The 57,671-nt window shown below is 61.5% G+C and carries 48 protein-coding genes (2 of these 48 running past the window's edge); 25 read left to right on the forward strand and 23 right to left on the reverse strand.

What is annotated here, in order from left to right:
* Both AACQ43_RS00500 and asd read right to left on the reverse strand, forming a co-directional pair.
* Window positions 1–1,732: the 5' portion of a M16 family metallopeptidase gene (locus AACQ43_RS00500; RefSeq protein ID WP_168965378.1), read on the reverse strand. The gene continues 1,046 nt to the left of window position 1, outside the view; only the first 1,732 of its 2,778 coding nucleotides appear in the window; its start codon is at window positions 1,730–1,732; its stop codon lies off the left edge, out of view.
* A 580-nt stretch (window positions 1,733–2,312) separates the two neighbouring features.
* Window positions 2,313–3,428, reverse strand: a complete 1,116-nt coding sequence (gene asd / locus AACQ43_RS00505; RefSeq protein ID WP_168965380.1) for an aspartate-semialdehyde dehydrogenase — start codon at window positions 3,426–3,428, stop codon at window positions 2,313–2,315.
* Between the two features lie 339 nt (window positions 3,429–3,767).
* Between asd and sugE the strand changes: the two genes are divergently transcribed.
* From sugE to pflB, 4 genes are all read left to right on the forward strand, one after another.
* On the forward strand, window positions 3,768–4,082 hold the full coding sequence (gene sugE, locus AACQ43_RS00510; protein WP_011705814.1) for a quaternary ammonium compound efflux SMR transporter SugE: 315 nt from the start codon (window positions 3,768–3,770) through the stop codon (window positions 4,080–4,082).
* 127 nt (window positions 4,083–4,209) lie between these two features.
* Complete coding sequence (gene ycaO / locus AACQ43_RS00515; protein WP_168965382.1) at window positions 4,210–5,970, forward strand: 30S ribosomal protein S12 methylthiotransferase accessory factor YcaO; 1,761 nt, start codon at window positions 4,210–4,212, stop codon at window positions 5,968–5,970.
* A 380-nt stretch (window positions 5,971–6,350) separates the two neighbouring features.
* Entirely contained in the window at window positions 6,351–7,199 is an 849-nt protein-coding gene (gene focA / locus AACQ43_RS00520; protein WP_011705812.1) for a formate transporter FocA, read from the forward strand.
* A gap of 45 nt (window positions 7,200–7,244) precedes the next feature.
* Window positions 7,245–9,527 carry a formate C-acetyltransferase gene (gene pflB / locus AACQ43_RS00525; RefSeq protein ID WP_168965384.1) on the forward strand — a complete coding sequence of 761 codons (2,283 nt, stop codon included), beginning with the start codon at window positions 7,245–7,247 and terminating at the stop codon, window positions 9,525–9,527.
* Between the two features lie 122 nt (window positions 9,528–9,649).
* Here pflB and phnX read toward each other — a convergent pair whose 3' ends face one another.
* From phnX to phnW, 3 genes are read right to left on the reverse strand one after another with little or no spacing between them, the layout of a single operon-like run.
* Window positions 9,650–10,489, reverse strand: a complete 840-nt coding sequence (gene phnX / locus AACQ43_RS00530) for a phosphonoacetaldehyde hydrolase (RefSeq protein ID WP_168965386.1) — start codon at window positions 10,487–10,489, stop codon at window positions 9,650–9,652.
* Window positions 10,482–11,906 (reverse strand): aspartate aminotransferase family protein, encoded by a 1,425-nt coding sequence (locus AACQ43_RS00535; RefSeq protein ID WP_168965388.1) that lies wholly within the window; start codon window positions 11,904–11,906, stop codon window positions 10,482–10,484. Before AACQ43_RS00535 ends, phnX begins: the two co-directional genes overlap by 8 nt.
* On the reverse strand, window positions 11,903–13,045 hold the full coding sequence (phnW, locus tag AACQ43_RS00540; protein WP_168965390.1) for a 2-aminoethylphosphonate--pyruvate transaminase: 1,143 nt from the start codon (window positions 13,043–13,045) through the stop codon (window positions 11,903–11,905). Before phnW ends, AACQ43_RS00535 begins: the two co-directional genes overlap by 4 nt.
* A gap of 265 nt (window positions 13,046–13,310) precedes the next feature.
* Between phnW and phnR the strand changes: the two genes are divergently transcribed.
* The 5 genes from phnR (at window position 13,311) to AACQ43_RS00565 (ending at window position 19,683) form a co-directional block, all read left to right on the forward strand.
* Entirely contained in the window at window positions 13,311–14,018 is a 708-nt protein-coding gene (gene phnR, locus AACQ43_RS00545; RefSeq protein ID WP_047438836.1) for a phosphonate utilization transcriptional regulator PhnR, read from the forward strand.
* Between the two features lie 120 nt (window positions 14,019–14,138).
* Window positions 14,139–15,158: a putative 2-aminoethylphosphonate ABC transporter substrate-binding protein gene (locus AACQ43_RS00550; RefSeq protein ID WP_168965392.1), complete on the forward strand. Its 1,020-nt coding sequence runs from the start codon at window positions 14,139–14,141 to the stop codon at window positions 15,156–15,158.
* Window positions 15,159–15,430: 272 nt separating this feature from the next.
* Window positions 15,431–16,525: a putative 2-aminoethylphosphonate ABC transporter ATP-binding protein gene (locus AACQ43_RS00555; RefSeq protein WP_168965394.1), complete on the forward strand. Its 1,095-nt coding sequence runs from the start codon at window positions 15,431–15,433 to the stop codon at window positions 16,523–16,525.
* On the forward strand, window positions 16,522–18,258 hold the full coding sequence (locus tag AACQ43_RS00560; protein WP_168965396.1) for a putative 2-aminoethylphosphonate ABC transporter permease subunit: 1,737 nt from the start codon (window positions 16,522–16,524) through the stop codon (window positions 18,256–18,258). The genes AACQ43_RS00555 and AACQ43_RS00560 overlap by 4 nt, the downstream gene beginning before the upstream one ends.
* Before the next feature lie 18 nt (window positions 18,259–18,276).
* On the forward strand, window positions 18,277–19,683 hold the full coding sequence (locus AACQ43_RS00565) for an FAD-dependent oxidoreductase (RefSeq protein ID WP_168965398.1): 1,407 nt from the start codon (window positions 18,277–18,279) through the stop codon (window positions 19,681–19,683).
* Between the two features lie 115 nt (window positions 19,684–19,798).
* On the opposite strand, the gene AACQ43_RS00570 is transcribed toward AACQ43_RS00565, so the two are convergent.
* The 10 genes from AACQ43_RS00570 to sdhC all read right to left on the reverse strand — a co-directional run bounded on the left by AACQ43_RS00570 (window position 19,799) and on the right by sdhC (window position 31,240).
* The gene (locus tag AACQ43_RS00570) at window positions 19,799–20,254 is read right to left on the reverse strand and encodes a YcgN family cysteine cluster protein (protein ID WP_043118980.1); all 456 of its coding nucleotides are present in this window, start codon (window positions 20,252–20,254) and stop codon (window positions 19,799–19,801) included.
* A 166-nt stretch (window positions 20,255–20,420) separates the two neighbouring features.
* Window positions 20,421–21,356, reverse strand: coding sequence for a 5'-nucleotidase (locus AACQ43_RS00575; protein WP_080722093.1), 936 nt, complete (start codon window positions 21,354–21,356; stop codon window positions 20,421–20,423).
* Window positions 21,357–21,537: 181 nt separating this feature from the next.
* Window positions 21,538–22,410 carry a succinate--CoA ligase subunit alpha gene (gene sucD, locus AACQ43_RS00580; protein ID WP_005300222.1) on the reverse strand — a complete coding sequence of 291 codons (873 nt, stop codon included), beginning with the start codon at window positions 22,408–22,410 and terminating at the stop codon, window positions 21,538–21,540.
* On the reverse strand, window positions 22,410–23,576 hold the full coding sequence (sucC, locus tag AACQ43_RS00585; RefSeq protein WP_016350506.1) for an ADP-forming succinate--CoA ligase subunit beta: 1,167 nt from the start codon (window positions 23,574–23,576) through the stop codon (window positions 22,410–22,412). The genes sucD and sucC overlap by 1 nt, the downstream gene beginning before the upstream one ends.
* A gap of 222 nt (window positions 23,577–23,798) precedes the next feature.
* The gene (gene odhB, locus AACQ43_RS00590) at window positions 23,799–24,986 is read right to left on the reverse strand and encodes a 2-oxoglutarate dehydrogenase complex dihydrolipoyllysine-residue succinyltransferase (protein ID WP_168965400.1); all 1,188 of its coding nucleotides are present in this window, start codon (window positions 24,984–24,986) and stop codon (window positions 23,799–23,801) included.
* Between the two features lie 92 nt (window positions 24,987–25,078).
* Window positions 25,079–27,889: a 2-oxoglutarate dehydrogenase E1 component gene (gene sucA / locus AACQ43_RS00595; protein ID WP_024945410.1), complete on the reverse strand. Its 2,811-nt coding sequence runs from the start codon at window positions 27,887–27,889 to the stop codon at window positions 25,079–25,081.
* A gap of 122 nt (window positions 27,890–28,011) precedes the next feature.
* Window positions 28,012–28,728: a succinate dehydrogenase iron-sulfur subunit gene (locus tag AACQ43_RS00600; RefSeq protein WP_011705798.1), complete on the reverse strand. Its 717-nt coding sequence runs from the start codon at window positions 28,726–28,728 to the stop codon at window positions 28,012–28,014.
* A gap of 16 nt (window positions 28,729–28,744) precedes the next feature.
* Complete coding sequence (gene sdhA / locus AACQ43_RS00605) at window positions 28,745–30,511, reverse strand: succinate dehydrogenase flavoprotein subunit (RefSeq protein ID WP_011705797.1); 1,767 nt, start codon at window positions 30,509–30,511, stop codon at window positions 28,745–28,747.
* Between the two features lies 1 nt (window position 30,512).
* Window positions 30,513–30,857: a succinate dehydrogenase, hydrophobic membrane anchor protein gene (sdhD, locus tag AACQ43_RS00610; RefSeq protein ID WP_168965402.1), complete on the reverse strand. Its 345-nt coding sequence runs from the start codon at window positions 30,855–30,857 to the stop codon at window positions 30,513–30,515.
* Window positions 30,851–31,240 carry a succinate dehydrogenase cytochrome b556 subunit gene (sdhC, locus tag AACQ43_RS00615; protein ID WP_011705795.1) on the reverse strand — a complete coding sequence of 130 codons (390 nt, stop codon included), beginning with the start codon at window positions 31,238–31,240 and terminating at the stop codon, window positions 30,851–30,853. The genes sdhD and sdhC overlap by 7 nt, the downstream gene beginning before the upstream one ends.
* 424 nt (window positions 31,241–31,664) lie before the next feature.
* Here sdhC and AACQ43_RS00620 point away from each other — a divergent pair, with 424 nt between their 5' ends.
* The 3 genes from AACQ43_RS00620 (at window position 31,665) to AACQ43_RS00630 (ending at window position 33,991) form a co-directional block, all read left to right on the forward strand.
* Window positions 31,665–32,951, forward strand: a complete 1,287-nt coding sequence (locus AACQ43_RS00620) for a citrate synthase (protein ID WP_005300205.1) — start codon at window positions 31,665–31,667, stop codon at window positions 32,949–32,951.
* A 94-nt stretch (window positions 32,952–33,045) separates the two neighbouring features.
* Window positions 33,046–33,384, forward strand: a complete 339-nt coding sequence (locus AACQ43_RS00625) for a DUF4377 domain-containing protein (RefSeq protein ID WP_168965404.1) — start codon at window positions 33,046–33,048, stop codon at window positions 33,382–33,384.
* Between the two features lie 112 nt (window positions 33,385–33,496).
* A complete protein-coding gene (locus AACQ43_RS00630) occupies window positions 33,497–33,991 on the forward strand; it encodes a GNAT family N-acetyltransferase (RefSeq protein ID WP_168965406.1) in 495 nt (164 codons plus the stop codon).
* Between the two features lie 59 nt (window positions 33,992–34,050).
* On the opposite strand, the gene fabB is transcribed toward AACQ43_RS00630, so the two are convergent.
* Window positions 34,051–35,262, reverse strand: coding sequence for a beta-ketoacyl-ACP synthase I (gene fabB, locus AACQ43_RS00635; protein ID WP_168965408.1), 1,212 nt, complete (start codon window positions 35,260–35,262; stop codon window positions 34,051–34,053).
* Between the two features lie 90 nt (window positions 35,263–35,352).
* Here fabB and mnmC point away from each other — a divergent pair, with 90 nt between their 5' ends.
* Window positions 35,353–37,371: a bifunctional tRNA (5-methylaminomethyl-2-thiouridine)(34)-methyltransferase MnmD/FAD-dependent 5-carboxymethylaminomethyl-2-thiouridine(34) oxidoreductase MnmC gene (mnmC, locus tag AACQ43_RS00640; protein WP_339353952.1), complete on the forward strand. Its 2,019-nt coding sequence runs from the start codon at window positions 35,353–35,355 to the stop codon at window positions 37,369–37,371.
* Between the two features lie 82 nt (window positions 37,372–37,453).
* On the opposite strand, the gene AACQ43_RS00645 is transcribed toward mnmC, so the two are convergent.
* Entirely contained in the window at window positions 37,454–38,053 is a 600-nt protein-coding gene (locus tag AACQ43_RS00645) for a DUF922 domain-containing Zn-dependent protease (RefSeq protein WP_211162434.1), read from the reverse strand.
* Between the two features lie 335 nt (window positions 38,054–38,388).
* On the opposite strand from AACQ43_RS00645, the gene dcuC reads away from it, so the two are divergent.
* The 5 genes from dcuC to AACQ43_RS00670 all read left to right on the forward strand — a co-directional run bounded on the left by dcuC (window position 38,389) and on the right by AACQ43_RS00670 (window position 44,842).
* Window positions 38,389–39,741: an anaerobic C4-dicarboxylate transporter DcuC gene (gene dcuC, locus AACQ43_RS00650; protein WP_168965414.1), complete on the forward strand. Its 1,353-nt coding sequence runs from the start codon at window positions 38,389–38,391 to the stop codon at window positions 39,739–39,741.
* A gap of 130 nt (window positions 39,742–39,871) precedes the next feature.
* Window positions 39,872–41,530 (forward strand): bifunctional metallophosphatase/5'-nucleotidase, encoded by a 1,659-nt coding sequence (locus AACQ43_RS00655; RefSeq protein ID WP_168965416.1) that lies wholly within the window; start codon window positions 39,872–39,874, stop codon window positions 41,528–41,530.
* A 195-nt stretch (window positions 41,531–41,725) separates the two neighbouring features.
* Window positions 41,726–43,369: a hypothetical protein gene (locus AACQ43_RS00660; protein WP_168965418.1), complete on the forward strand. Its 1,644-nt coding sequence runs from the start codon at window positions 41,726–41,728 to the stop codon at window positions 43,367–43,369.
* Window positions 43,370–43,510: 141 nt separating this feature from the next.
* Complete coding sequence (locus AACQ43_RS00665) at window positions 43,511–44,014, forward strand: M48 family metallopeptidase (RefSeq protein ID WP_011705787.1); 504 nt, start codon at window positions 43,511–43,513, stop codon at window positions 44,012–44,014.
* 24 nt (window positions 44,015–44,038) lie between these two features.
* A complete protein-coding gene (locus tag AACQ43_RS00670) occupies window positions 44,039–44,842 on the forward strand; it encodes a DUF2927 domain-containing protein (RefSeq protein WP_168965420.1) in 804 nt (267 codons plus the stop codon).
* Window positions 44,843–44,979: 137 nt separating this feature from the next.
* On the opposite strand, the gene AACQ43_RS00675 is transcribed toward AACQ43_RS00670, so the two are convergent.
* Window positions 44,980–45,228, reverse strand: coding sequence for a DinI family protein (locus AACQ43_RS00675; RefSeq protein WP_011705785.1), 249 nt, complete (start codon window positions 45,226–45,228; stop codon window positions 44,980–44,982).
* A gap of 256 nt (window positions 45,229–45,484) precedes the next feature.
* Here AACQ43_RS00675 and AACQ43_RS00680 point away from each other — a divergent pair, with 256 nt between their 5' ends.
* Window positions 45,485–45,754, forward strand: a complete 270-nt coding sequence (locus AACQ43_RS00680; protein WP_073349990.1) for a type B 50S ribosomal protein L31 — start codon at window positions 45,485–45,487, stop codon at window positions 45,752–45,754.
* Window positions 45,751–45,876, forward strand: a complete 126-nt coding sequence (gene ykgO, locus AACQ43_RS00685) for a type B 50S ribosomal protein L36 (protein WP_005300174.1) — start codon at window positions 45,751–45,753, stop codon at window positions 45,874–45,876. The genes AACQ43_RS00680 and ykgO overlap by 4 nt, the downstream gene beginning before the upstream one ends.
* 50 nt (window positions 45,877–45,926) lie before the next feature.
* On the opposite strand, the gene AACQ43_RS00690 is transcribed toward ykgO, so the two are convergent.
* Window positions 45,927–46,793 carry a pirin family protein gene (locus AACQ43_RS00690; RefSeq protein WP_168965422.1) on the reverse strand — a complete coding sequence of 289 codons (867 nt, stop codon included), beginning with the start codon at window positions 46,791–46,793 and terminating at the stop codon, window positions 45,927–45,929.
* A 123-nt stretch (window positions 46,794–46,916) separates the two neighbouring features.
* Between AACQ43_RS00690 and AACQ43_RS00695 the strand changes: the two genes are divergently transcribed.
* Entirely contained in the window at window positions 46,917–47,822 is a 906-nt protein-coding gene (locus AACQ43_RS00695) for a LysR family transcriptional regulator (RefSeq protein WP_168965424.1), read from the forward strand.
* A gap of 94 nt (window positions 47,823–47,916) precedes the next feature.
* Here AACQ43_RS00695 and araC read toward each other — a convergent pair whose 3' ends face one another.
* From araC to AACQ43_RS00715, 4 genes are all read right to left on the reverse strand, one after another.
* Complete coding sequence (araC, locus tag AACQ43_RS00700; RefSeq protein WP_016350490.1) at window positions 47,917–48,828, reverse strand: arabinose operon transcriptional regulator AraC; 912 nt, start codon at window positions 48,826–48,828, stop codon at window positions 47,917–47,919.
* Window positions 48,829–48,973: 145 nt separating this feature from the next.
* Window positions 48,974–49,975: an L-arabinose ABC transporter permease AraH gene (araH, locus tag AACQ43_RS00705; protein ID WP_029303215.1), complete on the reverse strand. Its 1,002-nt coding sequence runs from the start codon at window positions 49,973–49,975 to the stop codon at window positions 48,974–48,976.
* 48 nt (window positions 49,976–50,023) lie between these two features.
* Window positions 50,024–51,523, reverse strand: a complete 1,500-nt coding sequence (araG, locus tag AACQ43_RS00710; protein WP_168965426.1) for an L-arabinose ABC transporter ATP-binding protein AraG — start codon at window positions 51,521–51,523, stop codon at window positions 50,024–50,026.
* Window positions 51,524–51,595: 72 nt separating this feature from the next.
* On the reverse strand, window positions 51,596–52,579 hold the full coding sequence (locus tag AACQ43_RS00715) for an arabinose ABC transporter substrate-binding protein (RefSeq protein WP_168965428.1): 984 nt from the start codon (window positions 52,577–52,579) through the stop codon (window positions 51,596–51,598).
* Window positions 52,580–52,940: 361 nt separating this feature from the next.
* On the opposite strand from AACQ43_RS00715, the gene AACQ43_RS00720 reads away from it, so the two are divergent.
* The 4 genes from AACQ43_RS00720 to sbcB all read left to right on the forward strand — a co-directional run.
* Entirely contained in the window at window positions 52,941–54,632 is a 1,692-nt protein-coding gene (locus AACQ43_RS00720) for a ribulokinase (protein WP_168965430.1), read from the forward strand.
* Window positions 54,629–55,327 (forward strand): L-ribulose-5-phosphate 4-epimerase, encoded by a 699-nt coding sequence (locus tag AACQ43_RS00725; RefSeq protein WP_076360556.1) that lies wholly within the window; start codon window positions 54,629–54,631, stop codon window positions 55,325–55,327. Before AACQ43_RS00720 ends, AACQ43_RS00725 begins: the two co-directional genes overlap by 4 nt.
* Window positions 55,328–55,342: 15 nt before the next feature.
* A complete protein-coding gene (gene araA / locus AACQ43_RS00730) occupies window positions 55,343–56,842 on the forward strand; it encodes an L-arabinose isomerase (protein WP_168965432.1) in 1,500 nt (499 codons plus the stop codon).
* Between the two features lie 232 nt (window positions 56,843–57,074).
* Window positions 57,075–57,671, forward strand: partial view of an exodeoxyribonuclease I gene (gene sbcB, locus AACQ43_RS00735; RefSeq protein ID WP_168965434.1) — the 5' end (the start) only. It continues 831 nt past the right edge of the window; the window shows 597 of its 1,428 coding nt (coding positions 1–597); the start codon lies at window positions 57,075–57,077; its stop codon lies off the right edge, out of view.

The raw sequence follows: 57,671 nt of genomic DNA on the forward strand, positions 1-57,671 counted from the left end.
TATTGGCCCCCAGCTGACGCGCCCGCTCCTCGATGCTGGCCGCCTGCAACTGCTCGCTGCCAAGGGAGAGCATGGCATCGGCCAAGGTGGCGACCCCCCCCTTGCCCTCCGGCTCGGCACGCTCACCGCCCGGCCAGTTGATGCTCATGGCAAAGGCCGGCACCTCATCGCTGTAGTGACCGAGCAGGGAGATCCGCTCACCCAGCTTGGCCTGCCACAATGTCGGCATGGGTACCGGCAAGGCGCCACCACTGGCCGGCTCCTGGTGTCGGTCCAGGGTCTCCTTGATGACATGAGGAGTCAGAGGCGGGGTCGGCCGGGCCAGAGGCAAGGGGGGCGGCTCGACAAAGTTGGGGCTGCCCGCCTGCCATTCAGGGTGCTCGGCCGGCACCAGGCTCAGCACCACCCTGGGCTTGTTCAGCACATAGCGCGTCAATACCCGTTGCAGATCGGCCGGTGTCACCCGGGCGATGCGCTTGAGGTTGCGGTACTGAAAGTTGGGGTCATCAAACAGGGTGTGGCCGGTGGCCAGCTGCTCCACCTTGCCAGCCACGCTGTCCAGCGGCCAGATCCGCTGAGCCCGCTGGGCATTGACCGAGTGGGCCAGTTGCTCGCGGGAGACACCCTCGCTGGCGAGCTGGCCGACGATCCGATCGATCTCCGCCTTGATGGGACCCAGCTCGCCCCCTTTGGCCAGATTGGGCACCGCCTCAATCACCAGCATGCAGGCCAGCACGCCGCACTCCTGCCTGGCTGTCACCGAGACCAGCCGGCCGCTTTGCTGCAGTTGTCGCTGCAACAGGCCGCTGGCGGAGCCCCCCAGCTGATCCGCCAGCAGATCGAGGGCCTCGAAGTCGGGCTCGCGGGCGGAGACGGTCGGATAGGCCAGCACCAGCATGGGCTCGCTGACCCGATCGACCAGAGTGCGATAACGGCTCTTTTTCAGCGCCACCGGGCGCACTACCGGCCGAGTCTGGGCCGGTGATGGAGGCAGGGCGGCAAAATAGCGCTCGACCCAAGCCAGGGTCTGGGCCGGCTGAATATCGCCACCGATCACCAGGGTGGCGTTATTGGGCCCATACCAGCGCAGGAAGAACTGGCGCACGTCCTCCAGGGTGAGGCGATCCAGGTCAGCCACCCGACCAAACGGCGTGTTGAAATAGGGGTGATTGGGGGGGTAGAGAGTGCGATTGAGCACCTCCAGCACCCTGCCATACGGAGCTGCATCTACTAGGGTGGCACGCTCGTTCTTGGCAATATCGCGCTTGGCCTCCAATTTCTGCTGGAAGAGGGTATCGAGCAGAAACCCCATGCGATCCGCTTCCAGCCAGAGCACCTTCTCCAGCTGATTGGCTGGCAGCGTCTGGTAATAGCGGGTCTGATCCCGGGAGGTCAGGCCATTGATGTTGCGCCCACCCACCTGTTGCAGCAGCCGGATGTAGCCCTCCTCCCCCACGTGGGCCGAGCCCTGAAACATCATGTGCTCGAACAGATGAGCGAGCCCGGACTGGCCTTGGGCCTCTTCCGGCAACCCCGCCCGATAGTGGACCGCCACGTGCACCAGAGGATCGGAGTGATCCTGAGTCAGGATCACCGTCAGGCCATTGTCGAGCCGATATTGCTGATAGGGCACGATCAGCGGATCAGCCACTTTTTTCTGCTCCTTGACCAGCACAGGGCCAGCCAAGGCCAAGACACTGAAGAAATAGAACAAGCTCCACACGATTCTCATGTTATTTCCCAATTTTCAAACCTGAACATTATTATTGGCGGCCACTGCGCGTCGTCCATATCCAGCGCGCAACAACGAAAAAATGGCGACTGCACCCTGCAGACACCTCACTTTATTGATGACATGAATAATATTATTGCCAGCAGCAAAGTCGGCCCCGAGTAGGCCAATGGGGCTATCAAAGGCTGGCAGCCTGCAACCCGGCCGTGGTCGCCAGTGTAATCAATCATACCCAAGAGGGATATCAGCAACAGACATGCTTTTGTAACAAGGTATATATCTGGCCCATCAGTCAGCGCTGTTGAATAGCCTGAACGGCGCTATTTAACCTTGCTGGTTAACAGTGCCGGAAAATATCGTCGACCTGACGTTGCGCCCGCTGCTGGGAAATAAGTCTGCCGTTACTGAGTCACGCAAAAATAAGCCAGGCGATTAGTCAATATTGATGCCATTAATAACAAGCTGATGGCAGGCGCCTTGCCGGCGAGCCCATCTTTTTTGCACTCACGGCCGGCCTGGGTGGCAAAAGCTCAAAAAAACAGGGGGCCGCGGCCCCCTGTTCATGCTGGGTGCAACCGGATCAACCGCGATCCAGCAGGATGTTGAGCATGCGGCGCAGCGGCTCGGCGGCGCCCCACAACAGCTGGTCACCCACGGTAAAGGCGGCCAGGTACTCCGGCCCCATGTTGAGCTTGCGCAGACGACCGACCGGGATGCTGAGGGTGCCGGTAACGGCAGCCGGGGTCAGCTCGCGGGCGGTGATGTCGCGATCGTTGGGGATCACTTTGACCCAGTCGTTGTGGGCAGCCAGCAGGGCTTCGATTTCGGCCAGCGGCACGTCTTTTTTCAGCTTGATGGTGAAGGCCTGGCTGTGGCAGCGCAGGGCGCCGATGCGCACGCACAGACCATCCACCGGAATGGCGGCGTTTTCGATACCCAGGATCTTGTTGGTCTCGGCCTGGCCCTTCCACTCTTCGCGGCTCTGGCCATTGTCGAGCTTGGTGTCGATCCAGGGAATGAGGCCACCGGCCAGCGGCACGCCGAAATTGTCCACCGGCAGGGTGCCGGAGCGGGTCTTCTCGGTGATCTTGCGCTCGATGTCGAGGATGGCGGAGGCAGGATCGGCAAGCTCCACCGCCACTTCATCGCGCAGCATGCCCATCTGGGTGACCAGCTCACGCATGTGGCGCGCACCGCCACCGGAGGCGGCCTGATAGGTGGCCACGCTCACCCACTCCACCAGATCGGCCTTGAACAGGCCACCCAGGGCCAGCAGCATCAGACTGACGGTGCAGTTGCCGCCGACGAAGGTCTTGATGCCATTGTTCAGGGCATGCTCGATGACATCGCCGTTGACCGGATCCAGGATGATGATCGCGTCCTTCTCCATGCGCAGGGAGGAGGCGGCATCAATCCAGTAGCCCTGCCAGCCGGCGGCTTTCAGACGCGGATAGACATCCTTGGTGTAGTCGCCGCCCTGGGCGGTGATGATGACGTCCTGTGCGGCCAGCGCCTCGATGTCGAAGGCATCCTGCAGGGTGCCGGCATCGACGCCGAAATTGGGGGCGGCCTCACCGGCCTGGGAGGTGGTGAAGAAGGTGGGCTGAATGCGGGAAAAATCCTTCTCTTCCTGCATCCGGCTCATCAACACCGAACCCACCATGCCACGCCAACCGACCAAACCTACTTTTTTCATAATGTCCTACCCTGGATAGCTGCTTATAGAAACCGAGTGTGATACCCGTGATCCCTTGTCCGGCGCGGGCCGTTTACAAGCGGTTCACAAAATATGGGTTGCGAAAAATGCGTCTGTCCACATTACGGATTGTGACGGCGGGCGCAAGTCGAATTGCGCAATATTCTGTGCCGTTCGCTGCAATATCCGTCAGCCTGGCCGACCTGCGGCCAGCCGGTTGGCATCCCGCTACAACTTGGGGCATCATTGAGACCGACCGGCAGCCCCGCTGCCCCTCGGGGACGACCTCGAGGCCTCCTGATACGCAGGGACGACCCTGCTTCCTGCGGAATCTACCTTATGTCCTGGTTGCTCCTGCTGTTGGCCGGCCTGTTCGAGGTCGCCTGGGCCATCGGCCTCAAATACACCGACGGTTTCAGCCGTCCCCTGCCCACCCTGCTGACCCTGATCGCCATGGGGGTGAGCGTGCTGCTGCTCGCCATGGCGGTCAAACAGTTGCCCCTTGGCACCGCCTACGCGGTCTGGACCGGCATCGGCGCGGTCGGCACCGTGCTGATGGGGATCTGGCTGTTCAACGAACCAGCCACCCTCGCCCGGGTGCTCTGCCTGCTGCTGATCATCGGCGGGATCCTGGGTCTGAAATTCATCGGCTGAGCCGTGACCGACCTCGGTTGAATGGAGAGCGAAACGGGGCATGAGCCCCGTTTTTTGCCTGCCAAACGCGCCGACCCCTGCTATTATCTGCGGCCAAACATGAGCCAATAAAAATCAGGATATCGTGATGACCGACCACACTTTTATTCCCGGCAAGGACGCTGCGCTGGAAGACTCCATCGAACGCTTCCAGACCAAGCTGCAAGCCCTGGGGTTTGATATCGAAGAGGCCTCCTGGCTCAACCCCGTGCCCAACGTCTGGTCCGTGCACATCCGGGACAAGGAGTGCTCCCTCTGTTTCACCAACGGCAAGGGTGCCAGCAAGAAGGCGGCGCTCGCCTCCGCCCTTGGCGAATATTTCGAGCGTCTCTCCACCAACTACTTCTTCGCCGACTTCTATCTGGGCGAGCAGGTAGCCAATGGCGACTTCGTTCACTACCCGAACGAGAAGTGGTTCCCCATCGAGGGAGATCAGCTGCCCGCCGGTCTGCTCGACAGCTTCACCCGCAAGTTCTACAACCCGGACGGTGAAGTGACCGCCGACATGTTGGTGGACCTGCAATCCGGCAACGAAGAGCGCGGCATCGTCGCCCTGCCCTTCGAGCGCCAGTCTGATCACCAGACCGTCTACATCCCGATGAACATCATCGGCAACCTGTATGTCTCCAACGGCATGAGCGCCGGCAACACCCGCACCGAAGCCCGCACCCAGGGGCTGTCGGAGGTGTTCGAGCGCCACGTGAAGAACAAGATCATCGCCGAGGCCCTCAGCCTGCCGCTGATCCCGAATGAGGTGATCGCCCGTTACCCCGGCATCAAGGCCTCCATCGATGCGCTGGAAGCCGAAGGCTTCCCCATCTACAGCTTCGACGCGTCGCTCGGTGGTCGCTACCCGGTCATCTGCGTGGTGCTGCTCAACCCGAGCAACGGCACCTGCTTTGCCTCCTTTGGCGCCCACCCGCGCTTCGAAGTGGCGTTCGAGCGCACCGTCACCGAGCTGCTGCAGGGCCGCAGCCTCAAGGATCTGGACGTGTTCGTGCCGCCCTCGTTCGACAACGAGCAGGTGGCGGATCACCACAACCTGGAAACCCACTTCATCGACTCTTCCGGCCTCATCAGCTGGGATCTGTTCAAGCAGGATGCGGACTTCGAGTTTGCCGACTGGGACTTCCGCGGCACCTCGCAAGAGGAGTTCGACCACCTGATCGGCATCTTCCACGAGCTGGAGCAGCCGGTCTACATCGCCGACTACGAGCACCTGGGCGTCTACGCCTGCCGCATCCTGGTGCCCGGCATGTCCGACATCTATCCAGCCGAAGACCTGCTGCTGGCCAACAACACCATGGGTGCCCACCTGCGGGAGACCATCCTGGCGCTGCCGGCACTGGAGTGGGACGCGGAGCAGTACATGGCGCTGTTCGACCAGCTGGATGAAGAGGGGCACGACGAGCGTACCCGGGTGCGCGAGCTGCTCGGCATCGCCGCCGCCAAGGGCACCGCCCTGCACACCCTGCGGGTGGGCGAGCTCAAAGCCATGCTGGCGCTGGCTGCCGGTGAGCTGGAGACTGCTCTCGATCTCATCGATTGGACCATGGAGTTCAACCAGTCGGTCTTCCCGGCCGAGCGTGCCAACTACTACCGCGCCCTGCGCGCCTGCGTCGAGCTGTTCCTAGATGAGGATCGCGACCCCGAGCAGTACCGCGCCGTGTTCACCCGTATGTATGGCGAGCAGACGCTGGCCGAGGCCTGGGCCCACGCCAGTGGCGAAGCGCGCTTCCACAGGTTGGAAGCCGCCGATCTCTCCCTCAGCCAGTTCCCGCTGCATCAGAAGCTGCTGGCAGCCTATGAGAAGCTGCAGAAGGCCAAACGAGCCCATTCATGGGGCTGATGTGGTAGTATGTGAAGGGGCCCTGATGGCCCCTTTTACTTTATGGTCGCCAGAGAGGCGATTTGTTATTCAAAGATGAAATAAAAAACAAAAAATACCTCTTAGGGGGTTGCCAAACCGGGGCAGAGAATGCTGGTGAGATGCAAAGATGCCTTGCCAGTACCATTTTTAGGCGATGAAAAAGAAATTGTTTAAAATCATTGCATTAAAAAATCAGCATTTATGTTTCAGCTGAAACCTGGTGTAAAGCAACGCTGCCGGAGGACTCAAATTTTTGTAGTAAAATTACATTCACAATCTGCAATTCTTGATCGGAGTCAATTTTGACGATCTGGCCCTTTGTTATGATTTCCACAGGCAAAACATCAGGTACATGAGAATTGAAAGCAGAATCTCCCTTTGATTGTCTCAAGCCAGAAGCCATCGCTGCACTGGCAGAAGATATCACCTATGCCAAGGCCACCAAGCCTGCATACAAGGTCATCCCCCTGGCCATCACCGCAGGCGCTTTCATCGCCATTGCTTTCGTCTTCTTCATCACGGTGACGACCGGTGCCGGCAATGTGGCCTGGGGCCTCAGCAAGCTGGTCGGCGGTCTCTGTTTCGCACTGGGTCTCATCCTCTGCGTACTGCTCGGTGCCGAGCTGTTCACCTCCACCACCCTGACTCTGGTGGCTAAGGCAGCCAACCGCATCACCTGGGCCCAGCTGTTCAAGAACTGGGGACTGGTCTACTTCGGCAACCTCATCGGCGGTCTCATCATCGTCGGCCTCATCATCATGTCGGCCGAATACATGGCGGCAGATGGTCAGTGGGGTCTGAACGCCCTCAAGGTGGCCCAGCACAAGATCCACCACACCTTCTTCGAGGCCCTTGCCCTTGGTATTCTCTGCAACCTCATGGTGTGTCTCGCCGTGTGGATGGCGTTCGGCGCCCGCAGTGCGACCGACAAGGTGATGGTCATGCTGCTCCCCGTCGCCATGTTCGTGGCCTCCGGTTTTGAGCACAGCATCGCAAACATGTTTATGATCCCGGTCGGTATCGCTATCCATGCGGTAGCAGGCCCGGAATTTTGGCAGGCCATCGGCCAGGACCCGGCGACCTTTGCCGACCTGACCGTATCCAACTTCGTCCTACACAACCTCATTCCCGTCACCATAGGTAATATCATTGGTGGTGGCGTCATGGTTGGTCTGACTTACTGGTTTATCTTCCGTCGTCATCATTAAGGATGATTGCGGGATACTACATCAATACCGTGTGAGGTAATGAAAATGGCAGAACTTAACGAACAGTTCCAAAAAGCATGGGAAGGCTTCGCGGCCGGTGAATGGCAGACCTCTGTCAACACCCGTGACTTCATCCAGAAGAACTACACCCCGTATGAAGGTGACGAGTCCTTCCTGGCTGGCGCGACCGAAGCTACCACCAAGCTGTGGGACAAGGTCATGGAAGGCATCAAGATCGAGAACCGCACCCACGCGCCGGTCGATTTTGATACCGACCTGCCCTCCACCATTACCGCTCACGATGCCGGCTATATCGATCAGAGCCTGGAGCAAATCGTTGGTCTGCAGACCGACAAGCCGCTCAAGCGCGCCATCATCGCCAACGGCGGTATCAAGATGGTCAAGACCTCTTGCGAAGTGTACGGTCGTCAGCTGGACCCGATGGTCGAGAAGATCTTCACCGAGTACCGCAAGACTCACAACCAGGGCGTTTTTGACGTTTACACCAAAGACATCCTGAACTGCCGCAAGTCCGGCGTCATCACCGGTCTGCCGGATGCCTACGGCCGTGGCCGTATCATCGGTGACTACCGTCGTGTTGCCCTGTACGGTATCGACTTCCTGATGGCCGACAAACTGGCCCAGTTCAAGTCCCTGCAGGCTGACCTGGAAAACGGTGTCAACCTGGAAGCCACCATCCGTCTGCGCGAAGAGATCTCCGAGCAGCACCGTGCCCTGGCACAGATGAAGGTAATGGCTGCCAAGTACGGTTGTGATATCTCCGTACCGGCCAAGAACGCCAAAGAAGCCGTACAGTGGACCTACTTCGCCTACCTGGCGGCAGTCAAGTCCCAGAACGGCGCCGCCATGTCCTTCGGCCGTACTTCCAGCTTCCTGGATATCTACATCGAGCGTGACCTGCAAAAAGGCCTGATCACCGAGCAAGAAGCCCAGGAGCTGATGGACCACATGGTCATGAAGCTGCGTATGGTTCGCTTCCTGCGTACTCCGGAATACGATTCACTGTTCTCCGGCGACCCGATGTGGGCGACCGAGACCCTGGCTGGTATGGGCGTTGATGGCCGTACTCTGGTCACCAAGAACAGCTTCCGTATGCTGAACACCCTGTACACCATGGGCCCGTCCCCTGAGCCGAACCTGACCATCCTGTGGTCCGAGAAGCTGCCGGTCGGTTTCAAGAAGTACTGTGCCAAGGTATCCATCGAGACCTCTTCCGTTCAGTACGAGAACGACGATCTGATGCGTCCGGATTTCAACAACGATGACTACGCCATCGCTTGCTGTGTATCCCCGATGATCGTTGGTAAGCAGATGCAGTTCTTCGGTGCTCGTGCCAACCTGGCCAAGACCATGCTGTATGCAATCAACGGTGGTATGGACGAGAAGCTCAAGATCCAGGTCGGTCCGAAAACCGAGATGGTCAAGTCCGAGTACCTCGACTACAACGACGTAATGGATCGTCTGGACCACTTCATGGATTGGCTGGCCAAGCAATACGTTGCTGCGCTGAACATCATCCACTACATGCACGACAAGTACAGCTACGAAGCCTCTCTGATGGCGCTGCACGACCGTGACGTATATCGCACCATGGCGTGTGGTATCGCGGGTCTGTCCGTAGCCGCTGACTCCCTGTCTGCCATCAAGTACGCCAAGGTCAAGCCGATTCGTGACGAAGATGGCGTTGCCATCGACTTCGAAATCGACGGCGAATACCCGCAGTTCGGTAACAACGACGCTCGCGTCGATGATATCGCCTGTGACCTGGTTGAGCGCTTCATGAAGAAGATTCAGAAGCTGAACACCTACCGTGGTGCTGTTGCTACCCAGTCTGTTCTGACCATCACCTCCAACGTGGTATATGGCAAGAAGACCGGTAACACCCCGGATGGCCGTCGTGCAGGTGCTCCGTTCGGCCCGGGTGCCAACCCGATGCACGGTCGTGACCAGAAAGGTGCTGTTGCTTCCCTGACTTCCGTAGCCAAGCTGCCGTTCGCTTACGCTAAAGATGGTATCTCTTATACCTTCTCCATCGTTCCGAACGCACTGGGTAAAGATATGGAAGCCCAGAAAGCCAACCTGGCTGGCCTGATGGACGGTTACTTCCACCACGAATCCAACGTAGAGGGTGGTCAGCACCTGAACGTTAACGTGATGAACCGTGAAATGCTGCTGGACGCCATGGAAAACCCGGAGAAATATCCGCAGTTGACCATCCGCGTATCCGGTTATGCCGTTCGCTTCAACTCTTTGACCAAAGAGCAACAGCAAGACGTCATCACCCGTACCTTCACCGCCGCTCTGTAATCGAGTTGCAGTGAGCAAAAACCGGCGCCAAGGCGCCGGTTTTTTTATGCCTGATAGCCAGGGAGTATCGGCCTGAAAACCTGCCGGCAAGGCCGGCACTCCCCTCCTCTCTCCCGCCTTGTTCAGGGCCGCTCACCCGCAGTCAGACGGCGGTTGATATCGGCGATTACCGGGGCGATATCCGCCAGGGTATCGATCACATAGTGTGCCCCCGCCGCCCGCAGTTTGGCCTCCGCCGGTTCGCGCCGGGCGGCGATCTCCGCCTCGCTCATGGCGGAAAACGCTTCCCAGGTGGCGCCGAACTCGTTGCCGGAAACCGACAATCCCACCGTCCACATGCCGGCGTTCAACCCTTCGCTGATACCCGGCACGGCGTCATCCACCTTGATGCAGCGATGCACCGCACTCACTCCCAGCTCAATCACGTTGGCCAGCGCCATCCAGGGGCCGGGGCGACCACCCGCTTTGAGATCGTCGGTGGCAACCCAGTGATCCGGCCGATAGCCATGTTCGGCCGCCGCAGGCACCAGTGCCTCCATCACCGGACGGGGATAACCGGAGCAGGAGCCGATTTTCATCCCCTGACCCCGCAGAACTTCCAGCACCGGCAGCACACCGGGGATCGGGGCGGCGAAGCGGGTCACGGCAGCAATCTGTAGCGGCATAAAGGTGTGATAGAGGTGGTGCACCTCGGCATGGTTCATGGGGTGGCCGAAGCGGGCCTGCCAGCGCGCATCCACCGAGGGCAGACGACCCAGCGCGGCAATATGATCCCACTTGCCAAGGCCCATGGGCTGGCGTGCTTCGTCCAAGGTCACGGGGAAATCATAGGCGCGGGCGAAGGACTCGACGAAGATGGAGGTGGGGGCGAAGGAGCCGAAATCGACGACGGTGCCGGCCCAGTCGAGGATCAGCGCCTCTACGTCGGTGGTCGGGTCTACAGCAATCTGCAAGTCAGTCATGGGGGTGTTCCTGTTTCGGTGAAAGTGCGATCTCGCCAAGGGCGCGATCGAGAATGGTGATGGCGCGCACCAGATCGGCGCGGGCGATATTGAGTGGGGGCGAGAGCTGGATAACATTGCCCTGGGAGACCTTGAAGCTGAGCCCCAGTTCCAGACAGCGGTAGAGCAGCCGTTCGGCGGCCAGGCTATTGCGGGTGCGACTCTGGTGATCGACCACCAGATCGAGGGCCCACAGAAGGCCGATGCCGCGCACCTGGCCGATAAGCGGGTGACGCTCGGCCAACTTGCCAAGCTCTGCCGCCATAAAATGACCATCCTCCTGCGCTTTTGCCAACAATCCCTCTTCACGGATGGTAGCGATGGTGGCGAGAGCCGCCGCGCAGCCAATGGGACTCTTCTCGTGGGTGTAGTGACCGAGCGAAATAGCTGCGGCCTGATTGAAACGGTCGCGGGTGATGAGCGCCGCAAACGGTACCACCCCGCCCCCCAACCCCTTGCCCAGACAGATGATGTCGGGCTCGATGCCGAACTCCTCGAAGCTGAACCAATGGCCGGTGCGACCCAGGGCATTGGGGATCTCGTCGACAATAAGCAGCACCTTGTGGCGATCGCAGATCTCCCGCACCCGCTGCCAGTAGGCTTTTGAGGGCACCTGCACATCGGTGTTGCGGATGGGCTCGGCGATAAAGGCGCCGACACCTCCCTCCTTCTCGATGACGTACTCCAGATAATCGGCGTAATGCAGGTCATCCCCCTCCCCGCGATACCAGACGCCGCGATAACGGGTGGGCGGCGGGATGCGCTCCACCCCGGCCATCAGCGGGCCCATGCCGGCGCGAAAACAGGCTTCGCCGCCGACCGAGATGGCATCAAGGGAGGCGCCGTGAAAGGCATCCCACAGCGACACCACCTTGCTGTTGCCGGTGATGAAACGGGCAAGCTTCAGGGCAATCCCCACCACCTCGCTGCCGCCGGGGGCGAACAGCACCCGGTTGAGATCGCCGGGGGCCAGTTCGGCCAGAGTGCGGGCACAATCGATGGCGACCTGATGGGTGTAGCGGCGGGGTGCGAACGGCAGATCGACGAGTTGCTGCTGCACCGCGGCCACCACCCTAGGGTGGCCGTGGCCCAGCTGATGGACGCTGTTACCGTGAAAATCGAGGTAACGCGCTCCCGATACGCTGGTCAGCCAGCTCCCCTGCGCGCGCTCAAGCAGATCGAGACAGGGGGTGGAGAGGGCCTGATGGAGAAAGTAACGGCTATCCTCCGCCAATCCGGTCTGTACATCTTCGCTCTGATCTGCCCACCAGCGCGCCCGCCCCTCGCCGAGGTTGATATCCCCTTCGCTGTCGGCGCGGCCGCTGCCGTGCAGCTTATGGTCGTGCTGAACGCAACCGTGAGGCGCCATGCTGGTCATCGCGCGTCCCCTTGCCAGTAGCAGGCGCTGGCCATGGCGGCGAGCAAGGAGCGCACCCGCTCCGGGGTCACATCGCCGATATTGCCGATACGGAAACAATCGGCCTGGGAGACCTTGCCCGGATAGATGACAAAGCCCTGCGCCTTGAGCCGCTGGTAGAAGTCGGCAAAGCGGTAATCAGGATGGGCCGGAGAGTAGAAGGCGGTGATGATGGGAGACTGCCACTGCTCGGGCAGCAGCGGCGCAAAGCCAAGGGCGGCCATGCCATCCACCAGTGTGCGCTGATTTTCGCGGTAGCGCTGATGGCGGGCGGCGATGCCCCCCTCTTTATCCAGCTCGCGCAGGGCCTGGGCAAAGGCCAGCACGGTATGGGTGGGCGAGGTAAAGCGCCACTTGCCCCCCTGCTGCTCCATGATCTGCCACTGGGCATGCAGGTCGAGGGAGACCGAGCGGGCGCGACCGGCGCAGGCCGTGAGCGCCACGCGGCGAGCGATGACGAAGCCAAAACCCGGTACCCCCTGAATGCACTTGTTGGCCGAGCTGATGAGAAACTCGATGCCAAGGCGCCCCATGTCGATGGGGATACCGCCAAAGCTGCTCATGGCATCGACGATAAGGCGGATGCCGCGGCGCTGGCAGAGCGCAGCCACCTCCTCAAGCGGATTGAGCATGCCGGTGGTGGTCTCGCAGTGCACCATGGCCAGATGGGTGATCTCGGGGTGGCGCGCCAGCATCGCCTCGATGGCGGCGGGTTCCGGGCGGGTGGTCTCGCCGCAGTCCAGCTCATGGTGACGCAGGCCAAGGCATCGGGCCATCTCCCCCATGCGGGCACCGTAGGCGCCGTTGTTGATGATCAGCAGACACTCATCGCTACCCATCGCCGAGCCCAGCACGCTCTCCACCACATAGCTGCCACTCCCTTGCAGCAGCACGGCGCTGTAGTCACTTTGATATTCAGGGCCAGTGGCGAGGCGCACCAGCTCGCGGCGGATGGGCTCCACCACACCCTGGTTGTAGTCCGCATCCCAGGTGCAGCTGTCTTGCAGCATGGCGGCGCGCACCGTCGCAGTGGTCGAGAGGGGGCCCGGGGTCAGCAGCAGGTAATCGACGGCGGCAGGGGCCGCAGGAATATGGGTCATGACTTCGCTCCTTTTGGTATATACCAGAATGAGCGCATTGTGGGTAACTGCCCCGCCAAGGTCAAAGGGGTGGCGCTACGTGCAACAAAAAATTCATTTTCAGCGCCGGGATCGCGATAATCTAGGAAGCCTGAACAGCAGGGGCGATGCTGGTATCTACCAACGCATGTTGATGTTGCCGTGTAACGAACGTGCAGATGACCAACCCTGTGCCCAACTCATTGCACAACTCATTGCACAACTCATTGCATAACCAGGGATTTTCATGAGCAAACCGCAATATCTGCAGATCAAGGATGCCCTCGCCAACCAGATCCTGGCAGGGGGTCTGGCCCCCAATGACAAGCTCCCCTCCGAGCGGCTGCTGGGGGAACTCTATGGCACAACAAGGGTCACCATCCGCGAGGCGCTGGTGCAACTGGAGGCGAACGGCCTTATCTATCGGGAGGATCGCCGCGGCTGGTTCGTCACCCCGCCGCGCTTTCGCTTGAACCCCAGACGCACCTCCAACTTTCACCAGATAGTGCGGGAGCAAGGGGGTGAACCGCACACCGAGCTGCTGGAGAAAAGCCGCCAGGCGGTGCCGCCCGCGTTGATGGCGCAACTGCAGCTCAAGCCGTTCGACAGCCTCTTTTTGCTCAAACGGCTGCGCTATGCCAACGGGCGCGCCATCTGCTACTGCGAGAACCACTGCCTGCCAGAGCGAGTACCCGGCCTGCTGGAGCTGGATCTCAATGGCAGCCTGACCGAGATCTACCAGGCCCATTACGATCTCCACTACGCCCGCATGCAGGTGCGCTTCTTCCCCACCGCCCTGCCGGACGAGGTGGCCAAGGCGCTGGGGGCCACCGCCGGTCTGCCCGCCCTGCGCCTCGAGCGACTCAACTTCGATCAGCACGGCCGGGTGCTCGACTTCGATCTGGAGTACTGGCGCCACGACAGTCTGGAGATCGAGGTGGATACCCAGGATTAGTCACGAACAAATCAGGAATGGCAAAACGTCACGGGGTCGTCACCTGAACGTCATAAAAATCCCCTAGCCTCTCTCTCGACCAATCTGGTTTATACCAAGCCAACTTATATGGAGAAGAGGATGAAACAGGGAACCCATCTGCTGGCCGCCGCCGTGCTGGCTGCCACGACAGCCCCGGCACTGGCCGCGACCGATCTCACCGTCTATACCGCCTTCGAACCGGAGCAGCTCAGCGAGCTGAAAACCGCGTTCGAGCGCCAGCATCCGGATATCAACATCAAGTGGGTGCGTGACTCCACCGGCGTGGTCACCGCCCGCTTGCTGGCAGAAAAAGCCCAGCCCAAAGCGGATGTGGTATGGGGACTGGCGGCGACCAGCCTGATGCAGCTCGATCAGCAGCAGATGCTCAATGCCTATGCACCGAAAGGGCTGGACAAGCTCGACAGCCGCTTTCGCGACAGCAAGGCCGAGCCGCACTGGATCGGTCTGGACGCCTTCTTCAGCGCCATCTGCTTCAACAAGGTAGAGGCGGAAAAACAGGGGATCCCGGCCCCCATCAGCTGGGCCGACCTCACCAAGCCCATCTACAAGGGCAAGGTGATCATGCCCAACCCCAGCTCCTCCGGCACCGGTTACCTGAGCGTCGCGGGCTGGCTGCAGACCATGGGCGAGCAGCAGGGCTGGCAATTCATGAACGGCCTGCACCAGAACATCGACCGTTACACCCACTCGGGCTCCGCCCCCTGCAAGCTGGCCGCCAGCGGTGAGACGGTGATCGGTATCTCCTTCGACTTCCCGGCCACCAGCCTCAAGGCCAAGGGTGCCCCCATCGAGGTGGTGTTCCCGAAAGAGGGGTCGGGCTGGGATATGGAAGCCGCCGCCATCATCAAAGGCACCCCCAGGCTGGAGGCCGCCAAACAGCTGCTCGACTTTGCCGCCACCGAACAGGCCAACGCCCTCTACAACAAGTCGTTCGCAGTGGTCGCCATCCCGGATGTGGCCAAACCCAGAGCCGGCTATCCCGCCAACATCAAGGGCCAGATGATCGACAACGACTTTGGCTGGGCTGCCCGCGAGCGCAATACCATTCTGGCCCAGTGGAGCGCCAGCTTCGACGGCAAGACCGAAGCCAAACAGTAAGCGTGAAGGGCGGCGGTTTGTTCACGCCAGACACACCGCTGCCAATAAACTGCCAGTCGAAGGCCAACAGCTGTTGGCCTTCGCTTTTTTGTTTTAACTTCCCGAGTTTGTATTGCCTTCAATTAGCGACGCTTCGCCCATCCGCACGGTGCCCAACCACTTGCTGGCGACCCGATCTCATTTGACTGTCATCAAGCTGTCATCCCCCGATCACCTGACCGTCACACTTTACCCGCAAACTGGTATATACCAAATCAGTAGCGAGTCGAACCATGACCCAGCCCTATCTGGACATTCAACATCTCAACAAGCAGTTCGGTGCTTTTCAGGCCCTCAAGGGGATCTCTCTGACCATTGAGCCGGGGGAGTTTATCTGCTTTCTCGGCCCCTCCGGCTGCGGTAAAACCACCTTGCTCAGAGCCATCGCCGGGCTGGATCTGCCGGACAGCGGCGAGATCTGGCAAGGGGGGCGCCACATCTCCCGCCTGCCGCCCCAGCAGCGCGACTTTGGCATCGTGTTTCAATCCTACGCCCTCTTCCCCAACCTGACGGTGGCCCAGAACATCGCCTTCGGCCTCGAGAATCAGGGGCTGGCACGGGATCTCATCAAGGAGCGGGTCGATCACTGGCTGGGGCTGGTAGATCTTACTGCCCAATCCCACAAATACCCGAGCCAGATCTCCGGCGGCCAGCAGCAGCGGGTGGCGCTGGCCCGGGCACTGGCCCTCTCCCCCGGCCTGTTGCTGCTGGACGAACCGCTCAGCGCGCTGGATGCGCTGGTTCGCACCCACCTTCGCAGCGAGATCCGCGCCCTGCAGCAGCGCCTTGGCATCACCACCATCATGGTGACCCACGATCAGGAAGAGGCGCTGACCATGGCCGATCGCATCGTGGTGATGGAGGGCGGCCGCATCGTGCAGGTGGGCACCCCGCAGGAGATCTACCACCAGCCTGCCAGCCGTTTCGTGGCAAGCTTCGTCGGCACCATGAACTTCCTCGACACCCTGGTGCTGAGCCCCACTCAGGTGCGCCTCAACGAACAACCGCTGACACTTGCCAACCGGGCCGCGGCCGGCAGCAAATTGCAGGTGGCGATCCGCCCCGAGGCGATCACCCTGAGTGCGCCGGGCGAGCTGTCTCTTGGCCAACATGGCATTGAAGCAACCATCGATCAGGTGGAGTTTCTCGGCGCCGCTCAGCGCCTGATCTGCACCGCCGACACCTATCTGGGCCCGCAGCAAATTCTGGTGGAGCGCCCGACCCACGAGCTGCCCCGCCATGAACAGGGTGGCTGGCGCAGCGGCATGCGCTGCTCCCTGCACTGGCCCGCCGGGGCGATGCAGCTGTTTGAAGGAGAGCGCCCATGACAGCCCCCTTCGCGACCTCCTCCCTGTTGCCGACAGCAACAGCCCGGCAAGACGGCCGCTGGCAGCGGCTCTGTCGCGGCTTGAGCCGGGATCAGCTGCTGCAGCTGACCCTGCTGGTGCTCGGTATCGCCCTGCTGGTGGGGGGCCTCTTGCTGCCGCTGCTCACCATGCTGCAAAAGAGTCTGCAGGATGAGAACGGCCTCTGGGTGGGGCTTGCCAACTTCAGCGCCTACTTCGACTCCCCTCATCTGGGGCGCACCATTGGCAACACCCTCTGGCTCGGGGGGCTGATCACCGCGCTGGTGGTGACCCTCGCCTTTGGCTACGCCTACGCCCTCACCCGCACCTGTATGCCGGGCAAGCCCCTGTTTCGCCTCATCGGTTTGATCCCGCTGTTGATGCCCTCCCTGTTGCCCGCCATCAGTCTGGTCTACTGGTTTGGCAATCAGGGGATCGCCAAGGGGCTGCTCGGCGGCGAGAGCATCTACGGCCCCATCGGCATCGTCATTGGTCTGGGCTTCTGGTGCTTCCCCCACGCCCTGATGATCCTTATCACGGCGCTCGGTCAGAGCGATGCCCGCCTCTATGAAGCCTCCCGGGTGCTCGGCAGCAGCGGCTGGCGCACCTTTGTCACCGTCACCCTGCCTACCGCCCGTTATGGCCTGCTCAGCGCCGCCATCGCCATCTTCACCCTCACCATCTGCGACTTCGGGGTGGCCAAGGTGATTGGCGGCCAGTACAGCGTGCTGGCCACCGACATCTACCGGCAGGTGATCGGGATGCAGAACTTCTCACTGGGCGCCGTGGCCAGCGTCACCCTGCTGCTGCCGGCACTGTTGAGCTTTGCCCTGGAGCACAGAGTGCGCAGCAAGATGCAGGAGCAGAGCAGCACCAAGGCGGTGCCCTATCAACCCAAGCCCCATCGGCTGCGGGATCTGCTGGCGCTCGGCTGGTGTACCCTCTGGGCCCTGCTGTTTCTGGCGCTGGTGGGGATGGCCGTTTACGGCTCCCTGGTGCAGTTCTGGCCCTACAACCTCGCTCTGACGCTCGATCACTACGCCTTTGACAGCAACAGCGTCTATGGCTGGCAGCCCTTTACCAACACTTTGCAGCTGGGCCTCTATACCGCGCTTATCGGCACCGTGCTGGTGATGGTGCTGGCCTGGGCACAGGAGAAGGGGCGCCACTTCGCATGGCTTCGCCAGTTGCTGCATCTGCTCGCCATGCTGTCGCTGGCGGTGCCCGGCATGGTGCTGGGGCTGGGTTACATCTTCTTTTTCAACGGCAATCCGTTCTTTGGCAGCCTTTATGGCACTCTGCCGCTGATGGTGCTCTCCTGCGTCATCCACTACTACACCGTGGGCCATATGACGGCGCTGACCAGCCTCAAGCAACTGCCCAAGGAGCTGGAGCTGGTGGCCATCTCATTGCGTATTCCGCTCTGGAAGGCGTTCTGGCGAGTCACCCTGCCCGCCTCCCTGCCAGCGCTCTTGGAAATCTTTATCTATCTGTTCGTCAACGCCATGACCACCACCTCGGCGGTGATCTTCCTCTATTCGAGCGACAGCGTGCTCGCCTCCATCGCCGTGCTGAACATGGAGGATTCCGGCGATACCGCCGCTGCTGCCGCCATGGCCACCCTGATCCTGCTGGCCGCCGCCACCGTCAAGCTGCTCCAGCTCTTTTTGAGCCGCGCCCTGCTGGATCGCACCCAGCGCTGGCGCCACCAATAACCTTATCGAGGAGTCATCATGTCCACTCTCCCCTTCTGGCTGGCCGAGGCGCTCGCCGCCGAACAACCCGCACAGCCCACGCCCCTTCACGGCAACCACGAGGCCGATGTCTGCATCGTCGGCGGCGGCTTTACCGGGCTGTGGAGCGCCATCGCCCTTAAACAGGCCGAGCCACACTTGCGCATCATGGTGCTGGAGAAAGATCGCTGCGGCAGCGGCGCCTCCGGGCGCAACGGCGGCTGTTTGCTCACCTGGTCGGCCAAATACCTGACCTTAAAGCGCCTCTTTGGCGAAGAGCAGGCCGCCTGGCTGGTGCAAAGATCCGAACAGGCGGTGCACGAGATCGCCCGCTTCTGCGAAACGCACAACATAGAGGCACAGCTGAGGGTCGAGGGCACCTGCTACACCGCCACCAGCGAGGCGCAGCGCGGCCTGATGGAGCCGGTATTACGGGAACTACAGCGAGCCGACCTTAACCAGTGGCAGGCGATTGCAGAGGGTGAACTGGCGAGCCAGAGCGGCTCCCACGTTCATCTGGAGGGGCTCTACAGCCCCCACGCCGGTTCGGTGCAACCGGCGCTGTTGGTGCGCGGCCTGCTGCGGGTGGCGCGGGAGCTGGGGGTCGAGGTCTATGAGCACTCCCCCATGCAGCGCCTTGAGGCGGGCCAGCCTGCACGGGTGCAAACACCGCAAGGTGAGGTGTGTGCCCGCAAGGTGGTGCTGGCCCTCAACAGCGCCATGGTGCAGCACTTTCGCGAGTTTCGCCGCAGTATCGTACTGGTCTCCTCCGATATGGTGATAACCGACCCCGCGCCGGATGCACTGGCTGCCCAGCAGCTTGCGCACGGCCGCTCCGTGGTGGATGGCCGCACCTTTGTGCATTACTACCGCACCACCGCGCAAGGGCGGCTGATGCTGGGCAAAGGGGGCAACACCTTCGCCTTTGCCAACCGCCATCTGGCCGAGTTTGATGCGCCGAGCCGTTATCTTGCCCCCCTTACCCGCACCCTGCGCCGCTTCTTTCCGGCGCTCAAAGAGGTGCCCATCGCTGCCAGCTGGTGCGGCGCCTCCGACCGCTCGGTGGATGGCCTCCCCTTCTTCGGCCACTGGCGAGGGCAGCCCAATATCGTCTATGGCCTCGGCTACTCCGGCAACGGGGTGGCGCAGAGCTGGATGGGCGGTCAAGTACTGGCGGCTTTGGTACGCGATGAGGTGCGGGAAGCGGACAAGCCGTGGCGCGACTGCGCGCTGGTCAGCGGCCCGCGCGGCTATTTTCCGCCCGAGCCGTTTCGCTGGCTTGGCGCCATGGCGGTACGCAATGCCATCCGGCGCAAGGAGCGGGCGGAAGATGAAAACCGTCCGGTGGCCTGGTATGACAAACAGCTGGCCAAACTTGCCGATGCGGCGGGCAAGGCGGACAAATAGACGCCTTCACAGCGCTTCGGAAAATCCAGAAAGCCGAAGGGGCAGGAGAGTGATGACTCCCCTGCCCCTTCGCGGTTGGTACGGCTCGCGGCTGGCCCGATAGACAGGCCTGGCGTTAGCTGGCCCAGGTAATGATGTGATCGATCCAGTCGCCGGCATCCACCTCGTGCACCACCTTGCCGCGCACCGACTGACCGGCCTGGTGCATGGCGCTGCGGCTACCGGTGATCAGCGGATGCCACTCTGGCAGGCCCTGCCCCTCCGCCAGCAGGCGGTAGGCACAGGTCGAGGGCAGCCAGTCATATTCGGCAATCTTGTCGTGAGTGATCTGCAGGCAGTCCGGCTCTTTCTTAAAGCGGTTGCCGTAGTCGGAGCACTGGCAGGTCTTGGTATTGAGCAGGTTGCAGGCCACGTTGGTGAACACCAGCTCCTCGGTGTCCTCGTCGATCAGCTTGTTCAGGCAGCACTTGCCGCAGCCGTCGCACAGGGACTCCCACTCCGTCATGGTCATCTGTTGCAGGCTTTTTACCTGCCAAAAGGGGGCGTTCTGCACGGGTTCACTCTGCTGCATAAAAGGTGGCTCACTCAATACACTGACAAGCGCGTGGTTATACGCGCTATGGCCCGATTTTTCAAGGTTTTCGACTGAGGTTAATGTGAGCCTTGCTGGCTCAGCATTAACCTGCCACATCTGTAAGTTATGGGAGATACTCAGAAGTCCAACATAAGAAACTCTATTAAATCACCAAGTCCTTATTGGCGACACCAAACGGGATATGTACAGATGGTAAAATAGATGATGACTGTAGATGTAATTTTTGATCATCGAAAAATATGTGCGGCCTTAATATATTTAACACTTTTGACTTTTCAACCCCTCCCATAAAGAATGCCTCATTTACAGAAATCCCCCAAGAACGCATTGTATTGATAACACGCTTATGCGAGGGTGCATTTCTAGCTGTCACGATTGATACCTTAAGCATGGGCAAGTAACTTGAGTCTTCTTTTTTCTTGTCAGATTCAATTTTTTGTATATCCGATATACGCTGTAGAAAATTTTTAAGTGGACCTGGGTTATGTGGCACATCAACAAGTTCAGATTCATGAGAGTGAAAATCAGCTAGCTGCCCTGAGCTTTTATAAATTCCCTCTGCTTCATCATCCGCAAGAACTCCATCAAAGTCGAACGCAATTCTAAGCTCTAAATCTTCGGTATCATCTTTTATATCACCATTCAAAATTTGTCCTGCTGGATAACCGGCAAGCACTGCTTGCCGAACATCTTGATAATTTGCTGATAAAAATAGCTCGATATCAAATGCAGGAATATATATGTAAGGTGATTTACCTTGTAAAAATACAGCTCTTGTAATGCCAAGCTCGTAGTGTTCAATCGAGTTCATCACTCGAAGTCCGGTGTCAGAATCATTTCGAGATAATAAAATGACCTCCACTAGAGGATCTTGTGGACATAGAGTATTTAGCTTCAGTAATCGACGAACAAAAGGAAATGCAACACCTTTACCTAACGGTTCATCCTGCTTTTTTCGTTGATACTCTCTGTAAGACTCCTCCCCCTCTGTCCTAAATATCTCATCGGACTCCTGAAGATCAAATAGCGCACTAGAAGAAAGGCCAACAACTAATCTCTTAGTTAAATCATATGGCACGTAGCACCTTCCTGTTTTTCGATAGATTTCACTTTAATCTAGTTCATGCATCTTGCATTGATAGTTGACTTGAATCAAACCATAGGCAATTGCTTTTACTAGATGGCGCTCAGTAATCTGTTGCCATAAAAAAGCCGCCCATCGGGCGGCATTTTTATCAGAGATAACGGACCGAAAGAACTTACCAGCCGGTTACTTCACGCAGGGCCTTGCCGATATCGGCCAGGGAGCGCACGGTTTTCACGCCGGCATCTTCCAGGGCAGCAAATTTCTCGGCCGCAGTGCCTTTACCACCGGCGATGATGGCGCCCGCATGACCCATACGCTTGCCAGCCGGGGCGGTAACGCCCGCGATGTAGGAAACCACCGGCTTGGTGACGTGGGCCTTGATGTAGGCCGCCGCGTCTTCCTCGGCGTTGCCGCCGATCTCGCCGATCATCACGATGGCTTCGGTCTGCGGGTCATTCTGGAACATCTCCAGAATGTCGATGAAGTTGGAACCCGGGATGGGGTCGCCACCGATACCGACGCAGGTGGACTGGCCGAAGCCCTCGTCCGTGGTCTGCTTGACCGCTTCATAGGTCAGGGTGCCGGAGCGGGAGACGATGCCCACCTTGCCCGGCTTGTGGATGTGACCCGGCATGATGCCGATCTTGCACTCACCCGGGGTGATGACGCCCGGGCAGTTTGGCCCGATCATGCGCACGCCGGTTTCCTGCAGCTTCACCTTGACGTCCAGCATGTCCAGGGTCGGGATGCCTTCGGTGATGGTGACGATGAGCTTGATGCCGGCATCAATGGCTTCCAGGATCGCGTCCTTGCAGAACGGGGCCGGTACATAGATGACGGAGGCAGTGGCGCCGGTGGCTTCCACGGCGTCACGGACGGTGTTGAACACCGGCAGGCCCAGGTGAGTGGTGCCACCCTTGCCCGGGGAGACGCCGCCGACCATCTGGGTTCCGTAGGCAATCGCCTGTTCGGAGTGGAAAGTGCCCTGACCGCCGGTAAAGCCCTGGCAGATCACCTTGGTGTCTTTGTTGATCAGAACGCTCATTATTTGGCCTCCGCTGCTTTTACCACTTGCTGAGCTGCGTCAGTCAGACTCGTTGCGGCGATGATATTGAGGCCGCTGTCGGCCAGTTTACGGGCACCCAGTTCGGCGTTGTTGCCTTCCAGACGCACCACCACGGGCACTTTCACCCCCACTTCCTTGACGGCGCCGATGATGCCTTCCGCGATCATGTCGCAGCGCACGATGCCGCCGAAGATGTTGACCAGCACGGCTTGTACCTTGCTGTCGGAGAGGATGATCTTGAACGCCTCGGTCACGCGTTCCTTGGTGGCGCCGCCGCCGACGTCCAGGAAGTTGGCCGGGGAACCGCCGTGCAGGTTGACGATGTCCATGGTGCCCATGGCCAGGCCCGCGCCGTTGACCATGCAGCCGATGTTGCCATCGAGCGCCACATAGTTCAGCTCCCACTGGGCGGCGTGCGCTTCACGGGGGTCATCCTGGGACGGATCGTGCATCTGGCGCAGCTTGGGCTGACGGTACAGGGCGTTGGCATCGATGTTGATCTTGCCGTCCAGGCAGTGCAGGTTGCCCTGGGCGGTGATCACCAGCGGGTTGATTTCCAGCAGGGCGAAGTCGCAGTCCAGGAACATCTGGCCCAGACCCATGAAGATCTTGGTGAACTGCTTGATCTGCTCGCCGACCAGACCCAGTTTGAAGGCCAGCTCGCGGGCCTGATAAGGCTGCGGGCCTACCAGCGGATCGATGGCGGCTTTGTGAATGAGTTCCGGGGTTTCGTGGGCGACTTTTTCAATCTCCACGCCACCTTCGGTAGAGGCCATGAAGACCACGCGGCGCGAACCACGGTCAACCACGGCGCCCAGATAGAGCTCCTTGGCGATGTCGGTGCAAGATTCCACCAGGATCTTGGTGACCGGCTGACCGTTGGCGTCAGTCTGATAGGTCACCAGGTTCTTGCCGAGCCAGTTCTGGGCGAAGGCACGGATCTCGTCCTTGCTCTTGGCCAGCTTGACGCCGCCCGCTTTACCGCGGCCACCGGCGTGGACCTGGCACTTGACGACCCAGGTGTTGCCGCCAATCTTGTCGGCCGCTTCGGCCGCTTCCTGCGGGGTGGCACAGGCATAACCTTCGGAGACCGGCAGGCCATACTCGGCAAACAGCTGTTTTGCCTGATATTCATGCAGATTCATAGATGCTCTATCCGTGTTGTAGGTATTTCCGTCCGGGGCTCGTGTTTCTCAATCCCCTGTGAAAGGGGCCAAGGCGGCCCCTCGTTATCTTTCTAATTTCACTTTCACTCAGACGTTCCGTCGGGGCCGGGTTGACCCCCGCTTGCCGCCGAACGGGAAGTCCGGCGGCAAGCTTGTGGCGCGAGCCGTCAAGCCGAGGGCTTGCCGGTCCGGCCGATTTCTTTAGACGTCCAGCAGCAGACGGGTCGGATCTTCCAAGAGCTCCTTGATGGAGACCAGGAAGCCCACCGACTCGCGGCCGTCGATGATGCGGTGATCGTAGGAGAGCGCCAGGTACATCATCGGCAGGATCTCGACCTTGCCGTCGACGGCCATGGGGCGGTCCTGAATCTTGTGCATGCCCAGAATGGCGCTCTGGGGCGGGTTGATGATCGGGGTGGACATCAGGGAGCCGAACACGCCACCGTTGGTGATGGTGAAGTTGCCGCCGGTCAGTTCATCCACGGTCAGCTTGCCGTCACGACCCTTGCCGGCCAGGTCTTTGATGGCCTTCTCGATGTCGGCCAGGCTCATGTTGTCGCAGTCACGCAGCACCGGGGTCACCAGACCACGGGGGGTGGAGACGGCGATGCTGACATCGAAATAGTTGTGGTAGACGATGTCGTCACCGTCCAGCGCCGCGTTCACTTCCGGGTAGCGCTTGAGGGATTCAACGACCGCCTTCACGTAGAAGGACATGAAGCCGAGCTTGATGCCGTGCTTCTTCTCGAAGATCTCGCCGTACTGCTTGCGCAGCTTCATGATGGGCGCCATGTTGATCTCGTTGAAGGTGGTCAGCATGGCGGTGGTGTTCTTGGCCTCCAGCAGACGCTCGGCGATGCGCTTGCGCAGACGGGTCATGGGCACGCGTTTCTCGGTGCGACTGGCCAGCGGAGCGACCGGTGCAGCCGGGGCTGCAGCGGCAACCGGCGCGGCGGCAGGCTTGTTGCCACCCTTGATGAAGGCTTCCACGTCTTCCTTGGTGACGCGACCGCCCTTGCCGGTACCGGTCAGCTTGGCGACGTCGATGTCATGCTCGGCCACCAGGCGGCGCACGGAGGGGCTCAGGCCATCGGCTGCGTCATCGGCCACCGCTTCGACCGGCTTCTCCTTGGTCTCTTCACCGGCCACCGGGGCAGGTTTGAGCATGGCGATCAGCTGGCGGGAGAGCACGGTGGCCCCTTCGCTTTGCAGGATGTCGCCCAGCACGCCGGCTTCCGGCGCCGGCACTTCCAGCACGACCTTGTCGGTCTCGATGTCGACCAGCACTTCATCACGGGCAACCAGATCACCCGGTTTCTTGTGCCAGGTGGCGATGGTGGCATCCGCCACTGATTCCGGCAGGTCCGGTACTTTGATCTCGATAGTCATCTAATCAGTTCCTTGTTACTTCTTGGCCAGCAGGCTTGTTCCAGAGTCGGAGAGGGTCGACGCAGCGGCGTGCCCTCTCCTTCGCAACGGGTTTATTCCAGGGTCAGCGCGTCTTCCACCAGGGCTTTTTGCTGCTTGGCGTGGACTGACATGTAACCGACGGCCGGTGAAGCCGACGCCGGGCGACCGGCATAACGCAGACGGGCATGGCTTGGCAGCACGCTGTCGTAGTGATGACGGGTGCAGTACCAGGCGCCCTGGTTCTGCGGCTCTTCCTGACACCAGACGAAGTCGGTGACATGGGCATAGTCGGCCAGGATGGCGCGCACTTCCTCTTCCGGGAAGGGGTAGAGCTGCTCAATTCGCACCAGCGCCACATCTTGCTGCTCGGCCTTGCGACGGGCATCGAGCAGGTCGTAGTAGACCTTGCCGGAGCAGAACACCACGCGCTTCACGCCCTTCGGATCCAGCGCATCGATCTCGCCGATGGCGTTCTGGAAGGTGCCTTCGGCCAGCTCTTCGAGCTTGCTCACCGCCAGCGGGTGGCGCAGCAGGGATTTGGGCGTCATCACGATGAGCGGACGGCGCATCGGGCGTACCACCTGGCGACGCAGCATGTGGAACACCTGCGCCGGGGTGGACGGCACGCACACCTGCATGTTGTGCTGGGCACACATTTGCAGATAGCGCTCCAGACGGGCGGAGGAGTGCTCCGGGCCCTGCCCTTCGTAGCCGTGCGGCAGCAGCATGGTCAGGCCGCACATCCGGCCCCACTTCTGCTCGCCGGAAGAGAGGAACTGATCCACCACCACCTGGGCGCAGTTGGCGAAGTCACCGAACTGGGCTTCCCAGATGGTGAGGCCGGCCGGCTCGGCGCTGGCGTAGCCATATTCGAAGGCCAGTACCGCGTTCTCGGTCAGCACAGAGTCGTACACCTCGAACGGGCCCTGCTCGTCGTGCAGGTTGCACAGCGGGGTGTAGGTGCTGGCATCGGTCTGGCTGTGCAGCACGGCGTGGCGGTGGAAGAAGGTGCCACGGCCGGAGTCTTCACCGGTGAAGCGGATGCGCGAGCCCTTGTCCACCAGGGTGGCGTAGGCCAGGGTCTCGGCAAAGCCCCAGTCCAGCAGCTTCTCGCCGGCGGCCATCAGGCGACGGTCTTCGTAGATCTTCTCGACCTGGCGCTGCAGCACGTGGGTGGCCGGGTACTGGCTGATGCGCTCGCCGAGGGACTTCAGATGATCCATCGGCACAGTGCTGTCATAGGCCATGGCCCAGTCGTGACCAAGATAAGGGGTCCAGTCGACGGAGTGCAGCTCCATCGGACGCCACTCCTTGCTCACCCGCTCACCGCGATCCAGGGTCTCGCGATATTCGTTGACCAGGGTAGTGGCCAGCTCCTGACTGATGCTGCCTTCCGCCACCAGCTGGTCGGCGTAGATCTTGCGCGGGGTCGGGTGCTGTTTGATCTTCTGGTACATCAGCGGCTGGGTCGCACTCGGCTCGTCGGCCTCGTTGTGACCGTGACGACGGTAGCAGACCAGCTCGATCACCACGTCGCGCTTGAAGGTGTTGCGGTAATCCAGCGCAATCTGGGTCACCAGCACTACGGCTTCCGGGTCATCACCATTGACGTGCAGCACGGGGGCCTGCACCGCCTTGGCGATGTCGGTGCAATATTCGGTGGAGCGCAGGTCACGAATGTAAGAGGTGGTGAAACCCACCTGGTTGTTGATGACGATGCGCACCGTTCCGCCCACGCCATAGGCACGGGTCTGGGACATGTTGAAGGTCTCGGCCACCACGCCCTGACCGGCCATGGCCGAGTCGCCGTGGATGGTGATGGGCAGTACGGTCGAGCCGTCCTTGTCACCACGACGGTCCATGCGGGCACGGACCGAGCCGATGACCACAGGGTTGACGATCTCGAGGTGAGACGGGTTGAAGGCGAGCGCCAGGTGGACGTTGCCGCCCGGGGTGGCGAAGTCGGACGAGAAGCCCATGTGGTACTTCACGTCACCGGTGCCCCAGGATTCGCCGTGTTTGCCGGCAAACTCGTCGAACAGGTCCTGGGCGCGTTTGCCCAGCACGTTGATCAGCACGTTGAGACGGCCGCGGTGGGCCATGCCGATGACGGCCTCTTTGCAGCCCTGCTCACCGGCGCGACGAATAAGCTCCTTGAGCATGGGTACCATGGCATCGCCCCCTTCCAGGGAGAAACGCTTGGCTCCCGGGAATTTGGCGCCCAGGTATTTTTCCAGCCCTTCGGCGGCGGTCAGGCTCTCGAGGAAGCGGGTCTTCTCTTCCAGGGTGTAGCTGCCCGTCCCTTCGATGGATTCGAGACGCTGTTGCAGCCAGCGCTTCTCCTCGGTGGAGGTGAGGTGCATGTAGTCGGCACCGATGCTGCCGCAGTAGGTTTTCTTCAGCGAGGCATACAGATCGGAGAGCACCATGGTCTCGCGACCGATGGCGTAGGAGCCCACGTTGAAGGTGGCCTCCATGTCTGCGCCCTGCAGGTTGTGAAACGCGGGATCCAGTTCGGCAACGGTTTCACGCGCCCAGAGGCCGAGCGGATCCAGATTGGCGTTTTGATGGCCACGGAAGCGGAAGGCGTTGATCAGCTGCAATACCCGCACCTGCTTGGCATCCACTTGCGGATCGGAGACGGGGGCACTGTAGCGGGAGGGATCCTTGGCCAGGCGACGGAAATAATCGCGGACTCGGGAGTGAGGTTGTTCTATCGCATGGCCATTGACCTGGGGCAGCGAGCTAAACAGGCTGCGCCACTCTTCGGCTACGGACTCGGGGTCTTCCAGGAAGGATTCGTACAAATCCTCAATATAGCTTGCATTCGCACCAGCCAGGTGAGATGACTCCAACCAGGCCTTCATCACGCCGTTATGCATTTCTATCCCTTGTACATCTTGTTCACTGCAGCGCAGCTTGTAGGGTTTAAATAGCCATCCAGCCATGGTGACGGATGGCTATCCAGAGGTCGGGCCTGGCGCGTGACGCCCTGGCCCTGATACTAAACAGCCCGATTGAGCAGCATCGACTTGATCTGACCGATGGCCTTGGTCGGGTTCAAGCCCTTGGGACAGACGTTCACGCAGTTCATGATGCCGTGGCAACGGAACACGCTGAAGGCGTCATCCAGATTACCCAGTCGATCGGTAGCAGCGGTATCGCGGCTGTCCGCCAGCCAGCGATAGGCGGCGAGCAGACCGGCCGGGCCGATGAACTTGTCCGGGTTCCACCAGAAGGAGGGGCAAGAGGTGGAGCAGCAGGCACAGAGAATACACTCGTACAGGCCATCCAGCTTGGCGCGCTCTTCGGGGGATTGCAGGTGCTCACGCACGGGCGGCAATTTTTCATCGTTGATGAGGAAGGGTTTGACCTTCTCCCACTGGGTGTAGAACTGGGTCATGTCGATCACCAGATCACGGATCACCGGCAGGCCTGGCAAGGGGCGGATAACGACGTTATTGCCCTTCTTCAGCAGGTCGGAGAGCGGGGTGATGCAGGCAAGACCGTTCTTGCCATTCATGTTGAGACCGTCAGATCCACAGACCCCTTCGCGGCAAGAGCGGCGGAAGGCGAGCGTGGGATCCAGCTCCTTGAGCTGGATCAGTGCGTCGAGCACCATCATGTCGGAACCTTCAGGAATATCAAGACGATATTCCTTCATATGGGGGACGTTATCAACATCCGGATTGTATCTGTAAACAGAGAATGTGACGTTCATAGGGCTAGCTCCGCAATCAGTAAGTCCGGACCTTGGGCGGGAACGCCTCACGGGTCTTGGGTGACATGTTGACAGCGCGACGGGTCATGGACTCGGTGTCCGGATGATAGAGGCTGTGGCACAACCAGCTCTCATCGTCACGCTCCGGGAAATCGAAGCGGCTGTGGGCGCCCCGGCTCTCGGTACGGAAGTTGGCAGCCACCGCGGTGGCATAGGCCGTCTCCATCAGGTTGTCCAGCTCCAGGCACTCGATGCGCTGGGTGTTGAACTCCTTGGAGGTGTCGTCCAGACGGGCGTTCTTAAGGCGCTCGCGGATGAGTTTCAGCTCGGCCAGCCCTTCGGCCATGGCATCGCCTTCCCGGAATACGGAGAAGTTGTTCTGCATGCAGCGCTGCAGGTCCTTGCGGATCTGCACCGGATCTTCACCGTCACGGCAATTTTCCCAGCGATTGAAGCGGGACAGCGCGGCGTCGATATCGGCGTCGGAGGCGGCGCGGCCGTGCTCCATCTCGCTCAGGGTGTTGACCAGATGCATGCCAGCGGCGCGGCCAAATACCACCAGATCCAGCAGCGAGTTGCCGCCCAGGCGGTTGGCACCGTGCACCGAGACGCAGGCGATTTCGCCCACCGCAAACAGGCCGACCACCGGCACGTCGTTGCCGTCCTTGTCCTGGGTCAGGCACTGGCCGTTCACGTTGGTCGGCACGCCGCCCATCATGTAGTGGCAGGTCGGAATGATGGGGATGGGCTCTTTGACCGGATCCACGTGGGCGAAGGTGCGAGAGAGCTCGCAGATGCCCGGCAGACGGGATTCCAGCACCTCTTTGCCGAGGTGATCCAGCTTGAGCTTGATGTGCGGGCCCCAGGGACCGTCGCAGCCACGACCTTCGCGGATCTCGATCATGATGGAACGGGCCACCACGTCGCGACCGGCCAGATCCTTGGCGTTCGGCGCATAACGCTCCATGAAGCGCTCGCCGTCTTTATTGAGCAGGTAACCGCCTTCACCGCGGCACCCTTCGGTCACCAGCACCCCTGCCCCGGCGATGCCGGTCGGGTGGAACTGCCAGAACTCCATGTCCTGCACGCCGACCCCGGCGCGCAGCGCCATGCCGACGCCATCACCGGTGTTGATGTGGGCGTTGGTGGTGGACTGGTAGATGCGACCGGCGCCGCCGGTAGCGAGTACGGTGGCCTTGGCCTTGAAGTAGACGACTTCACCGCTCTCCATGTCGATGGCGGTACAGCCAACGATGTGGCCGTCCTGGTTCTTCACCAGATCCAGCGCATACCACTCGGAGAAGACGGTGGTCTTGTTCTTGACGTTCTGCTGATAGAGGGTGTGCAGCAGGGCGTGACCGGTACGGTCGGCTGCCGCCGCGGTACGGGCCGCCTGCTCGCCACCGAAATTCTTGGACTGGCCGCCAAACGGACGCTGATAGACGGTACCGTTGTCGAAGCGGGAGAAGGGCAAGCCCATGTTCTCCAGTTCATAGACGGCCTCGGGGCCGGTCTTGCACATATATTCAATGGCTTCCTGATCACCGATGTAATCGGAGCCCTTGACGGTGTCGTACATGTGCCACTGCCAGTTGTCGTCGTGGGCATTGCCCAGCGCAACCGTGATCCCGCCCTGGGCAGAAACCGTGTGAGAACGGGTCGGGAATACCTTGGATAAAAGAGCGCAGCTCTTGCCGGATTGGGCAATCTGCAGCGCGGCGCGCATGCCGGCGCCACCGGCACCGATCACGACCGCATCAAATTCACGAGTTGGAATAGTCACCTTACACCCCCCACAGTACAACGAAGCCGGTCATCAGGTAGACGAACAGCACCACTACCAGGGCAAATTGCAGCGCACCGCGCAACCCCACCGGCTTGATATAGTCGGTCAGCACCTGCCACAGACCGATCCAGGCGTGGATCAGTACGCACAGCAGCGCCAACAGGGTGAACACCTTGGTGAAGGTTTTGGCGAAGAAGCCGGTCCACACCTCGTAGTTGATGTCGTTGAACGCGACAAAGCCCACCAGGTAGAGGACATAACAGGTCATGATGAGGGCGGTGGCGCGGATCAGGATGTAATCGTGAACGCCGCTGCGCCCGAAGGTTGCAGAATTGGTTACCATACCAGTACCCCCGCCAATACCGCCAAAACCGCGGTGATCACGAAGGCCACACGGGCACTCTGATTACCGGATTCCAGCTCTTCCCAATAGCCCATGTCCATGACCAGGTGACGCAGTCCGCCCACAATGTGGTAAGCCAGCGCAGTCAGGATCCCCCACAGCACGAATTTGACCAGGAAGTTGTCCATGATGGACACCACGGTCTCAAATCCTTCGGGAGAGGCGAGTGAAGTACCAAGCATCCACAGCAAGATTGAGAGCGCCACAAAGGTGATGACCCCTGAGACACGATGCAAGATGGAAGCGATGGCGGTGACAGGAAAGCTGATCGTCTGTAGGTCGAGGTTTACAGGTCTCTGTTTATTTTTCACGGCTTTGCCCACTCAGCTCCATTGAGCACGTTAGTTATTGTTTTTACACGCTTATGAGGGCATGGAGTGGCATTTGTTAGGTTTTTGTTACCAAAACAACTCAGGAAAGCCAAAAATAACATTTTCAATATCACATCTAGCTTTGCGAAAGCGTTTCAAACACCGACAGCCATCACCCACGAGGCGCAGTATATCGGCGGGCTTAACCAATGACAATCAATTAGCTACAAAGAAAACCCAAAACCGTAAACCAGATCTCACAACTCATTTAACAAATCATTAATGATCATCCAGCAAAATTGACAACAGCCCTGAACTCTGTTTCAAATAAGGCGCTCCAGCCGCCCTGGTACGGGTCAGAACCTTTGCCAGCGTCATCAAACTCGTAATAAAGTAGAGCTGGAATCAAATTATAAAAGAGCAAAGGAGACGTGCTATGGCTGATAAGATAGCCACCCTACATCTGCCCGGTAAAGACCCGGTAGAACTCCCGATCCTGTCAGGAACTGTCGGACCCGACGTGATCGATGTCAGAAAACTGGGCGCGCAAGGGTACTTCACCTTCGACCCCGGTTTTATGGCAACCGGTTCTTGCAAATCATCCATTACGTACATAGATGGCGATCAGGGTGTCTTGCTGCACCGTGGTTACCCCATCGCCCAGTTGGCCACCCAGGCCAGCTATCTGGAAGTCTGCTACATCCTGCTGTACGGCGAGGCGCCCACCAAGGCGCAGTACACGGAATTCGAACGTCTGGTCACCCGCCATACCATGGTGCACGAGCAGATCGCCTTCTTCTTCCGCGGCTTCCGTCGCGATGCTCACCCCATGGCTGTCATGTGCGGCGTGGTCAGTGCGCTCTCCGCCTTCTATCACGATGCCCTCGACATCAACAACGAAGAGCACCGCGAGATCTGCGCCTTCCGTCTGCTCTCCAAGATGCCGACTCTGGCCGCCATGTGTTACAAGTACTCCATCGGTCAGCCGTTCATGCAGCCGCGTAACGCCCTCTCCTATGCCGGCAACTTCCTGCACATGATGTTTGGCGTGCCGACCGAAGAGTACAAGGTCAACCCCATCGTCGAACGCGCCATGGACCGCATCTTCACCCTGCATGCGGACCACGAGCAGAACGCCTCCACCTCCACCGTGCGTCTGGCCGGCTCCTCTGGCGCCAACCCGTTTGCCTGTATCGCCGCGGGGATCGCCTCCCTGTGGGGACCGGCCCACGGCGGTGCCAACGAAGCCTGCCTCAAGATGCTCGAGGAGATCGGCTCCGTTGACCGCATTCCCGAGTACATCGCCAAGGCCAAGGACAAGAACGATCCGTTCCGTCTGATGGGCTTCGGTCACCGGGTCTACAAGAACCACGACCCCCGTGCCACCGTGATGCGCGAAACCTGTCACGAGGTACTGACCGAGTTGCAGATCAAGGATCCGCTGCTGGACGTGGCCATGGAGCTGGAACGCATCGCGCTCTCCGACCCCTACTTCATCGAGAAGAAGCTCTACCCGAACGTGGACTTCTATTCCGGCATCATCATGAAGGCCATCGGCATCCCCATGTCCATGTTCACCGTGATCTTCGCCATCTCCCGTACCATCGGCTGGATTGCCCACTGGAACGAAATGCACTCGGATCCGGATCAGAAGATCGGCCGTCCGCGTCAGCTCTATACCGGTCAGCCGCAGCGCGAGTTCACCCCGCTCGACCAGCGTTGAGCCACGGGTTTCAGATTTTTTGTTACAAAGGCGGTCATTGACCGCCTTTTTATTTGCCGCTCTAATGCCCCCCTTTCCATCGAAGGAGTTCATCATGAGACCACTGTTCCTCAGCGCCGCTGCCGCCCTGCTGCTCAGCGCCTGTCAAAGCGCCTGTCAAAGCGCCCCCACGCCAACCGCAGGCGAGACCCTCTACGTCAACAGCCAGCTGGTACACTGCGTCGGCGTCGGCCCCATGCAGTGCATGCAGGTGCGCAGTGACGAGCAGCAGCCCTGGACCCTGTTCTATCAGCAGATTGAAGGCTTTCAGTTTGAACCCGGCTACCGCTATCAGCTGACCGTCAGCAAGGAGCAGCTCACCGATGTGCCGGCAGATGCCCCTTCCCTGCACTACCAGCTCATCAAGGTCGTCAGCAAACAGGCGGCGCGCTGATCAAAACAGGCATCGTTTGGAGATGCTTGTTCAGTTCATGACCCGGTTCTGGTACGCTGGTTGACGAATCCATTGTTTAATCAGCGTTTTCGGGCAGCCATGCCCCACCACTATGATCAAGATCCGCACGACCCGGGCCAACGACTGGCCCGCCATCATGGCCATTCAGGACGAGTGTTATCACCAGCTGGATCCTGAACCCATCGAAGTCATGAGCAACAAGGCAGAACTGGCCCCTGCCTGCTGCTGGGTGGCCGAACATCAGGGCCAGGTGCTGGGCTATTTGCTCTGCCACCCCTGGCGTGCCCACCAGCCCCCGCCTCTCTCCGTCCCCATTCAGCGCCTGGCCGGCAATGACGAGTTCTATCTGCACGATCTCGCCGTCTCACGGCAGGCCCGCGGCAAGGGCATAGGGCTGCGACTGCTCGCCACCGCCCTTGCGTTTGCCGCAGACGAAGGGTTCGAGCACGCCGGTCTGGTGGCGGTGCAGGATGCGCCGGCCTTCTGGCGCAAGCAGGGCTTCCAGCCGGCCACTACCCGCAAGTCCCTCACCGAATATGGCGAGGGCGCGACCTACATGCGACTGCCACTACCGCAACGGGGCTGACGATCACCCAATGAAAAAGGCGCCTTGCGGCGCCTTTTTTTCGACTCATGGTGGGCTCATCAAGCCTTGAACTTGCTGAACACCAGGGAGGCGTTGGTCCCGCCAAAGCCGAAGCTGTTGGACATGACGGTATTGAGATCCGCCTCTTCGTACGCGCGCACGATGGGCAGGCCTTCGGCCTTCTCGTCCAGGGTCTCGATGTTGATGCTGGGGGCGATAAAGCCGTGTTCCATCATCAGCAGGGAGTAGACGGCCTCGTGCACGCCGGCAGCACCCAGAGCATGACCGGTCATGGCCTTGGTGGCGGAGAGCTTGGGCGCATTGCTGCCAAACAGCGTCTGGATAGCTTCCAGCTCTTTGGTGTCACCGACCGGAGTGGAGGTACCGTGGGTGTTGATGTAATCCACCTTGCCGACACCCTGCATCGCCATCTTCATGCAACGCACCGCGCCTTCACCGCTTGGCGCGACCATGTCATAGCCATCGGAGGTAGCACCGTAACCGGTGATCTCGGCATAGATGTGGGCACCACGGGCCAGGGCGTGTTCCAGCTCCTCGACCACTAGGATGCCACCACCACCGGAGATGACGAAACCGTCGCGATCCGCATCATAGGTACGGGAGGCTTTTTCCGGAGTGTCGTTGTACTTGGTGGACAGGGCGCCCATGGCATCGAACTGGATGGTGGAAGACCAGTCCAGCTCCTCGCCGCCGCCGGCGAAGACGATGTCCTGCTTGCCAAGCTGGATCAGTTCCAGAGCGTGACCGATGCAGTGGGCAGAGGTGGCGCAGGCGGAGCTGATGGTGTAGTTGACACCCTTGATCTTGAACGGGGTGGCCAGGCAGGCGGAGGTGGTGGAGGACATGGTGCGCGGCACCATGTAGGGGCCCACGCGCTTGACGCCCTTCTCACGAGCGATATCCGCAGACTCGGAGGTGTTCTTGCCGGAGGCGCCACCGGAGCCGGTCACGATACCGGAACGCTCGTTGGACACCATATCTTCCGGCAAACCGGCGTCTTCGATGGCCTGTTGCATGGAGAGATAGGCATAAGCCGCTGCATCGCCCATGAAACGCATGACTTTACGGTCGATCAGTTCAGACGGGTCGAGTTTGATGTTACCCCAGACACGGCTGCGCAGGTTGTACTGTTCGAACTGCTCGGAATAGGTGATGCCAGATTTGCCTGCTTTCAGGGAGGCCAGCACTTCTTCCTTGTTGTTGCCGATACTGGAGATGACGCCGATACCGGTGATCACTGCTCTTCTCATTAATTCATCTCGTCTGGAAAAACTGGCGCCAAGTCTACCCGCTTTCGGCTGCCAAACTGGTCTGCTTTCACGTAGAATGCCCGCGATTTTGTGACGCGAGCAGAGGAAAACGTGAGTCAAACATCCTTACATCATGCCCGATTGGACTGGAATGAAGCGGGAACTCCAGTCTCCAGTGAGTTCGGGGATGTGTACTTTTCCAATGATAACGGTCTAAGTGAAACCCGCTACGTCTTTTTGCAGCAAAATCGGCTGCCAGCGCGATTTTCGCATCACGATAGTGACATTTTCGTGATAGGTGAGACAGGTTTCGGCACAGGTCTTAACTTTCTGGCGACAATGGCCGCCTTTCTGGAACAGGCGCCCCAATCCGGCAACGGTGCCCGCCTCCACTTCATCAGCTTCGAAAAATACCCACTGACCCGGGAGGATCTGCGCAAGGCGCTGGCCGCCTGGCCCGAGCTCGCCACCTTCAGCCAGCCCCTCATCGAGCAGTGGCCGCTGCCCGTCGCAGGCTGTCATCGGCTGCTCTTTGCCGGCGGCCGGATCCGGCTCGACCTCTGGTTTGGTGACATCAAGGAGATGCTGCCCCAGGTACCCCACCCGGCAGACGGGTTGGTGGACGCCTGGTATCTGGATGGCTTCTCCCCTGCCAAGAACCCGGAGATGTGGACGCAAGAGTTGTTCGACGGCCTGGCCCGCCTCGCGCGTCCCCACGCCACCATCGCCACCTTTACCTGTGCCGGCTTCGTGCGCCGCGGCCTGATTGCCGCCGGTTTTACCATGCAGAAGGTGAAAGGACACGGCAGCAAGCGGGAGATGCTGGCCGGGGAGCGCGCAGAGAAACAGCCGCAGCAGACCATCGCCCCCTGGTATGCCAGACCCGCCGGCCGCGCGGGTGAGGTGCTGATCATCGGTGGCGGCATCGCCTCGGCCATGACGGCGCTCTCGCTGGTGGAGCGGGGCCGCAAGGTAACGCTCTTGTGCCAGGATGGCGAGCCGGCGACCGGCGCCTCCGGCAACCGGCAGGGAGCCCTCTACCCGCTGCTCAACGGCGAGCACGATGCCCTGTCGCGCTTCTATTCGCTGGCCTTCGGCTTTGCCAGAAACCGATTGTTATCCCTGGCCGAGCGCCACCCTGTCGCCTTCTCGCTGTGCGGCGTCACCCAGCTCGGCTATGACGACAAGTCCGCCGCCAAGCTGGCCAAGATGGCACAAGGCCCCTTCCCGCCCGAACTGATGCAGGTACTTTCCGAGCCGGAGGTTGAGCAAGTGGTCGGCCTGCCCTGCGGTCACGGTGGCGTCAGCTATCCGCAGGGAGGCTGGCTCTGCCCGGCGGATCTCACCCGCGCCGTCATCCAGGAGGCGCAGGCCAGCGGGCTGCTTGAGGTGGCGTTCAATACCGAGGTGGTCGCCATTGCCGAACAGGCCGATGGCTGGCAGGTCGAGTCTCGTGACGGGCGCCGCTGGCAAGCCCCCAATCTGGTGGTGGCTGCCGGCCATCAGTTGCCTGCGCTCATCCCCTTTGCCGAGCTGCCGCTCTATCCGGTGCGCGGCCAGGTGAGCCATGTGCCGACCTCGGCGAGCTTGAGCAAGCTCAACACCGTGCTCTGCTACGATGGCTACCTCACTCCGGCTCACCACGATCACCACTGCATCGGCGCCAGCTATGGCCGCAACCAGACAGACCTCGCGTTTCGCACCGACGAGCAGGCCCAGAACCAGGCGCGACTGCAAGCCTGCCTGCCGCAGCAAGCCTGGCCCGCCGAGGTGGATGTGAGTGGCAATCAGGCCCGGGTCGGCGTGCGCAGTGCCAGCCGGGATCACCTGCCGGTGGCGGGGCCGGTCGCCAGCTTGGCCAACCTGGCGGATCACTACGCCGGACTGCAAGGCGATCAGCAGAACGCCGCGCAGTTGCCGCTGCATCCCGGCCTCTATGTGCTGGGGGCGCTCGGCTCGCGGGGACTCTGCTCGGCGCCCCTTTGCGGCGAGCTGCTGGCCAGCGAGATCTGCGGCGATCCGCTGCCACTGGCCGCCGATCTGCTGGAGGCGCTCCACCCGGCCCGCTACTGGGTGCGCAAGCTGCTCAAGGGCAAGCCGCTCCAGTGAGCGCCCAGATGCTCGGCAAGGTGCAACAACAAAAAGGGCTCCCCGGCGGGAGCCCTTTTTGTTCGCTCAAATCCTGTCGGGCTCAGATGCCCTTTGGCCAGTTAAGCCCCAGTTTGCGACCGTGATCGGTCTGCTGCTGCAACTGGCTGAAACGCTGGCGCGAGCTGGCCAACACCCCCTGCCCCCGCTGCCAGGCCTGATATTCCAGGGCGGCGCAGTCGCGCTCCACCGGCAGCTGCGCCAGCTGGATGCCAAGCTGGCTGACGCTCTCCAGCAGTATGTCTTTGTGACGGCTCTCGTAATCGAACATGGCCGCCACCAGCTTGTCCCACTTCTGACGTTCGGCGGCGGAGGCCCTGCCCTTGTCCATCCAGTTCGGCACCATCACCTTGATCCGGGTCGTAACCTTGACCTGTTCCAGCTCGCAGCGCTGCGCCTCGGGACGGGTCTGCAACTGCCAGGATAGTTGGTAACTGGCCATGCCGATGTGGCCGTTGGCCCGGGCTGTGCCCGCGCCGATCATCTGGCGCGCCAGGCTCGCCACGTCCGGCCCGGAAACCCGATAAAACTGAAAGTCGACCTTGATGTCAGGCACCGCCTTGATACCGGTGTAATGGGAACTCTCGGCCCCGGCCGTGGCGGCGAACAACATCAATGCCACCATGAAAACTTTGCTGACCATTCCCATCTCTGCTGCCTTGACCTCGTTGCTGGCGGGGTTGTTATTTTAATTAATAATCAACGCATTAATACTCGAAGCAGGAGATTAACCGCGATCCCCGCGACTGTCACCTGCTCCCGTCACAAAGCCTAAGTGTCAGGTTGACAAGTCGCAACCCCGCACCGCCATTGATTTGCAAGCAAGATCACAAGTGATGCGCAACATCATGGTGAGATACCCCTTATTGGATAATAATCGCCGAGTTTTATGTCGATACATTTCGGGATTGGCCAGATTAACCTCCAAGTTGACGCCAGTAATGCATCCACCTTCATTCGTACTCAGGAACTCACTCTATGATGGAACTCCTTATCGGCACCCTGGTCACCCTGGCTGTGGGCCGCTACATCTTCAAGGGCTACTCGGCCACCGGGGTGCTGCTCAGCGGCGGCTTGCTGCTGCTGGCGATCACTGCCCTGATGGGCAAGGCGGTGCTGCCCACCAGCGTCACCTCCACCGGCCACGTGGCCACCGACATCTTCGAATACGTGCGCTTCCTGCTGGTGGATCGGGGCGGTGGCCTCGGCATGCTGATCATGGTGCTGTGCGGCTTCGCCGGCTACATGAGCCACATCGGCGCCAACACCATTCTGGTGAAGCTCGCCAGCAAGCCCCTTGGCATCATCAAGTCCCCCTACATCCTGCTGGTTGCCGCCTATCTGGTGGCCTGCGCCATGTCGCTGGCGGTGAGCTCCGCCACCGGCCTGGGCGTGCTCTTGATGGCAACCCTGTTCCCGCTGATGGTCAACATGGGGATCTCCCGTGGCGCCGCGGCTGCGGTGTGCGCCTCGCCGGCCGCCATCATCCTGGCCCCCACTTCCGGGGACGTGGTGATGGCCGCCCAGGCCGCCAACATGGAGCTGCTCGATTTTGCCTTCAAGCTGACCCTGCCCATCTCGCTGGTGGCCATCGCTGCCATAGCGGTGACCCACTTCTTCTGGCAGCGTTATCTGGATCAGAAGGCCGGCGAGCACAACGAGGCTGTCGCCCCGAGCGATCTCATCACCGATGCCCCCGGCTTCTACGCCATCCTGCCCTTCACTCCCATCATCGGGGTGCTGCTGTTTGACGGCAAACTCGGACCCAAGCTCGACATCGTCACCATCATCGTCATCTGCCTGGTGCTGGCCGCCCTGCTGGAGCTGGCCCGCAAGCGCAACGGCAAAGAGCTGCTGGACGGGCTGCAGGTGTGCTGGCGCAGCATGGCCGACGCCTTCGCCGGCGTGGTGATGCTGCTGGTGGGTGCCGGGGTGTTTGCCCAGGGGCTGATGGGGCTCGGCTTCATCGCCAACCTCCTGGATCTGGCCCAGAGCTTTGGTACCGGCGGCATCGTCATCATGCTGGTGCTGGTGGTCATCACCACCCTGGCCGCCTTCACCACGGGTTCCGGCAACGCTCCCTTCTATGCCTTCGTGGAGCTTATTCCCCATCTGGCCACCAGCCTCGGCGTCAACCCCGCCTACCTGGTGATCCCCATGCTGCAGGCCTCCAATCTGGGTCGCACCATCTCGCCGGTCTCCGGGGTGGTGGTCGCCTGTGCGGGGATGGGCAACCTCTCTCCGTTTGAAGTGGTCAAGCGTACCTCGGTGCCGGTCGCGGTCGGCCTGCTGGTGGTGATCCTCGCCACCCAGATCATGGTGCCCGCCTAAATTGGCCGGGGCTCCCTGAGCGGCTGCCCCGCCTCTATCTCGCTCTACCAGCCTGGCCTGCCGCCGGGCTGGTATCTCCCCCCGCCATTGGAGTAGACTCGGTGCTCTTTTTTCTCTAAGGAGGACCGAGATGAGTATTACGGTTCAACTTGCCCACTTCAGTGACTGCCACTCCCATTTCGATGGCGCCCCCATGCGCTTCGCCCCCGCAGGCGAGTCCGAGTGGCGCACCCAGTGTGGTGGCTACGCCCGCATCCTGACCCGGCTCAACGCCTTGCGCCGGCAGACCGACGCGGCGGGCCAGACCTGCCTGTTCCTGCACGGCGGTGACACCTTCCAGGGCTCGCTCTATTTCAACCGCTTCAAGGGGCGCGCCAACGCCGACCTGCTCAGCCTGCTGCGACCGGACGCCATGGTGATCGGCAATCACGAGTTCGATCTGGGCAACGGGCCGCTGGTGGAATTTTTGCGCCAGCTCGACTTTCCGGTGCTGGCCGCCAACCTCGACAGCAGCCAGGAGCCCGCCGACGCCCCGCTGCGACTGCGCGGTCTGCCCCAGTTGTATGACGCCAGCCGTCCCTGGCACCAGCGCATCATCGACGACGTGCCCTTCGCCCTGCTCGGCATCACGCTGCCGCAGATGGCCGCCATCGCCAGCCCCGATCCCCATACCCGCTTTCACGGCATCGAGCAGACCCTGAAAACCGCGCTGGCAGAGATCAAGGCCGCCGGCATCCACCACATCATTCTGCTGAGCCACCTGGGGCTGGAGCAGGACAAACAGCTGGCCGAGCATTTCCCCGAGCTCAGCCTCATCATCGGTGGCCACACCCACAGCCTGCTGGGAGAGCTGGCACCGCTCGGTCTGGCGAGCGAGGGCAGCTATCCGCTGATGCGAAACGGCGTCGCCATCCTGCACGCCGCCCACAGCGCCCTCTGCCTCGGGGTGTGCGAATTGACGTTTGACCAGCACGGCCGGGTAGAACGCAGCCGTGGCCAGCTGGAGTGGCTGCCCTGGCAGCACTGGCCGTTTGCCTCGACGCCGCCGGCCGGGCTGCACTTTTGCGAGCCGGCGCCAGAGCTCGAGCAACTGCTGGCCAAACGCTACCGGCCCGAGCTCGAGACCATGACCCAGCGCATCGTGACCCGCCTTGGCGGGCCGCTGCACCACCAGCGGCTGCCCGATGCCAGCCTGCCGGCCGGCAGCCAGGTGGCGCCCCTGGTGGCCAGCGCCATGCTGGCCGGAGCCCGCGAGCAGGTAGGTCAGGTGGACTTCGCCCTGCACAATGCCGGCGGGGTACGCTGTTCCCTCGAACCTGGACCGCTCAGCGAGGCGGACATCGCCGGCCGCCTGCTGCCCTTCGCCATCCCGCTCACCCTCTATCGGGTGCACGGCCATGAACTGGCCGAGGCGCTGGAGGGGGCCATCGACAACGCCACCAACAACGGCGTGACGGGCAATGGCAGCGGCAGCTTCCCCTATACCGCCGGCGTGCGCTTCTGTTATCAGGCAGACCAGCCCAAGGGGCGCCGGATCACCCGGCTGGAGTGGGAGCGCGCCCCCGGCCAGTGGCAGCCGGTCGAGGCCTACGCCATCTATCGGGGGGTTTCCAGCGCCTACACCGCCTCCGGCAAGGAGGGCTACACCGCGCTGGCCCGCACCCTGACCCAGCACAACCAGGAGCTCGGTATCACCCTGGCGGATGCCTTCATCCGCTGGGCCCGCTATCTGCCCGAGCTCGCCGCTGCGCCGGCACTGGTGGAGTATCAGGGGCCATCTACCCGGTAAGGATCTGCCGGGCCACTTGGCGGTGGCACTCCAGGTCGCTTTAGCCGGTTTTGTCAGAAAACGTGCCGCTTTCATGCCGTAAAGCGGCACTTTTACAAATTATTTCAAGCACATTCCCCTCGCCCATTGCATCGTGCTGTCAGGCTCGGCAAGATAGGCCCGCTTTCGAGACTTCCCAGCAGGAACAGGTCACCCATGAATCATGCCATCCGTTTTACCCCTCCTCGCGTCAATCCGGGCCTGCGGCCGCTGGTGATCCTGCTCACCGGCTTGCTGGCCTTGCTGTTCTGCCTGCGCAACCCGCTGTTCCACGGCATGGCGCCAGGCTTTGACGCCTCGTTGTTTGCGGTGATGGGCAAGATGTGGAGCGAAGGGGGCGTGCTTTACCGGGACATGATCGACATCAAGGGCCCCATGATCTTCGCCCTCGACGCCCTCGGCTATGGCCTTGGCGGCTTCTTCGGGATCTGGCTGCTGGAGTGGGCACTCTGCTGGCTGGGGCTGCTGGCCAGCTGGCAGGCATTCGGCCAGCTCGGCCTCTCGCTGCGGGCCCGGCTCGGCAGCATGCTGGCGGTGCTGGCGCTCTATGGCACCCGCTACTACTACGGCAACATGACCGAGGACTGGACGTTCCATCTGGCCCTCATCGCCCAGTGGGCCTTCATCACCATGCTGCTGGACAAACGCTGCAGCTGGGGACCGGCGCTGGTGGCCGCGCTCACCTTTGCCATCGTCGCCTGGATGCGCACCAACAACGGCGCCTTCTGGGGTGCCTGGTATCTGGTGCTGTTCTGCCACTGGTGCCTGCGCGAGCAGTGGCGCTGCGCCCTCTCCCTGCTCTGCTCCAGCCTGCTGGGACTGGCACTGGTTGGCGGCCCGCTGCTCGCCTACTTCCAGCATCACAACCTGCTGGCCGAATTCAAATACTACGCCTTCGACATCTTCTTCGAGGGGAGCTACGGCAACGGCTTCTCACCGGATGTGGGCAGCGTCGGCCTGCTGCGTACCGGCCTCATCATGCTGTTGCCCGCCTTCATCGTGCTGATGATGGGGCGCCGTCAGGAGTGGTATCTGCCGGCCCTGTGCGCCACCCTGTTTGGGGTCATCTTCACCCTGATCGCCAACTCGGTCTCCGGCCACGTGTTCGATCACTACGATGTGCTCTATCTGCCGCTGGCTCTGCTGCCGCTCGCCTGCCTGCTGGATCGCAGCGAACAGCAGGCCGATGGCCTCGGCCTGCTCTGCATCTCGCTGGTGGTGCTGACCGCCAGCTGGCTGCTGGCCCAGCAGTTGGGTTATGGCTGGAGCACCAAGGAGTGGTCGCTGGAACGGGTGCGCGAAGTGCTCGGCAACAGCCTGTTGTGGGCCCTGCCGGTGCTCATCCTGGTGCCCCTGTGGCGCGCCTGGGATGTGCGCAGCGCTACCCCCTGGCTCGCTTCGCTGGCCATGCTGGCCCTGCTGCTCAACAATGCCTGGGAAGGCACCCTGAAGGGCACGTCGTTCAACCCGCCGGCCCAGGTACGGGTCGATCGGATCAAGGCCGAAACCAGCCCCACCGACAAGATCTGGGTGGACGGCATCCAGCCGCAATATTACCTCTGGACCGATCGCCAGCCGGCCTCCGCCTACCTCTTCTTTGCCAACGTCAACCCACCCTACGACGTGCGTGAACGGGTGCTGGCCGACCTCAAGCGCCAGAGTCCCAAGTTCATCATCGCCAAGCCGGATCGGGTGGCCGATGAGCTCAAGAAGCCAAGCTCCCCCTCCAGTCTCGCCTTCTATCAATATCTGGTAAGCCAGTATGAAGAGGTGGATCCGGGCCTCTATCGCAGACGCTGAGCAACCCTTGACCGAACAGGGCAGTCATCCCGCGATGACTGCCCTTTTCATTGCGCCAATGCAGGCAAGGCCTGAAACGGTAGGCAAGAGGCGACGCGCTGACTACAATGGCGCTCTTTTGATATGACGAGTAATGCAGACATGGCGGAACTGACCTACCTCGGTGGCTACCCCGAGCCCCTCAAGGCCCAGGTGCAACAGCTGATCGCGGCGGGCAAACTGGGGGACGTGCTGGCCAAGCGTTATCCAGAGACCCACCTCATCCAGAGTGACAAGGCACTGCTCGCCTACACCATGGAGCTGAAGAACCGCTACCTGAAAAGCTCGGCGCCACTTTCCAAGGTGATCTTCGATGGCAAGATCAACGTGATCAAGGATGCCCTCGGCCTGCACACCTATGTGAGCCGGGTGCAGGGCAGCAAGCTCAAGGCCAAGAACGAGATCCGCATCGCCGCCCTGTTCAAGGAGGCCCACCCGGCCTTCCTGAAGATGATAGTGGTGCACGAGCTGGCCCACCTGAAGGAGAAGGATCACAACAAGGGCTTTTATCAGCTCTGTCAGCATATGGAGCCCGACTATCATCAACTGGAGTTTGATCTGCGGCTCTGGCTCACCTGGCGCGATCTCGAACGGGCCACGCGCTGATCCCGACTGTTTCAAGGAGGAGACATGACTTCATTGCGCCATTACCTTGCCGTGCGCCACTCAGGCCGGTGGCTGGCGGCACTCCTGTTGCTGAGCCCCTGGCTGCAAGCCGCCGAGCGTTGGCAGAGCGATGCCTATCTCACCGAGAGTTTCTTTGAGGTCGCCATGAAGCGGGAGTACGGCCACGAACAGAACGTGCGCTTCTCCCGCTGGGAACAGCCCATCCGGCTCAAGCTGGTCAACGAATTTGGCGACAAGGCGCTGCAAAACGAGGTGGTCAAAGTACAAAGCCAGCATCTGGCCGGCATCATAGGTCGTCCCATCGCCCTGGTCAGCGAGCGACCCAACATCACCCTGATCATGACCGAACGCGCCAAGATGGCGAGCTGGGCCAAGCGCACCATGGGGCAGGATGCCTCCGTCAAGACCGCGCTAAAGGAGGGGCTCTGCATGGCCAACTTCACCACCAATACCCGCCGCGAGATGGCCCGCGCCACCATCATCATTCCGGTGGATTACAGCCGGGCCAAGGGGCGCTTTCTCGACTGCGTGGTGGAGGAGCTCACCCAGGTGATGGGGTTGCCCAACGATTCGGACAAGGTGTTCCCCTCCATCTTCAACGACAACAGCATCGACAGCTTCCCGACCGGGCTCGATTACGTGCTGCTCAAGCTTGCCTATCACCCGGCCCTGCAGGCCGGCATGACGGCCAGCGAAGTGCGTGCCGCCCTGCCCGTCGCCCTCAAGGCACTACGCGCCAGCGGCGACATTGCCCAGGCCGATCAGCGGGTGCAGGTCAACAGTCTCAAACGCTGGGCCGGGCTTTGACGGTTGAGGATTAAAGGCTGGGGGATGACGCACCATCAGCACGGGATCTCATTCCACCAGCAACAAAAAACGCAGCCTTGGGCTGCGTTTTTTCTGTCCATCCAGATTGCATGTATTCGACACCCGATCCGAAGGGATCAGGAGGCAACACTCTCCGGCATCCAGCTGTCGGCATTCTCCCACACCTCCTGCACCATGGCTTCTGCCAGCTCCTTGTCCTCCTTGCTGGCGCGGCTGACCGTCAGCGCCATGGCGCTGCCGGGGGCGACCCGCACATGCAGGTCGGGGAACTTTTCGCCCAGTTGCTTGAGCAACTCCTGACGCAGCGCCTCCATGGTCGAGGTGGGCACCTGATGTTTTTTGTCGATGATGATTTCCAGACGCATAGGATACTTCTCCATGATTTATAACTGTATTTTTATACAGTATAAGTAAAAAGTAAAGCGCGTCATCCACCTCTTGTTGCCAACCCCGCTGCGACATCACCAAACCCGGCTGGCTACCCCTCTTGCCGGAGAGGCAGAGCTCCCTTGGGCAATATCATCCCATCATCACACAAGACAAAAAATTGTTGATATCTATTCTCAACAAAGGCATGATTTATTTGTTATGTTATAACAACCAAATTATAAGGCCAGTATCATGCGTCCCGACATTCACCCCGAGTACCGTCAGGTTCTGTTCCACGACCTGACCGCCAATACCTATTTTCTGGTGGGTTCCACCCTCAAGACCGATCGCACCAAGCAGTGGGAAGACGGCAATACCTATCCCTATGTGACGCTGGATGTCTCCAGTGCGTCACACCCCTTCTATACCGGCAAGCAGAAGCAGGTCAGCAAGGAAGGTCAGGTCGCCCGCTTCGGCCAGCGTTTCGGTCAGTTTTTCAACAAAGGAAAAGCGCAGTCATGAAAGTCCTCTCCTCCCTCAAATCAGCCAAGTCGCGCCACCCCGATTGCCAGATTGTCCGCCGCCGCGGCAAGCTGTTCGTGATCTGCAAGAGCAACCCCAGGTTCAAGGCCCGTCAGCGCTGATCCGCAGCCTCATAAAAACAAGGCCCTCATGCGAGGGCCTTGTCCATTTATCACTCCGGCATCACGCCGAATCTGCCGCTGTTGAAGTCATCGATGGCCTGCACTATCTCCTCATGGCTGTTCATCACGAAGGGGCCGTGACCCACGATGGGCTCCTCGATGGGATCACCGCTCAGCAGCAGCACAGTGGCGTCGCTGTTTGCCTCGATCATGACCTGCCGCCCTGCCCGGTCCAGCACCACCATCTGCGCCTCCCGGGCGATGGTACTGCCGTTGACCTGCACGATCCCCTTGAGCACGATGAGCGCACCGGTCCAACCTTCGGGCAACTCGAGTGTGCTGACACTGCCCTGCACCAGACGCAGATCCCAGACATGCAGCGGACTGAAGGTACGGGCCGGGCCACGGACCCCCTCAAACTCGCCGGCGATTACCCGCACCGAACCCGCGTCGTTGGCCAGTGCCACCGTCGGAATGTCGCGCGCCAGGATGGGCTGGTAGCCGGGCGGCGTCATCTTGTGCCGGCTCGGCAGATTCACCCACAACTGCACCATCTCCAGCTCACCGCCCGACTCGCTGAAGGCCGGGGCATGGAATTCCTCGTGCAGGATACCCGCACCGGCGGTCATCCACTGCACGTCGCCCGGGCCTATCACGCCGCCCCGACCGGTCGAATCCCGGTGCGCCACTTCGCCCTTGTAGACGATGGTCACCGTCTCGAAACCGCGATGGGGATGTTCACCCACCCCGCGCGGCCGGCTGGTCGGCGTAAAGTTGGCCGGGCCGGCATAGTCGAGCAGCAGGAAGGGGCTCAGCTGCTTACCGTGGCTGCTGTAGGAGAAGAGAGAGCGGACGGGAAAGCCGTCGCCTACCCAGTGAGGACGGGGGGCGCTGTAAACGCCGAGGATCTTTTTCATCTGTCGCTCCTGACATATCCGGTGGAATTGAACACTGGAGACAGCATAGTTTCGAGACGAACAGGTGAGTAGACTGCTAAATTGGGCATCAACGTCCTATTTTTGGAACGATGAGAGCACCCTATGCAGGATCTGAACGATCTCTACTACTTCGTCCAGGTGGTGGATCACGGCGGCTTTGCCCCCGCCGGCCGCGCCATCGGCATGCCCAAATCCCGCCTCAGCCGCCGGATAGCACAGCTCGAAGAGCGGCTCGGCGTGCGGCTGCTCCAGCGCTCGACCCGCCAGTTTGCGGTGACCGAGCTGGGCCGCACCTATTACGAGCACTGCAAGGCGATGCTGGTGGAGGCCGAGGCGGCGCAGGCCGCCATCGAGATGACCCGGGCCGAGCCCTGCGGGCTGATCCGCATGAGCTGCCCCATCGCCCTGCTGCATACCCATATCGGCCCCATGCTGGCGGATTTCATGGCCCGTCACCCGCAGATCAGGGTCGAGCTGGAAGGGACCAATCGGCGGATCGACCCCATCGCCGAAGGGGTCGATGTGGCCATCCGGGTCAGGCCGCCACCGCTGCAGGACAGCGAGCTGGTGATCCGGATACTGGCGCAGCGTCGCCAGTGCCTGGTGGCCAGCCCGGCACTCGTCGCACAGCAGGGCTTGCCCACCGCGCCGGCGGATCTGCACGGCTGGCCCAGCATGGGGCTGGGGGCGCCGCGGCAGCACTATGTCTGGTCGCTGTTCGGGCCGCAGGGGGCGCATGCCGACCTCATTCACCAGCCCCGCTTCGTCACCACCGACATGGTGGCGCTGCGCAGTGCGGCGCTGGCCGGGGTCGGGGTGGTGCAGTTGCCGCTGTTGATGGTGCTGGAGCAGCTGACCGCCGCCACCCTGGTCAAGGTGGTGCCCGCCTGGGAGCCCAAGCCCGAACTCATCCACGCCGTGTTCCCCTCCCGGCGCGGCCTGCTCCCCTCGGTGCGGGCACTGATCGACTATCTGGTGGAGCGCTTCGCCGCCATCGACGAGGAGTGATGAAGAAAGCTGCGGCCCCCTGCCCCAGGCAGCCACCCCATCATGGGGTGGACGCTGAAGGAACAAGATAAGCCGCCACCTCAAGCAAGTGGGGTCACAGCGGGGTGGCGCACTTGCGGTATTCGGTGGGGCTCACCCCCACCCGCTTTCGAAACACCCGCGAGAAATAGAGCTGATCGTCATAGCCCACCTGCTGGCCTATGGTGGCCACCGACAGCGGCGTGGTCTGCAGCAGCAGCTTGGCCCGCATGATGCGCTGATCCTCGCGCCAGCGCACTATGCTCACCCCCACCTGCTCGCGAAACAGGTGGGCGAGGCGCGAGGGGGACAAGAACACCAGCTCGGCCAGCGCCTCCACCGAGATCTCGGCGCACAGCGACTCGCTTAAGATCTGGCACGCCTGGTGAACCCGGTGGTCGATGGCGGGATAGGCATCAAGGGAGGAGGCTTCGTAACAGCGAATCAGCAGCCGCTCCAGCAGGTTCATGGCCAGCTGCTCCGACATGGGCCGCAGCTGCTGGTGGGTCTCCTCGATGTCGAGGAACAGGGCATCGAACTCGGCGAGCAAGGCGGCGTCCGCCAGTTGCAGGCGCCCCACCCGCTCCGTCACCTGCGGCCACTTGAGCCAGTCGGCCCAGTAGGCCCGCGGCCGGAAATAGACCCAGCGGTGGTACCACGCCTGGGCATCCGGCGCCCGGCCGTAATGGTGCACCGCCGCCGGCGGGAACAACAGCAGGTCACCGGGCTCCACAGTGAAGGCCTGCTCCCCTTGAAAGATCTGCCCCTTGCCCCTGATGGTCAGATTGACGATGAAGCCCTTCATCCCCTGGGGCCGGTCGATGATGAAGTCGAGCGCACTCCCTTGCTCGATGGGGGTCATGCCCGAGACCAGGAAGACGTCGAAGGCGTAGCCCGGCAGCAGGGGGTTGAGTTGTTTCGGCTTCTCTTTTTGCATCGAAGACATGGCGGAAAACAGCGCTTGGGTAAAAAAATCGGCTTGGGCCATTGTAAAGACTCACCTTGGGAACGCGCTATCCGGCGCATGGCGCCGTGTGAAATTGGTGAACTGGCTCACAACGGGATGTGTCGTAAGCCATGAAGTAACCCTCTGCAGGCCCGCAGCACGCGGGCCTGCACCGGTTGGACAGGGATCAGATGCGCGCCTTGCGTACCTGCTTGTAGCGGTCGAACAGCACGGCGGCGAGCAGGATGAGGCCACGCACCACGTACTGGGCAAACGGGGAGATGTTGAGCAGGTTCATGGCGTTCTCCATCAGCCCCAGGATCAGCACCCCGGCGATGATGTAGGAGATCTTGCCGATCCCCCCCTTCATGGAAACACCTCCCAGCACGCAAGCGGAGATCACCACCAGCTCGAAGCCGATCGAGGTCATCGGCTGGCCCGAGGTCATGCGCGAGGCGAGTATGATGCCGGCGATGGAGGCAATCAGCCCGGTCATGGTGAAGATGATGATCTTGGTGCGCACCACGTTGACCCCGGCCAGGCGCGCCGCCTCCTCATTGCCCCCCATGGCCAGGGTGTTGCGGCCGAAGGTGGTCTTGTTGAGCAGCAGACCGAACAGCACGAAGCAGACGGCGGTCAGCCAGACCGGGGTCGGGATGCCGAGCAGGGCGGAGTTGCCGAGCTCGAAGAAACGCTCCTCGACGATGCCCACCGCCTTGCCGTCGGAGATGATGTAGCCCACCCCGCGCGCCATCTGCATGGTGGCGAGGGTGGTGATGAGGGCGTTGATCTTGAATTTTGCCACGACGATGCCGTTGATGAGGCCAAACAGCACTCCCACCGACATGCCGGCCAGGATGCCCACCGTGATGCTCTCAGTGGCGTTGATGCCCACCGCGCAGGCGACGCCGGAGCAGGCCACCACTGAGCCCACCGACATGTCGAACTCGCCGGAGGCGAGGCAGAACAGCATACCGCACGCCACCATGCCCGACATGGAGACGGCGAGCCCGAGCCCGCGCATGTTGATCAGGCTGGCGAAGTTGGGTACCAGCACGCAGGCCAGCAGGAACAGGATGGCGAAGATCACCAGCATGCCGTATTGATCCCAGACGCGGGCCAGTTGCAGGCGGGAGCCGCTGGCCGTCGCGGCGCTGGCGGCCTGGCCGACTGAGGTAGTAGTTGTCATGGTATTTCTCCTGAAAATTCCGGGTGCTATCTCGTTGCTGTCAGCAGCTCAACGGGCCGGCATGGCCAGATTGAGCGCCTTGACCTCGTTGGCCTCGTCGTGGGAAAGCTCGCCGGCGATCTCCCCCTCCCGCATGACCATGATCCGGTCCGCGATGCCCAGCACTTCCGGCAACTCGCTGGATACCACCACCACGGCGATGCCCACCTTGGCCAGATCGTAAATCACGTTGTAAATCTCGTTCTTTGCCCCGACGTCGATGCCGCGGGTCGGCTCGTCGAGCAAGATCACCTTCATGTCCTCGGAGAGCCAGCGCCCCAGAATGGCCTTCTGCTGGTTGCCGCCGGAGAGATTCATGATGGCCTGCTGGGGAGAGGGGGTCTTGACCCGCATGTCGCGGATCCGCAGCCTCGCGTTCTCGTCCTCCCACTGCTGGTTGATCCAGAAGCCCCCCCACGCGTGGTGACGGCGGGCACTGATGTTGATGTTCTCCTGCACCGAGTGGATGGGGATGATGCCGAGCGCCTTGCGATCTTCGGTACATAGCATGATGCCGCTGCGAATGGCGTCGATGGGGCTCTGAATGACCACCTTTTTGCCAAACACCGCTATCTCGCCGCTGTCCATCTTGTCGGCGCCGAAGATGAGCTTCATCAGCTCGCTGCGCCCGGCCCCCACCAGCCCGAAGATGCCGAGGATCTCCCCGCGCTTGACCTCGAACGATACCGGCGCCTTGAGCCCAGGCCCCATCAGGTTCGCCACTTTGAGGCCCGCCTCGCCAAGCGGCCTTGGGCTGTAGCCATAGATGTCGGTCAGCTCGCGCCCCACCATGGTCTTGACCAGCAGATCCCGGTCCACCTCGGCCATGGAGGCGAAGGTGCGCACGAACTGGCCATCCTTGAAGACCGTGATGGCGTCGCACAGGGCGAAGATCTCATCCATCCGGTGGGAGACGTAGAGGATGACCTTGCCCTCGTCACGCAGCTGGCGGATGACCCGAAACAGCTGCTCAATCTCGCGCGACGACAGGCTGCTGGTCGGCTCGTCGAAGGCGATGACGCTGGCATCCCGGGTCAGCGCCTTGGCGATCTCCACCATCTGCCACTGCCCCAGCGACAGGTACTTGAGCGGCGTCTCGGGGGAGACGTCCATGCCGAGGCGCGCCAGCTGCCTGGCCGCATCCTGATAGAGCTTCTCCCGATCGATGACCCCGCGCCGGGTCGGCAGCTGACCGAGATAGATGTTCTCGGCCACCGTCATCTCGGGTACCAGGTGCAACTCCTGATAGATGATGGCGATCCCGCTCTCCAGCGCATCGACCGTGCTTTGAAAGACCCGCTCCTGACCGGCCAGCTTCACCACCCCGGTGGTGGGCGATTGAAAGCCGCTCAGGATCTTGAGCAGGGTGGACTTGCCCGCGCCGTTTTCCCCCATCAGCGCGTGCACCGTGCCCTGCTGGCAGCAGAAGGAGACGTTCTTCAGCGCCTTGACGCCGGGAAACTCCTTGCTGATGCCGCAAAACTCCAGATAAGGAACTGACTGATTCATGTTTCACTCCAGCCGACCGGCATGGCGCACTGCGCCATGCCGGTCTCGGTGTCAGGGTTTAGATGGCGTCAATCACAGACCTTTCTTCTGCAACTCGACCTTGAAGTTGTCGCGGGTGATGAGCACTACATCGGTCACCTCGGTGAACTTGGCCGGCTCGGCGCCGTTGACCACCCAGTCATGGAGCATCTGGATGCTCTTGTAGCCGTGCACGTCCGGGCTTGGCAGCAGGGAGCCGAGAAAGCCGGTGGCGCTGGACTTGGAGAGTTCGTTCACCGCATCCACCCCGTTGATGCCGATGCCGATGACGTTCTCGGCTTTGAAGCCCTGCCCTTCGGTGGCGCGCACGCCGCCCAGCACCGTATTGTCATTCATGCCGACGATGAGCCAGTTCTTCACCTCGGGGTGCTGCACCAGCATGGAGTTGGCGGCATCCAACGCCCCCGGAATGTCGTTGGCCTTGGTGGGTGAGCGGTAGATCTGCGCCTCGGGGAAACCGGCGGCCTTGAGCGCGCTCAAGGAGCCCTCGACCCGGCGACGGGCGGTGTCGAGCTCGTCGGCGGTGATGGCGAGCACCCCGGTCGCCCTCACGTCCCACTGGCGTTTTTGCATCTCCTTGTAGAGCTCCTGGCCCTGGCGTTCACCAATCTTGGTGGCGGCCATCATCACCAGCGGCACCTGCTCCATGGGCTGGCCCTTGGCGTTGACGAACTGGTCGTCCACCGTGATGACCTTCAGATCCATGCTGTTGGCCTTGGCCATGATGGCGGCCCCGAGCTTGGGATCCGGAGTGCAGATGACGAAGCCCTTGGCGCCGTTGGCAGCCAGGCTGTCGATGGCATTGAGGGTCTTCTCGCCATCGGGGACGGCGATCTTGATCACCTCGAAGCCGAGATCCTTGCCCGCCTTGTCGGCGAAGTTCCATTCGGTCTGGAACCAGGGCTCCTCCGGCTGCTTGACCAGGTAGCCCAGCTTCAGCGCCTCGGCCGAGAAAGCAGAATTTGCCATACCAAGGGCAAACCCCATTGCGATCATGCTGTTAACGATTTTGTTCATGCGAGTGTCTCCAGGTGTTCTATCAATCCATGTATCCACGCAGTGCTGCTCCTTGAGTCAATCAAGTCGCAGCCATATAAAAACATGCTTAAACAGGACGTTATTGTTGTTGCTAGTTGAGCGAACCAAGTTGTAATCGTTTTCACATGGAAAAATGGAGAGCAGGATCACGCCATGAAATTGCAGCCGTTTTGTCTATGTTTTCAGCAAAATAATCACATAGCGGATCTTCGATGGCCGTCACCCTCTTGCCGGTATAGCGTTTAAGTCCATATTTCCAGCAGCCAATGGCTAACCGCCCGTCCGGTCCATCTCCTATGGTTCCTCACCAGTCACCCCTCATTGATGGTCAGGAGCACTTATGTCTGAGCACCCCAGGTCCGAGCAGATCACCATAGGACTCGATTTCGGCAGCGATTCGGTCAGGGCACTCGCCGTGCGCTGCCACGACGGCGCCGAGTTGGCAACCCAGGTCGTCTATTACCCGCGCTGGCAGGCCGGTCGTTACTGTCAGCCGGTCACCAACCAGTTTCGCCACCACCCCCTCGACTATCTGGAATCCATGGAGCAGGCGGTGGTGGCGGTGGTGAGCCAGCTCACCCCGAGTCAGCGCTCCGCCGTGCGCGGCATCGGGGTGGACAGCACAGGCTCGACGCCAGCCCCCATCGACGAGGAGGGCCGTGTGCTGGCCCTGCGTCCGGAGTTTGCCGACAACCCCAACGCCATGTTCGTGCTGTGGAAGGATCACACCGCCATCGAGGAGGCCGAGGCCATCACCGCCCTGTGCCACGGCGGCCAGTTCCCCGACTACAGCCGCTACATCGGCGGGGTCTACTCCTCCGAGTGGTTCTGGGCCAAGATCCTGCACATCTCCCGCAGTGACGCGGCGGTGCGCGCCGCCGCCTGCAACTGGATCGAGCTGTGCGACTGGGTCCCCGCCATCCTGAGCGGCACCCAGGCCCCGGCCGACATCCAGCGCGGGCGCTGCTCCGCCGGCCACAAGTCCCTCTGGCACCCGAGCTGGGGCGGCCTGCCCCCCGCCGAGTTTCTCAACGCGCTGGATCCGCTGCTGACCGAGGATCTCGACTACCCGCTCTTTACCGACAGCTGGACCGCCGATCTGCCGGTCGGCACCCTGACCCCCGAGTGGGCGGAGCGGCTGCACCTCTCCTGCGAGGTGGTGATCGCCGGCGGCGCCTTTGACTGCCACATGGGGGCGGTGGGGGCCGGGGCCGGCAACAATGCGCTGGTCAAGGTGATAGGCACCTCCACCTGCGACATCCTGATCGCCGACGAGGCCACCATAGGTGATCGGGCCATTGCCGGGATCTGCGGCCAGGTGGACGGCAGCGTGGTGCCGGGCATGGTGGGGCTGGAGGCGGGACAATCGGCATTCGGCGACATCTATGCCTGGTATCAGCGTCAGCTCGGCTGGCCGCTGGAGAGCCTCGCCGCCCAGTATCCGGAGCTGCGCACCGCCATCGAGGCCCACAAGCGGGAGCTGTTGCCAAGCCTTGCCTCTGCCTGGGAGCAGCAGCGCGATCTGGCCCACCTGCCGGTGGTGCTCGACTGGTTCAACGGTCGCCGCACCCCCTACGCCAACCAGCGCCTGCAGGGCACCGTCACCGGGCTCAACCTCGGCACCGATGCGCCCGATCTGTTCGGTGCCCTGGTCGCCTCCACCGCCTTCGGGGCTCGCAGCATCATGGAGTGCATGACCAGTCAGCAGGTGCCGGTGGAACAGGTGATCGCCCTTGGCGGCATCGCCCGCAAGTCGGCCACCGTGATGCAGACCTGCGCCGACGTGATGAACAGGCCCATCCAGGTGGTGGCCTCGGATCAGTGCTGCGCCCTGGGGGCGGCCATCTTTGCCGCCGTGGCGGCCGGGATCCACGCCGATGTGGCCAAGGCCCAGCGCCACATGGCGAGCGCCGTGGAGCGCACCCACCAGCCTGACCCTGAGCGGGTCGCCGAATACGAGCGCCTCTACCAGCGCTACCTCGCCTGGGGCGCCGCCGCCGAACCCCTCTACAACCGGGGAGTACCGGCATGAACCTCAAGATGCTCAAAGAGCAGGTGCTCGTCGCCAACCTGGATCTGCCGCGCCACGAGCTGGTGACCTTCACCTGGGGTAACGTCAGCGGCATCGACCGAGAGCGCAATCTGGTGGTGATAAAGCCAAGCGGCGTCAGTTACGAGCGGATGCTGCTCGAAGACATGGTGGTGCTGGATCTGGCCGGCAAGCAGGTGGAGGGCGCCTTGCGCCCCTCCTCCGACACCGCCACCCACCTGGTGCTCTATCGCGCCTATCCGGAACTGGGCGGCGTGGTGCACACCCACTCCACCCACGCCACCGCCTGGGCCCAGGCGGGGCGTGCCATCCCCATTTTCGGCACCACCCAGGCCGACTACTTCCACGGCGAGATCCCCTGCTCGCGCCTGCTCACCCCGGGCGAGGTCGAGGAGGATTACGAGGGGCTGACCGGGCATCTCATCGTCGAGACCCTCAAGCAGACCCCCATCCTCACCATGCCGGGGGTGCTGGTGGCCAACCACGGCCCCTTCAGCTGGGGCGAGAGCGCCGAGGACGCGGTACACAACGCCGTGGTGCTGGAAGAGGTGGCCCGCATGGCCTGGCTCACCGGCCAGATCAACCCCGGGGCCCGCCCCCTGCCCGATTACCTGCTGGAGAAGCACTACCAGCGCAAACATGGCAAACACGCCTATTACGGCCAGACAAAAGCGTAAACAGAGGACACCAAGATGGAATTGATGAAACAGCTGGAAGTGTGGTTTCTGGTCGGCAGCCAGCACCTGTATGGCGCCGCCACCCTGAAGCAGGTGGCCGATCACGCCCACACCATCACCAGCCAGCTCAACGAGCGCGCCGGCCTGCCGGTCAAGATCGTGCTCAAGCCCACCGGCACCACCCTCGACGAGATAAGCAGTGTCGCCAGGGATGCCAACCATGACGAGCGCTGCGCCGGGCTCATGGTGTGGATGCACACCTTCTCCCCCGCCAAGATGTGGATCCCGGCGCTGAGTCAGTTGCAAAAACCCCTGCTGCAGTTCCACACCCAGTTCAACCGGGATCTGCCGTGGAGCGAGATCGACATGGACTTCATGAACCTGAACCAGACCGCCCACGGTGGCCGTGAGTTCGGCTTCATGGGTGCCCGGCTGCGGCTGCCGCGCACCGTGGTGGTCGGTCACTGGCAGGATGAAGAGGCCCACCGCAAGCTGGGCAACTGGATGCGGGTCGCTGCCGCCATTCACGACAGCCGCCACTTGAAGATCGCCCGCTTTGGCGACAACATGCGCAACGTGGCGGTCACCGAGGGCGACAAGATTGAAGCCCAGATCCAGTTCGGCTATCAGGTGAACTACCACCCGGTCGGCGATCTGGTGAAGGTGATCGACGCCGTGCCCGCAAGCGACATCGAGGCGCTGCTGGCCGAATACGAAGAAACCTACACCCTGACCGGGGCGGTGCAGGCGGGCGGGGTGCTGCGCTCCTCCCTCTATGAGGCGGCGCGCCAGGAGCTGGGGATGAAGAAGTTCCTCACCGACGGCGGTTTTGGCGCCTTCACCACCACCTTTGAAGACCTTCACGGCCTGCACCAGTTGCCGGGGCTGGCCTGTCAGCGCCTGATGCAGCAAGGCTTCGGTTTCGGCGCAGAGGGAGACTGGAAGACCGCGGCCCTGCTGCGCACCCTCAAGGTGATGGGGGCCGGGCTTGCGGGCGGCACTTCCTTCATGGAGGACTACACCTACCACCTGGAGGCGGGCAACAACCTGGTGCTGGGCGCCCACATGCTGGAGGTCTGCCCCTCCATCGCCGCCAATAAACCCGTGCTGGATGCCCAGCATTTAGGGATAGGCAAGAAGGCCGACCCGGCCCGCCTGCTGTTCGCGGCCCCCGCCGGCAAGGCGGTCAATGCGAGCCTCATCGATCTGGGCAACCGCTTCCGGCTGGTGGTCAATCAGCTCGAGGTGGTGGACCTGCCAGAGGCCATGCCGAAACTGCCGGTGGCCAGCGCCCTGTGGCAGCCCATGCCGGGCCTGCAGACCAGCGCCGAGGCCTGGATCCTGGCGGGCGCCGCCCACCACTCGGTGTTCACCCAGTCGGTGGATATCGCGCAGCTGCGCACCTTCGCCGACCTCATGGGCATCGAGTGCGTGGTGATTGACGAGCATACCCGGATCCCCGAACTCAAGGAGCAGTTGCGCTGGAACGAGGTCTACTACAAGATCTGCCACTGAGCCCGCCACCAGAAAACCTGGACAGCCCCGCCAACGGGGCTGTCTCTTTTTACTCTCTCCCCTTCCCTCCTTTGCATCTTCCATTGATGCAGGTCTGCCCAATAAAGCGGCAGCCGGCCGGTCTGCCCTTCGTTCTGCCTGCGCTATGGTTTACCATGCAGGCAACCGAGGTGCATGGCACCCCCACCCTGGCGCCAGGCGCCACCGTCATCGGATATCCCTCTCGAGCAACATGAGCAAAACAGCACACGCCGGCAGCGAGCCGACCTTCTACTTCCACGACTACGAGACCTTCGGCATCAGCCCGGCCAGGGACAGACCGGCGCAGTTTGCCGGCATTCGTACCGACGGGGATTTCAACCTCATCGGCGAGCCGCTGGTGATTTATTGCAAGCCGCCGGCGGATTACCTGCCGGAGCCGGAGGCGTGCCTGATCACCGGCATCACGCCGCAAAAAGCGATGAAGGACGGGCTGTGCGAGGCGGATTTCATCCGTCAGATCCACGAACAGTTCGCCACCCCGGGTACCTGCGTGCTGGGCTACAACAGCATCCGCTTCGATGACGAGGTGACCCGCTACACCCTCTATCGCAACTTCTATGACCCCTATGCCTACAGCTGGCAGAACGGCAACTCCCGCTGGGATATCCTCGACATGCTGCGGGCCTGCTACGCCCTGCGCCCGGAGGGGATCGAGTGGGCGTTTGACGAAGAGGGCAAGCCGAGCTTCAAGCTGGAGAAGCTCACCGTCGCCAATGGCGTGGCCCACGCCAATGCCCACGATGCGCTCTCGGACGTGCTGGCCACCATCGAGATGGCCAAGCTGGTG

It is taken from the genome of Aeromonas sp. DNRA1 (assembly GCF_963888745.1).
GTDB classification, from domain to species: Bacteria; Pseudomonadota; Gammaproteobacteria; order Enterobacterales; family Aeromonadaceae; genus Aeromonas; species Aeromonas hydrophila.

Excerpts from the sequence above, each read along its gene's own strand:
- sucA (WP_024945410.1), bottom strand. The coding sequence starts at position 27,889 with ATGCATAACGGCGTGATGAAGGCCTGGTTGGAGTCATCTCACCTGGCT.
- AACQ43_RS00645 (WP_211162434.1), bottom strand. The coding sequence starts at position 38,053 with ATGGTCAGCAAAGTTTTCATGGTGGCATTGATGTTGTTCGCCGCCACG.
- AACQ43_RS00550 (WP_168965392.1), top strand. The coding sequence starts at position 14,139 with ATGAAACAGGGAACCCATCTGCTGGCCGCCGCCGTGCTGGCTGCCACG.
- AACQ43_RS00665 (WP_011705787.1), top strand. The coding sequence starts at position 43,511 with ATGGCGGAACTGACCTACCTCGGTGGCTACCCCGAGCCCCTCAAGGCC.
- AACQ43_RS00535 (WP_168965388.1), bottom strand. The coding sequence starts at position 11,906 with ATGACCAGCATGGCGCCTCACGGTTGCGTTCAGCACGACCATAAGCTG.
- araG (WP_168965426.1), bottom strand. The coding sequence starts at position 51,523 with ATGAATCAGTCAGTTCCTTATCTGGAGTTTTGCGGCATCAGCAAGGAG.
- AACQ43_RS00565 (WP_168965398.1), top strand. The coding sequence starts at position 18,277 with ATGTCCACTCTCCCCTTCTGGCTGGCCGAGGCGCTCGCCGCCGAACAA.
- AACQ43_RS00600 (WP_011705798.1), bottom strand. The coding sequence starts at position 28,728 with ATGAACGTCACATTCTCTGTTTACAGATACAATCCGGATGTTGATAAC.
- araC (WP_016350490.1), bottom strand. The coding sequence starts at position 48,828 with ATGGCCCAAGCCGATTTTTTTACCCAAGCGCTGTTTTCCGCCATGTCT.
- asd (WP_168965380.1), bottom strand. The coding sequence starts at position 3,428 with ATGAAAAAAGTAGGTTTGGTCGGTTGGCGTGGCATGGTGGGTTCGGTG.
- sucD (WP_005300222.1), bottom strand. The coding sequence starts at position 22,410 with ATGAGCGTTCTGATCAACAAAGACACCAAGGTGATCTGCCAGGGCTTT.
- sugE (WP_011705814.1), top strand. The coding sequence starts at position 3,768 with ATGTCCTGGTTGCTCCTGCTGTTGGCCGGCCTGTTCGAGGTCGCCTGG.
- AACQ43_RS00560 (WP_168965396.1), top strand. The coding sequence starts at position 16,522 with ATGACAGCCCCCTTCGCGACCTCCTCCCTGTTGCCGACAGCAACAGCC.
- odhB (WP_168965400.1), bottom strand. The coding sequence starts at position 24,986 with ATGACTATCGAGATCAAAGTACCGGACCTGCCGGAATCAGTGGCGGAT.
- AACQ43_RS00630 (WP_168965406.1), top strand. The coding sequence starts at position 33,497 with ATGATCAAGATCCGCACGACCCGGGCCAACGACTGGCCCGCCATCATG.
- AACQ43_RS00725 (WP_076360556.1), top strand. The coding sequence starts at position 54,629 with ATGAACCTCAAGATGCTCAAAGAGCAGGTGCTCGTCGCCAACCTGGAT.
- fabB (WP_168965408.1), bottom strand. The coding sequence starts at position 35,262 with ATGAGAAGAGCAGTGATCACCGGTATCGGCGTCATCTCCAGTATCGGC.
- AACQ43_RS00695 (WP_168965424.1), top strand. The coding sequence starts at position 46,917 with ATGCAGGATCTGAACGATCTCTACTACTTCGTCCAGGTGGTGGATCAC.
- AACQ43_RS00625 (WP_168965404.1), top strand. The coding sequence starts at position 33,046 with ATGAGACCACTGTTCCTCAGCGCCGCTGCCGCCCTGCTGCTCAGCGCC.
- sucC (WP_016350506.1), bottom strand. The coding sequence starts at position 23,576 with ATGAATCTGCATGAATATCAGGCAAAACAGCTGTTTGCCGAGTATGGC.
- ycaO (WP_168965382.1), top strand. The coding sequence starts at position 4,210 with ATGACCGACCACACTTTTATTCCCGGCAAGGACGCTGCGCTGGAAGAC.
- AACQ43_RS00555 (WP_168965394.1), top strand. The coding sequence starts at position 15,431 with ATGACCCAGCCCTATCTGGACATTCAACATCTCAACAAGCAGTTCGGT.
- phnR (WP_047438836.1), top strand. The coding sequence starts at position 13,311 with ATGAGCAAACCGCAATATCTGCAGATCAAGGATGCCCTCGCCAACCAG.
- AACQ43_RS00570 (WP_043118980.1), bottom strand. The coding sequence starts at position 20,254 with ATGCAGCAGAGTGAACCCGTGCAGAACGCCCCCTTTTGGCAGGTAAAA.
- AACQ43_RS00720 (WP_168965430.1), top strand. The coding sequence starts at position 52,941 with ATGTCTGAGCACCCCAGGTCCGAGCAGATCACCATAGGACTCGATTTC.
- AACQ43_RS00655 (WP_168965416.1), top strand. The coding sequence starts at position 39,872 with ATGAGTATTACGGTTCAACTTGCCCACTTCAGTGACTGCCACTCCCAT.
- AACQ43_RS00715 (WP_168965428.1), bottom strand. The coding sequence starts at position 52,579 with ATGAACAAAATCGTTAACAGCATGATCGCAATGGGGTTTGCCCTTGGT.
- araH (WP_029303215.1), bottom strand. The coding sequence starts at position 49,975 with ATGACAACTACTACCTCAGTCGGCCAGGCCGCCAGCGCCGCGACGGCC.
- sdhD (WP_168965402.1), bottom strand. The coding sequence starts at position 30,857 with ATGGTAACCAATTCTGCAACCTTCGGGCGCAGCGGCGTTCACGATTAC.
- phnX (WP_168965386.1), bottom strand. The coding sequence starts at position 10,489 with ATGACTGACTTGCAGATTGCTGTAGACCCGACCACCGACGTAGAGGCG.
- phnW (WP_168965390.1), bottom strand. The coding sequence starts at position 13,045 with ATGACCCATATTCCTGCGGCCCCTGCCGCCGTCGATTACCTGCTGCTG.
- AACQ43_RS00660 (WP_168965418.1), top strand. The coding sequence starts at position 41,726 with ATGAATCATGCCATCCGTTTTACCCCTCCTCGCGTCAATCCGGGCCTG.
- AACQ43_RS00690 (WP_168965422.1), bottom strand. The coding sequence starts at position 46,793 with ATGAAAAAGATCCTCGGCGTTTACAGCGCCCCCCGTCCTCACTGGGTA.
- araA (WP_168965432.1), top strand. The coding sequence starts at position 55,343 with ATGGAATTGATGAAACAGCTGGAAGTGTGGTTTCTGGTCGGCAGCCAG.
- AACQ43_RS00670 (WP_168965420.1), top strand. The coding sequence starts at position 44,039 with ATGACTTCATTGCGCCATTACCTTGCCGTGCGCCACTCAGGCCGGTGG.
- ykgO (WP_005300174.1), top strand. The coding sequence starts at position 45,751 with ATGAAAGTCCTCTCCTCCCTCAAATCAGCCAAGTCGCGCCACCCCGAT.
- AACQ43_RS00675 (WP_011705785.1), bottom strand. The coding sequence starts at position 45,228 with ATGCGTCTGGAAATCATCATCGACAAAAAACATCAGGTGCCCACCTCG.
- AACQ43_RS00620 (WP_005300205.1), top strand. The coding sequence starts at position 31,665 with ATGGCTGATAAGATAGCCACCCTACATCTGCCCGGTAAAGACCCGGTA.
- AACQ43_RS00680 (WP_073349990.1), top strand. The coding sequence starts at position 45,485 with ATGCGTCCCGACATTCACCCCGAGTACCGTCAGGTTCTGTTCCACGAC.
- pflB (WP_168965384.1), top strand. The coding sequence starts at position 7,245 with ATGGCAGAACTTAACGAACAGTTCCAAAAAGCATGGGAAGGCTTCGCG.
- dcuC (WP_168965414.1), top strand. The coding sequence starts at position 38,389 with ATGATGGAACTCCTTATCGGCACCCTGGTCACCCTGGCTGTGGGCCGC.